This window comes from Nocardia sp. NPDC003726, assembly GCF_053586955.1.
In genome coordinates, this window is sequence record NZ_JBSFNF010000001.1 from 279,862 (window position 1) to 337,532 (window position 57,671).

Here is a 57,671-nt window from a genome sequence, read left to right on the forward strand (position 1 = left end):
GCCGGATGTGCCATGAGATGAGCGATTGCGCCGTGCAGATCGACTTCGCCGCAGATCCAGCGGAGCCACGGTCTACTGATGCGGCTGCTGGCCGAGCAACCCAGAGCCACACAGTCGACTGTAGGAACATTCGAACGCGACCGATTCACCCCTTTCGAGTGAACCGGGGCAACCCGGCAGCTCGCTCAGCCGGCGAACCACAGTCGCAGCCGCCGTTGACAACGAGGGCTTTTCGACGCGGACGGAAGAGACCACGCATGGCGCCTGACAACAAAGCAGCGATGTGAACGGCGGGGTTACCTCTTCCTCAGTCCGTCCAGGGCCTGCTGGGCTCGAGTCCTGGCGACGGTGCCGAGTTCGTCGAGGTTCACCGAGGGCTCGCCATGCTGACGCAGGATGGGGATGCGTACTCGTACCGAGACGTTGCTGTCCTGCACGCCGACGAGGTAGTCCATTCCAGTTGTGTAACTGCCAGTAACCCTGGGCGCCGATTCCGGTCATCTCGCCGGAACTCGATCCCGGCCCGGCAGTGGTGTCTTGGCGTTTCCAGTCGTCATAGGCGGGAGCGGCTCCGGCCGCTGTGAACTCGACGCTGAGCTCGACGGCCGCTTGATTCCAGTGGACGCCGTCGCGCGCGAGGCTCTTGTAGCTGAATTGGCATGACAGACGACCGGGGGTGTAGACGCTCGGTGGAGTTTCGTGGTGGGAGGGCGGCTGGTCCGGCGTGGACGACCACTGGAGCAACGGGGCGGGGTCGACCAGATCGCACGCGTTGGCTATCCCGCTCATCGAATAGTTCCCCGGCGCCGGCTCCGGACGTGGAGTAGTTGTGGCGGTAGACGATGTCGCCGCTGCGTTGGCGGACGCCTCGACAGGGACGGACCGACTGCCGCCGGCGCCGTCGGCGATGACGATGCCGATCACCACACCGGCGCCCAGCATCGCCACCAACGCGACCACACCGGCGGCGAGCAGGCCCGGCTTACCGAAACCGCCAGAGGAGGACGCACCCTGCGGCGCCCACGGCTGAGACCCCTCACCAGGTTGGCCGTACCCTGCGACCGGCCGTGTCCAGTCGCCGGTCGGCGAAGGTGGTTGTCCTAAAGCGGGATCGGAGTCGCCCGGGACCGGCTGGCTGGGTGTGTGCCGCGGGTCCGTCATCTGTCGCAGCCCTTCGATTCCTCGACGTGCTCACCGTCGACCCCTCCGTTTCGCGCCGATCGTACTGCGCCGGTGCCCGAGTAGCCACCGACCATCGGCATCGGCCCGTTCGAGTCGATGGCCGCTAGTTCTGTCGCAGTCCGGCCAGCACCTTGCGAGCTTGGGATCTGGCGACCGAATCGAGTTCGTCCCTGCCGACCACCGGTGCTTCCTTTTCGCGTGAGAGGTCGATCTCCACCCGCACCGCGACACCGCCGTCCCATACGCACATCACGTATCCGGCGTCCACGATGCCGCCGAAGCTGTCGTCTTCGAACTGCCAGTAGCCTTGGGTACCGATTCCGGTGAACTCCCCTGACGTCACCACGGATCCGTCATCGGCGAGGTCGGCGGCGCTGCGTTTGCAATGGTCGTAGGTCCGGGAAGCCGAGCCATCCACGACGTCGGCCCGGACCCTGACCGTCGCGGTGTTCATGGGGAAGGTGTCGCCGGTCGAATTGCCGTAGTGCACATCGCAACTCAGGGTGCCGAAGCTGCCGGATGACGGAGTTTCCTCATGTTTCGGATCGAGGTACGGCGCCGACGCCCACTTGGTCAATGGAGTGAGATCGACAAGGTCGCACGCATTGGTGACCGCCCTCATCGAATAGGTCGGCGGTCCCGGCGGCGCAATGGCCGAGGCGCTGACGCTGTCCAGGGACCGCACGGCGAAACCGATCACCACCCCGATCACCAGGAATATCACTCCCAGCCCGACGACACCGGCAACGATCAACACCGCCTTACTGCGACCGACCTGCTGCGTCGAATACACCGGTGGCAGAGGTTGTTGCGGCGCCCGGTGCCCGCTACCGGCGTGCTGGATTCCGACGGGATGACCGGGGGGTGAAGCCGACACGGGAGAGGAGAGGTCCGAATCAGGGATCGATCGGCCATCCGTCGGCAAATTCGGTTGCCACATAACAGAATCAGTGTCGAGCGCCGGTCCCTGGTCACCGGGTTCGTGCGCAGCGCCAGTCATGCCTGTAGCCCCTCCGGCCCTGGACGGACCCCGCCACGTCGTCGAGTCGGCCCTGATCATAGCTGTTCCATCGCAAGCCCGGCATCGTCGACCTCGCCCAAGCGCGTGTCGTCGGTGTCGATGACGGCTTGTGCGGCGGGTTCTCCGGCAGTCGTGGCTATTTCTCCGCTTCTCGCAGATCCACGTCCAGTTCAGGCCAACCGCCTATCGGAAAACCGCCTCGTTTGGCATAGAAGTCGATGGCGCTGCACCTCCGCAGCCAGTGGCGCCGCGCGAATGGCGTCGAGTTCTCGTGCGACCTCCGAGCTGCCCACTTCCGGGAGGCGGTGGATGATATTGACCGCATACGGGGACGCCATGGCGGGGATCTCGGCGACGATGCGCGTGAGGGTGGATTCGTCCGCCTGGTTGAGCAATGGGCCGAAAATGCTCTTCCATGCGCCTGCGATGTCGCGCGGCGCGCGATTGGTGACCCCTGGTCCCGCGAGCCGCCTGCCGACCGCGATGAGCACTTCGGCACTGGCCTGCACCGGCACAGGACCCGCGGGTCGGTTCTTGGGGACGAACAACCCGGCCAGACCGGCCACAGCACTGGTCTCGATATCCGCGAGGGAGGAATGCGAGATCCACCATCTCGGTGTGATTCGATTCCTCGCCATGCATCGCCAGCAGGCTTACTTGCAGACGGCGGAGAATCCGGATCTCGTGGTCGTCGCCGACGGTGCCTGCTTCCATCGCGGCCGACAGCCGGGCCCGTAGATACGCGATGAGCGGCTGGGCGGCGAACACACCGCTGTTGACGGCGTGGTAAGCCATTTCGGCCAGATCGGCGCGAACCACGGGATCCGGGCTGTCGGACAGGGTCGAGCGCACTGTGGCGGACAGCGTCGAGGTCGATGGAGGTGATCGCGGGGCACGGGGTTGTCCCGGCTAGGTCCGGCACCTGAAGTCAGAGGGGCATGTACTTGCGGCGCAGGTAGTCGACCACGCAACGGGGGTGGATCCGAGTAGTCCGGTACTCGTGCGGGTAGCGAGCCCTCGCGAGGAATATCGTCTGCTATGGCGACGTCGCACTGTCATCGAGCACGGTCATGAACTTCACTACGCCGAAGTTCGATGCCGCGGTAGCCGCTTTCAAGGCCGACTTCGGCAGCCACACTCAGATGTTCACCGACGGTCAGTTCTACGTCACGAACAAGACGGTCGCCGGCATGATCCGGCAGATCGAAGCCGAACTGCGCAGCAATCTCCGTCTGCAGTTCTTTCCGGCTACCGAATTGACCAAGGCGATCGAGTTCTTCCGTAAGAAGCTCAATGCCGACCCGATCGATGTCGGGGCAATTCTGGCGATGCTGAATTTGCTCGAGGTCGACGGGGACATGTTCCCGATCCGGCAGCTGTTCACCACGGGCAAGACCGACGCAGCTGCCGCGCGTGCGGACTTTCAGCAGCTTTGGTCGACGCCCGACATTCCGCCGGCTCCGTATTGGTCGGGCAGCGCCGACACTATCGGCAAGGTGTTCGCCGCGCACGAACTGGAGAAGGACCGCTGCTTCGAGGTGCTGCGCGCTATGGCGCGCAAGCTGCTGGCCAAGCGTGGGGCGGTGACCTTGCCGCCGACGGCGGTGATCAGTAGCGGTCGACTCGCTGACGCGGTGGTGGTGCCGGGCGTTGCGGCCACGGCGGACGAGGTCGCCACACAGCGGATCCAGCACAACTCACCGGGGGCGCTGGCCGCCGCATACGCTCGCATGCGCGCCACGCTCGACGCCGGGGGGTTCGTGCACTGCGGCGTGCTGAGCGGCGCTGCTCATGAGCGCAGCAAGTTTCCCCAGCCGGAGCACCACGTGCTCGTGTTCGCGCACGACACGCTCGCCGGTAAGGACGCGTTTCTGTTCTGGGATCCGGACGCAGCGCACACGGAGATTACTTCGACCACATGGGGCCGGGGGTTCGGCGTGCTGTTCGCGACCGCGACGCGATTGTCCACGGCGGTGGACGACGCCGACCTGGCCAAGATCGACCGGCACAAAGCCGCCAAGGAATTCGGTGACCATACCAACGACACCCGCCGGCACTGCTACCAGGTGTATTACCTCCAGTCGCTGCCGTTGGCCAAGGTCGTCAAGGTGCACACCAAGGTACTCGCACCGCCGAAACGTGCGTCGGTGGACCAGATGCTGTACAACGCCATGACGCTGTTCGCGGCCAACGGCGTGGAACTTGTCGGAGTGTCCCAGGAAGACCTGACGGACCCGGGAGATCTCGACCGGTTCCGCACGCTGTACGTCGGGACCGCCGCCGCGCCGACAGCCGAGGTGACCGACCTGCATGCGACGTTTCGCTCGCCGGAGTACGAGTTCGGCTCCGGGTTGGAGGCGAGCGAGGTCCTGATCGCGGTGGTGCGGGACATGGTGCCCGCGGCGTCCGGATGCGCGAGCCACCCCGAGGCACAGCCGGGGGTGCTGCTCTCGGCGTCGCTGGCGAGCGAGTGGACGCTCGCGCATGAGCTCGGACACGTGCTCGGGCTCGGCGACTCCGCCGACTCGGACAATCTCATGTACGCCTCGACCGCCGCGATCACAGCCGACCCGCCGCAGTTGTCCGAGGACGACGTGGCCACCATCTCCGCCAGCCCGCTCGCGGAAGGCTGAACGACATGCCCATATCACAGGAACGCATTCGCGAACTGCTCGACGCCGACGAACCGGACTATCGCGCCGCGGCGGCCGAGGTCGGCGGCGACGGTTTCGATGCGCTGACCATACTGGTGGCCGATCCCGAGCCCGCGGTTGCCGCGCGCGCGGCCTCGCTGCTCGCGACGATCGCTGTCGACCGGACCCACAGCGCCGCGGCCGTGCCGGTACTGACCATCGCCGCGCAGCACGCCGATCCAGGCACCCGAGCCGCGGCGGCGCTCGGCGCGACATCGGCCGGTGACGCGGCGAAAGATCTCATTGCCGAGTGCCTCGGGGATGCCGACGCCGGTGTGCGGCTGATCGCGTTCCGCGGACTGACTCCTCCGTTGGACCCGACGGTCGCCGCGGCGGTACAAACAGTCGCGGCGGCCGATCCCGCGCCCACCGTGCAAGACCTCGCGATCGGCTTGTCCGCGCGCAACCCCGACCCAGCGCTGGCCACCGAACTGCTCGCGAGCGCTCTGGAGTTCGCCTTCGCGCGTCTGGCCGAGCTACGCGGCCTGCTCGCCGACGTCCCCAGTTTCGCCGCCGGCGTTGCTGTCCCCGGGTTCGCGGATGCGGGCGGAGCGGTCGCGAGCCTGCTCGTGGCCGCGAATGCGGCACTGGACCTGGTGCCATCTCGGATCGCGGCGCTCGACCTTGCCGGAGCCGCGCTGCAGATGGGGATCGCGCTGAAGGCGATCGGCGACGCCACGGCAGCGGTCGGTGGCCTGTCACTGACCGGTCTGCTGGCCACGAGGATCGGTTGGGATGCTGTGGTTCCACGCGGCCTCGCCGCCCAGCTCGGGCTTCCGAAGGCCGTGCCACAACTGCGGGTCGCGGACGGCGCCCTCGAGTACACGCTCATCGCCCCTGGACGCAGTCTGTTCGCCGCACCGGTCGGCGTGAGGTTCGACCAAGCGAAGGTGACCGTGCGGCTCGGAACGACCGGGCAGAAACCGGACTTCGGGATCAAGTTGGCGTTGACCGGGCTCTCGGCCGGTGTCGGAGGCGGCGCCCTCGCCGCGCTGTTCGCCGGTGCGGCAGGCTCATTCCAGGCTGACGCGGTCGTCGGCGTCGAGCTGGGCCGGGGCGTGACGATCGGCGGCGGTACCCGCGTCGTATTGCCCGCCAGGGCGAAGGAGGGCCCGATCGACGTCCGCGAGATCGCCGTCGAGCTGCCTGCGGGTGTTCCGAACACTGTCGACGTCGGGGCAAGACTGACCACCGAGCTCGGCGTTGTAGTCGCGACCGTCGACGGGGCGGGCGTGCACCTGCGCATAGATCCGGCGGCCGTGCGCGACGGCGTGAACCCCGTGTCGGTCGCCGTCCGCGAGCCCACCGGGATCGGCCTGCTGCTGGACACCGGAATCGTGCGCGGCGGCGGGTATCTCGGCATCCGCCCCGGTGGATTCGGGGGCGCGCTGCAGCTGCGCATGGGACCGGTCGAGATCAAGGCGGTCGGGTTGCTCACGCTGGATCCGGAATTCGCGCTCGTGATAGTGATGTCGGTGGAGTTCCGCCCACCGATGGACCTGACGTTCGGGTTCACCCTCAACGCGGTCGGCGGCATTCTGGGCATCCAGCACAGCCTCGACAGCGATGCGCTGCGTGCGGCCATGGCCGACGGCGCGCTCGACCACATCCTGTTTCCCGCCGACCCCGTCGCAGCGGCACCCGCCATCCTCAGCACCCTGGAGCGGGTATTCCCGACGTCGCCGGGATCGATCGTCGTCGGGCCGATGCTGGAGCTGGGCTGGGGCCGGCCGGTCAGCTTCCTGACCGCTCAGGTCGGTGTGATCGTGTCGCTGCCCGATCCGCGCATCGTGCTGATCGGGCGCGTGCGCGTCGCGCTGCCGACCCCCGACGTGCCGATCGTCGACCTGCGGGCGCTCGTCTACGGCGAGATCACTGCCGACCACCTGCTGGTGTTGGTATCACTCAACGGTTCCAGGATCGCCGGGTTCGCCGTCGGCGGCGACATCGGCCTGTTGTTGCGATGGGGCGGATCACCCGAGATCGCGATCAGCGCGGGCGGATTCCACCCGCGCTACCAGCCGCCGCGAGAACTCGCCGGAATGACACGGCTGAACATGGATCTCTCGCCCCCGGCGATCCTGTCACTGCGGGCGGAGGCCTACTTCGCGGTGACAACGAACAGTGTGCAGCTGGGTTCACGGGTGGAGATGTCGGCCGACGTCGGAGTGGCCGATATCAGTGGGCATTTCGCGTTCGACGCGCTGGTGCTGTTCTCGCCCTCCTTCTCGTTCCTGATCGACGCCAACGCCGGTCTCACCGTGCACGTGTTCGGAACCACCCTCGCGGGCGTCTCGCTGACGCTGCATCTGTCGGGCCCGGCGCCCTGGCGGGCGGCGGGCAGCGCCGAGGTGGAGGTCCTGTGGACGAGCGCCGATATCGACGTGGGCCCGTTCACCTGGGGTGACAACGACAACCCGCCGCCGACCCCGGCGGAGCCCCGCAAGCTCGTGCACGCCGCGTTGCATCGCAATCCCGGAGCGTGGCAGGCATTGTCGCCACCGGACTCCGACCGCGTGGTGCGGCTGAAGACCGCGCCGCCGAGCGAGGTCGAGGTGACGGTGCACCCGATGGGGCTGTTCGACGTGCGCCAGCACGCGGTGCCGCTCGAGACGATCGTCACGCGGGTGGGTGCCAACCCCGTCCCCGAGGGGCAGCGCCGGGTACACCTGGGGGTGCCGCTGGTGAACAACACACCGGTCGGCGCGGTGAGCCAGGTGACCGACTCGTTCGCGCCGGGTTCGTATCTCGACCTCGCAGAAGATCAGAAACTGTCGCGGCCGAGCTTCGAGCAGATGCCCGCCGGTGCGCGCATCCGGCCACCCGGTGAAGGCGCGAACTTCGACGCTGCCCGCGAGACCCAATCGCGCTACGAGACGTTCGTCTGCGACGACGACGAGTTGCTCGGACTCCACCTCATCGGCACAGACACGTTGTTCGCCTCGACCGCGTCCGTGGCGTTGCACGCAGGGGCCGCGGCGCGCAGCGAACTGCGCGCGCGCAGCCGGTATTCCGCCGCCCGCGATCCGATCGTGCTCGCCGATCCGGCCGAGGTCACGGTGGTGTCCAAGGCGACTGTCGCCACGGACGGGCAGTGGCAGACCTATACCCACGCGGCGGAGCAGCACCTGGCCGCTGACACCCAACTCGCACGGCTCGGAGTTTCCTGATGGCCGACACCCTGGAATCGCTTGCGGGCGCGAGGTTTCGCGCCGACGACGTCATCGCGGCGCTGCAGCAGCCGCTCCCTCCGGAACAGATCGTGCTGGACCGTTACGTGTTCATGCCGCACGCGCGCACCGGCATCGCCGCCGCGCTGACGACGCCGTTCGACTGGAACCTGCCCAGCCGCGCAGCGGTGGAGCTGAAAGTGCCGGTCGTCGACGAGCGCGGCTCGGTGGACGCCGAGATGCGTGTGCGCGTCTACGGTCCCGCCGACGTCCTCGAGGTCGATCCGCGTCAGGTGATCCGGGCCTTCCCGAAGGACGACGCCGTCGACGCCGAGGTGGACGACCTGGTGCACGTCGAATTCGACCGGCCCGACCTGCCGTGGCTGTTCACGCCCGCGGGGCCGGACGAGCAGGGCCGGCTGGTGCCCTGGCTGACACTCGTGGTCGCACAGAAACGACTCGTCGAATTCGGCGAGCAGCGCGGATCGGTGCGGGTGGCGCGGATCCGACGCGACCAGTTGCAGCCGCTGCACGACGCGTGGGCCTGGGCGCACGCCCAGGTAACGGGCGCCAAGGCCGCTGACGCCGAGACCGAACCCACACTCGAACGCCGCCTCGGCGAGGCGAACGCCGCGCACAACCTGAGCCGGCTGGTCTGCCCGCGCCGGCTCGATGACAACACCGCTTACACCGCGTGCGTCGTGCCGACGTTCCTGGCCGGCGCACAAGCAGCGCTCGGGCTTACTCCGGTGACGACGCTCGCGCCGGCGTGGGGCACAGCGGCCGACTCCACCGCCGGCGACCCGCTCGACATGGTGACGCTGCCGGTCTACTACTCGTGGAGTTTCGCCACCGCGCAGGACGGCAATTTCGAGAGCCTGGCACGGAAGTTGCGGCCTCGGGTGGCACCGCCCGGGGTCGGGCGCCGCCGGGTCGACACCACACATCCCTGGCCCGAACTCCAACTGACGGCCGAGTCCCAGGGCGCGGAGATGGTGGTGGCCGGTCCGGTCGTGTCGCCGCAGAAACCGGAGTCCGTGCCGGAGGAAGAATGGCCGACCGAGGCGGACCAGCAGTGGCCCGGCGATGTCACCGACACGCTGGTGTCGACGCTGAACCGGCCGGAGCGACTCGCGCACGCCGAGGACCCCGGGCCGCCGCTGGTCGGACCGCCGCTCTACGGCGCGATGCACGCGCGCCAGCCTCGGATCGAGATGGCCGAACCACAGTTGTCGAGCCAGCCGCAATGGTTCCGAGAGCTGAACACCGATCCACGTAACCGGATCGTCGGCGGGCTGGGCACGCGGGTCGTCCAGGCCGAGCAGGAGGATCTGATCGCCGCAGCCTGGAACCAGATCACCGGCATCGAGGCGGCCAACCGGGCGCTGCGGCTGGCGCAGCTGGCAAAACACGTCACCGCTTCGCTGCACCGCCGTCACTTGTCCCGGTTCACCGACGCCGCTGTCCTCGCGACGACCGAACGGGTGCATGGCAAGGTGCTGGACTCGCCTGGTCGCAGCGTGTGGGCAGTCCTCGGCGCGTCCAGCCTGCCGCACGCGGTGACGGCAGGCGCCTTCCGTCGGCTGTCGCGGGTGCGCGGGCCGATCGTGAAGACGGCGGTGCGCGAGGCGGCGCTGCGCCGAGCCCGTGTCGACGCGCTGACCGTGCTGCCGGACCGATTCACCCGCAACTGGGTCGCGAAATACGTTGCGCCGGACGGTATCCGCGCGTTGAGCGCCGCGGCCAGAGCGCGGCTCACCGCCGGCCTCGCCCAGGCGGTCGACCCACAGGTCGACCGCGACACCCTGCTGGCCCGTTGGCAGGAGTCGTTCACCCAGCCGACGCCGTCGGAGCTGTTGACGCCCGAATCGCTCGATCAGATCCCACAGGACCCGGTCCCGCTGGGCCGACACATCATCGAGTCGCTCGGCGCCCGCTTGGTCCGCACCGCGCCCGATGATACGGAGATGGAACACAGCGCGGACGCCGCCGCCAACGGGCTGGCATTCGCGACGATGCTCGGCGAGATCGTCGCAGGCGCCGACATCGTCGGACTGCTCCAGTTCCCCGTCGCTCGCGCGGACGCCGAGCGGCTGCAGCTCGAGCCGCTCGGACCGGCACGCGAATCGGACCAGGTATTCGTCTCACCGGTCGCACTGCGAGACTACGCAGCTCGCGCCAGGGAGTGGGCAGTGCGGTGGGAGGCTACCGCGCTGGACGAAGAGTTCGCGCAGACCGCAACCCGGTTGACCGGCATGATCGGCGACAGCATCGACGTCGGCGGCGGCCGGATCTCGGCGGCGCTGCGCGCGATCGCGACCAGCGTGGTCATCGATGATCGGTTCACCGCACCGGCACGGGGGCGGGTCAACGCTCCGGCGCTCGAGCTCGTCCGCAAGCTGGATCCCGCCCGCACGATCCCGGCCCGGGTCTCGGCGCGACTGCACCTCGGCAGCGGCCGATTCCCGAACTGGCTGCGGCCGGACTGGTTCGATGACCTGCAGGTCGAGCCGGTGATGGCGCACCCGCGCTTCACCTACCCGATGTACGAGCCGCTGCACCGCTACGACCGCGAATGGATGGTCCCAGGGCTCGGGCTGATCGAGTCGCCGGATATGGCGACGTTGCTGCTCACCAACAACCGGTTCATCGAAGCCTATCTGATCGGCCTGAACCACGAGATGGCGCGCGAGCTGCTGTGGCGCGAGTTCCCGACAGATCAGCGCGGCACCTACTTCGACTCGTTCTGGACCGGCGCCAAGGAGCTGGTGGCAGATCTGCACGAGACGGCTTGGCATAGTGGCGGTTTGCGGTCCCATGTCGATCCGCACCTCGACGGGCAGCTGGTCTTCTTGGTACGTGGCGACCTCATCCGCCGCTACCCCGGCGTCGTCGCGCACGCCGCGCGCGAAGCCGCCAGCGACCGCGGCATCCCCGTCTTCGAGGCCGACTCTCCGATCAAGACCCTCTTCCACGTTCATCTGCCGCCCAACCTGCTGCTGGTCGGGTTCGCGATGCCACGCGAACGCATCGATACGCCAGGCGAGAAATGGTGGTTCACCTTGTCCGAGAATCCGACAGAGCCGCGCTTCGGCCTCGACCCGTCCCGTGACGGGCCGATCACCCGAGACAATCTGGTGTGGACCGACCTCGGCGTCAACCGGCCCGGCGGGTTCCTCGACGCGACCACGCACACCGACATCGCCTTCGACAACTGCCGCTGGGGTGCGTCGAGCGCGCAGACGGCGTATCTGCTCTTCCAACTGCCGGCGCGAGCCGCGTTCCTTGCCAAGAAGATGGTCGCGGGGGCGGTGCTGTGATGGCCGAACTGGGGCGAGCGCGGATTCGGCTGGCTGCCGCCACGGCCGAACGGTCGAAGCTGATCGCTTCGCTGAACGAACAGGTGGCGCAAATCTCCTCGGCACGAGGATATCTCGGCGAGATTCAGGTATCCGGCGCACCGGGCGACCGCGACGCCGCTGCCGCTCGGGTCGATGAACTGGTCGAGCAGCGCGCCGCGGCGGCTCGGGCGATCAGTGAGCTCGACGAGCGGGTGCGGCTCGAACTGGGTGGATTGCTGGGCAACACGTTGCGGCTCGACGCCGACCTGCCGTTGGCGCTGCTGCCGGTGCGGGTGGAGACCCGCTCGACCGAGGACGGCGCGCGGCTGCGCGTGCGGATCTACCACGACACGCTGCACTCGGAGTCGCTGGACGAGGGCTTGTCGGACGTTGAGCGCGAGGCGGGCATCACGTACTGGACCGCCGTGTGGCCGGATCCCGCCGCGACCTCCGCCGCATGGCAGACGCTGCTGGCCGCGACGGGGAGACGCCGTGCCACGTGGGTGGCCGAAGCGCTGCGCCCGCGCAACCTGGCGCGGCGGCCCGCCGACCCACCGGACTTCCCGGCGACGCCGCCGCGCACCGCCCGCCCACCTGCGGCGCGCACCCTGCCGGACCGGTTCTACGTCCGGATCGAGCAGGACGGGGCAGCGCCGGTCACGGTGGCGGGCAACGCGATACCGGATGAAGTGCCCACCGGCCTGACCGACCGCGACGAGCTGAGTGCGCTGCGAATCGAGGGCCGGGACCTGCCGCCGATCGATGAGTCGCTGCGCTGGCTGGTCGACTACGACGAGGCGGTCCGTATCGGGATGGCCGTGACCGTCACCCTGCCGCGGCCGGGGGTGACCGTACGCAGGCTGCTGGTATTCGGCGTCCGCGCCGCTCTGGACGGCGCGGCAAGTGCGCAACGGCTCGAACAACTCCTGCGCTCGCACCAGTTCACCGACGGCGCCGAATTCGTTGCGCAGGGTACGCCGACGAACAACACCGAGTCGGCGCGTTCGGGGTGGAGCAAATCGACCCCGCCCGCTCCGCCGGACACCGACATCTCCGCTGCCGCGCCGGGCTCGAACGCTGCGGTGACGGCAGCCGCGCTCGGCGTCTCCCCGTCATCGACCATGTCCTTGGCCGGCGCCGATGGCCGCGAGCAGGCGCACGCGGCGGCGTTCAACACGGCTCTGTGGGCGACGACCTGGGGTGAGGCGATCGAGCACCTCACCCCGGCCGGTCGCGCCAACGGTGATCGGCGGCTCGACAGCGCCGCGCTCGATGCCGTGCGTAACCATTGGATTCACCATGTCCGCGGGCGCGGGCCGCTGCCGGTGCTGCGGCTGGGCAAACAGCCCTACGGGCTGCTCCCCGTCGTCCGAACCGACGAGGCATGGCAACCGCTACGCGGTGGCTTCGTGGAGAACCGGCTGGTCCCGTTCATCGACCAGCAGGTTCGGCGGATATGGGAGGACGGGCTTGGCGACGTCGCGACGGTGATGAACCAGCCCCTCGACGACGCGTTACCACGGATCCTGGGCACGGACGCCGTGCTGCGCGGCCTGCGGGTGCGCACGGCGCTCTCACCCGACCCGATCGTCCGCGGCGCGATGGCGTTGACGCTGCCGGATCTCGGCGATACCCGCAGCGGCCGCGAGATCACGAAGACGCTGCTGCTGCTCGCGGGCGTCGCCGACAACGCGCTCGACGACAACGATCTGCTCGGCGCCATGACCCGGTCGCTGGCCCTGCCGCTGGCGCACGACTCCGATCCGGCGTTCGTCGAGGCGCTGCTGCGCGGCGAGCCGCCCGGCGGGCCCAAGAGCGTGCTGCAGGTGCTGCTGGCGCATGCGGCAGCGGTCGAACAGCACGCCCGCGACTCGGTGCTGCCAGTCGGGCGGGCCGGTCTGCTGCACGAGATCATCGGCGAGAGCCGAACCGATTTCGACCGCGACCTCGTCGGGGCAGCCGTCGACTCGCTGTTGGAGGGCCGCGGCTGGGACGACCCGATGGTATCGGCGGCGGCAGTGCACATCGAGGAGCGCGTCGGACGGCTGGATCCGCGAACGATCGCCGATCGCAACCCGATCCCGGCGCTCGCGCCGCGCTCTACCGTGCAACGGGTCGCGGGCAGACAGGTGCGGCTGGAGCTGTTGACCGGCGCGGCGGGCCTGCAGGTGATCGGCGAGCTGCTCCTGCGGACCGGCTGGGGCGCGCGGTTCCGGTCGGCGCTCGAGACGATCGCGGGAATCGACTCGCTCGATGAGCGCCGGCTGTTGCTCGCCGAGACGCTGGACTGCTGCTCGCACCGCCTCGACGCCTGGATCTCCGCCGCGGCCGCGCGTCGGCTCGCCGACGTGCGGTCGAGCCGGCCGCGGGGTGCGTACATCGGCGCGTACGGATGGCTGGAGAACATCGAGATCCGCGTGCCGGCCGACGCGGGGACCGTCGACGGCCTGGATGTGCTGCAGGATGGGGCGGACGGCGGATACGTGCACGCGCCCAGCCTCACCCACGCCGCGACCGCCGCGGTACTGCGCAGCGGCAGGCTCACGCATCGCCGCGGCGACCCGAACACCGATGCGCTCGACATCGACCTGTCGAGCAACCGCACACGCGACGCGCTGTCGTTGCTGGAAGGGATACGCAACGGCCAGTCGCTGGGCGCGCTACTGGGCTACCGGCTGGAGCGTCGGCTGCACGAACGCTCGGGCGGTGAACTCGAACTCGACCGTTTCATCTATGTGCTACGCACACTCGCTCCGCTGCGGTCGGGCAAGCTCACCGAACCCGGCGCACCGGTACAGGAGGGCTTGGCAGCGTCGGATGTGGTGGACGGCCTGCGGCTGATGGCAATCGACCCGCAGCTCATCGCGCAGAAGCTGGAGGAAGGCCCCACCGACAACCGGTACATCGACCAGTGGGTGCCGCCGCTTCCCGACGAGTCGAAGGCGGTGCTCGCCGCAATCGCCGAACTCGAGCACACCCACGACGCGGTCGCCGACTTGCTGCTGGCCGAGTCGGTGCACCAGCTGGTCTCCGGGAACCCCACCCGGGCCGCGGCCGTGCTCGATGTGCTCGGCGCCGGAGAGGCCGTGCCGCCCGACCCCGACGTCGTCCGCACGCCCCGCACCGGGGTACCGATTCAGCACCGGATCGCGATCGTCGTGCCGGACCCGTTGCCGTCCCGGGTGCCCGGGTGGAGTCCGATGAGTCCACGAGCAGCGGCCGAACCGCGACTCGAGGCGTGGGCGCAGCGGGCACTACCGGACCCGTCGACTATCCCGATCGTGCCCGATCGTGCGTTGAACGTCGCCTATTCCGGCCTGTCCGCCCTCGACATGCTCTACGACAGCGACGGCGACAACGTCGGCGCCTCGACACTGGTCCGCCGGCTACGGGTGCGGTTCCCCGATCTCGGCGACGACTTCTCGGCACTCGCCCCCTACTGGGAGCTGGCCTCGATGCTGCGGGCTTTGTTGACCGGCGGGCGCGCGCTCGACGTGGCCGACCTCGGCCGCCCGCTCGCCGCGGCGGACGTGGGCCGAGCGCCTGACACTGCCGAACTGCTGGCCCGGGCGCGACAGGCCACCGATCAACTGAAAGCGGCTGCGACAGGGGTCGATCCGGAACCGATGCTGCTCCGATTCGGTGTGCGTGCGCCGGTCGGGGCGGGTGCGGCCGACGTCGGCGAGCAGGCCGCGACCCGGCACGCTCTGGTCGAGGAAGCCGAGCAGCGAGCGGCGGCGGCGGCCGCTCTGCTGGCGAGGGTTACCGTGGACATGCCGGCGAAGTCGGTGGTGGAACTGGCGACCGAGGCGCTGCGCGTGGTGTTCGGCGGCGAGTTCCGGGCAATTCCTCTGCTGTTCGCACCGAGGGCCGGCGAAACCGACCTGTGGTCGGGTGCGGTCGGTACCACCGCGGTGAACCCGCGGCCCGGGGCGGACCTGCGGCCGTGGCTGGAGCGCGCCGGGCGGATGCGCGCGCACACCGGCACATTCGGCGAAACGCTGCTCGTCCGTGAAGCATTCGGCATGCATCCCCGGTTACGCGCAGTCCAGTCGCCCGCCGGGGCCTATGGGTCGTGGGTCGGCCTACCGTTCCCCGAAGGCCATCCGCCGATGGTGCCGCTGACGAACACGGTGGTCGAGGTGGCCGGGCCGCCTGGCGCCGACCTCTCCGGCGCAGTGGCGGGCGTCGTGCTGGACGAGTGGACCGAAGTGCTGCCGCGGCGGCTCGAGCGGCGAGATCCCACCGACCCGGACGCCGCACCCGAACTGGTCGACGTGACGACGACCGCGATCGCGCTCAATGCCAACGCACCCGGCTCCCGTCCGCCGCAGGCGATCCTCCTGGCGTTGTCCGCGGACGGCTCGGACTGGGACGCCGACAAGCTCGTGGCGGTGCTCGACGAGACGATGGCCTTGGCCAGGATGCGGCTGCTCACCCTGCAGCAGCTGCCCTACGCCGGGCGATACCTGCCCGCGCTGTACTTCCGTGACTGGTCGCTGCAAGGTGAGCCGGTGATCGAATGGGCGAAGGTCGCGACCGAGTTCGACGCAAGAAGCGTGCTCGACTATCTCGAGGCGGAGCAGTAATCATGGCAGCCGACTTCATTTCCGCTCGGGAACTGACCGAGATGCCGGTCTTCGCGCTGGCGGACCCCCCGACATGGACCCGGCTGGAGCCGCAGAGCAGTTCGGGTGACCCGAGTCCAGGAACCCAAGCGCGCGTGCACGATCCGCTGTGGCTGATCGGCCGGCAATGGCAACTCGGTGAATTCGAGGGAGAAGACGCCGGTACGCCGCTCACCGTGCGGGTGGTTACCGCCACCACGGCGGTGGATCGGTGGGCGGCGCGTGACGACACCGCGGGCATCGCGTTCGGCCGCGAGCGTCAGGAGTTGTTGGAGCCGTTGGTCGAGCGCGAACCGGTGGGCGAGGTTTCGCCAGGCCTGCGGGCACGTGCGGAGGCGGCGGCGGCGTTGCTGGCCGCGCTCGCCGACGCAGGGCTCGGTGGCCTGCGCGCCGACGTCGTCGTCAACTGCCCGCTGGATCTGGACCCGCTGCATCACCCGGACGGCACGCACGCCGCGCTCGATCCGCACTGGCTGCGGCTGGCGCGGCTGCTCGATGGCCGTGGCATGGCCGATGGGGAACTGATCGCCGACGCGTTGGGGGCGGCGGCGCCGGCGCTGCCGGCTTGGCTGACGGGAGCCGATGAGGCGGGGGTACGGGCAGTGACCGATCCCTGGCTGTCCTGGTATCGCGCCGAGGTGTCGCCTCCGGCCGGTGGGACGGATGCCTGGGTCGGGCCACGGCTCGAACATTCCTTCCGGATCGGCGCGGGCGACGTCGTCCTGGATGCGCCTTCGCATTCGGGAGGCGATGTCGACTGGTACAGTTTCGAACCCGCCGCAGCGGGCGCGACGCTGTCCGAGCCCGTCGGGGCGCGCGCCGCTGCGCCGCCGCAGCGCCGGGTGCATGCGTTGCTGGCAACTCCCTTACGCTACCCGGGCATGCCCGCCGATCGGCTGTGGGAGATGGAGGACGCGGCGGTCAGCCTCGGTGTGGTGGAGAGCGAGCCGTGGGATCTGGCCCGGTTGTTGGTGGCCGAGTTCGCGCTGACTTACGGCAACGACTGGCTGGTGGTACCGGTCGACGTGCCGTTCGGTTCGTTGACCACCGTCGAATCCGTGGTCTACACAACGACCTTCGGCGAGCACTTCGTGGTGCGTCCGACCGACGTGACCAGCCCCGACAGTCGATGGCGCATGTTCACGATCACCTCCGATGACGGAGTGACCGCGGACGGATTGCTGGTGCCTCCTGGCGCGGTCGCGGTGCAAGACGGACCGGCGGTCGAGGAGGTTCTGTTCCTGCGTGACGAGATGGCGAACCTGGTATGGGCGGTGGAACGTTCCGTCGAAGGGCCCAGCGGGCTGGCCCGCGATCGCTCCCGCGAACACGACGACCCGCCCGCACCCACGCGCGGACCGGTGACGCGGGCCGCACTGGACTATTCGCTGCAGACGGGGGTACCAGCGCGCTGGATCCCGTACGTGCCGCGCTCCACCGGATACCGGTCGGTCGAGCTGGTGCAAGGTCGCATGCCGCGTCCCGACGGCACACAGGCCGAGCCGCAGGGCCGCTTCCTCGCTCGGACCGACACCCGCGAGATCGCCGATGCCGAGATCCCGCGCGAGGGCTTACTCATTCGCCGCCAGCCGAGCATTACGCGCCTACCCGACGGCAGCTACCTGCGCTGGACAACTCGGCGTGTCGGTGTCGGACGCGGCGAAGGCGCAAGCCAGCTCGCGTTCGACTCGGCTATCGCGCGGCGCCCGGCTCAGTAGGGCGACTAGCGATGACGGCTGGAATGTTCGCAGGTATGTCCGGACTGCCGCAACGGTATTCAGCGGCTGCAAATGGTGGGCGGCGACAAACGGGAGCCCGAGGCTCCCCGCGATTCGGGCGGTGTGGTCACCGCTGCCGAGCATCCAGATTTCCGGTCTGTTGCCTACGGCGGGCACCGCCGCCGCTCGGCCGCCGTCGTTGTCCGCCTCGAACAGCGCGAGCAGTTCCCGTACCTGATCGTCGAATGGTGTGGCCGTGCGTTCCTGTTCGCTGCGCACGCGGTCGGCGATGTCGCGAGGTCCGCCGAGGGCACGCCCGAGACCGAGATCGATACGTCCGGGGTGGAAAGCCTCCAGCGTGCCGAACTGTTCAGCGATCACGATGGGAGCGTGGTTGGGCAACATCACTCCGCCGGCTCCGACCCGTATCCGCTGTGTCACCGACGCAATGCGTTCGGCGACAACTGCCGGTGCCGCGCTGGCCACGCCTGGCATTCCGTGGTGTTCGGGCACCCAATATCGGTGGTAGCCGAGATCGTCGGCCAGCTGCGCCAGTTCGATGCTGTTACGCAGCGCCATGCGCGCGTTCGATAGCTGCGTGATGGGAGCCGTGTCCAGAACCGAGATGTGAACCTTATGCTGATGTTTCATCGTCGAGGGTCCCTTCCGCGGCAGGATCCCGCGCTTGTCCAGTTCCGACCGACATGCACCATCCATCGTGCGCGAGGTCTCCATCCTCCGAGTTCGGGGCTCGATCGGTGGATAGCGGGAGCGGGATCCACTGGGACGGGCACACCGACACACCTCTGCGGTACTCGGGACGGATCCACGACCCGAAAGCTGAGAAGCCGTTTCGAACTCCGACAAGAGGTGATGGCGGCGGGCAGGACGAGCGGGGCGGTGGAGTGAAGGTCCACTAGCCCTGCGCGGGAGTGGTGTCGAGAGCGCGCAGCTGGCCAGGGTCGATCGCGCGCAGAACCGCCAGTGAGGCGGTGACGGCCAGGTCGCAGGCCGCGCCGATGTCCGCGCCGTCGACGATGACCGCCCGGTAGGCGATGTCGAGGCTGATGCCGAGCAGCATGGTGGCGAGGGTGTCGGCGCCGCGGCCGATGGGCGTTCCACGCTCGGCGTAATTGGCGCGCAGTTCCTCGGCGACGCGGGGTTCGAGAGCGGCCGAGAGCCGCCGCCCGGGATCGGTGTCGTCGTATCGGTTGTCCAGCAGCACGCGGAAGCCGCGGGGGTGGCGGCGCGCGTATTCGAACAGCGACTCGATCGAGTACCTGGCCCGCCTACCGTAGTTCATCGTCTCGCCGTGATCGTAGATCTCGAACATCCAGGTGGTGAGTTTGTCGAGTTCGCGTTCGATCACGGCGTGGACCAGGGCGTCGCGCGAGCCGAAATGGGCGTAGAGCGTCACCCGCGAGGTGTCGGCACGGCTGGCGATGGCGTCCATCGTGGCGCGATCGACGCCGACCTCTGCCATCACCGCACACGCCGCGTCCAGCAGCTGTGTGTCGGTCGGACGGTTGCGAGTGCTGCGGCGCGCGGGCGGGCCTTTGCGCCGATCCCGGTGCCCGCTCTCGGTCACGTTCCTCCCCTCTTCGCCTGACGAAGCTCTCGATGCGGCGCCACCTCCGCAGGAGTCGGGGGCGTGGCATCGCGAGCGTCAGTTCCGCGCCGGATTCTCCGACGCGTCCTCGAGGTTACCGAAGTAGGCCGCTTCGACCTTGTCCCGGCGCTCCCGCAGCTCGGTCGCGGAACCGGTCAGCGCTGCCCGGCCGTGGTGGAGCACCACCGCCGAGTCGGCGATCGACAGCGCGAGTCCGATGTGCTGCTCGACCAGCACCACGGCCATGTGCTGGTCGTCGGCGATCTCACGCAAGCGAGGCAGCAGCTCTTCCACCGCGATGGGGGACAACCCGAGGCTGAGTTCGTCGATGAGCAGTACTTTCGGCCCGCACAGAAGGGCTTTGGCCAGGGCGAGCATCTGCTGTTCACCGCCGGAGAGCGTGCCGCAGCGGCGGGCGCGCAGCGTGCGCAGCTTCGGGAAGTAGTCGAGCACGTCGTCGAGAGCGGGACTGTTCTTGCGACGGGAAAGGCGTAAGTTGTCCTCGACCGAGAGGCGGTGGAACACCCCGCGGCTGTCGGGCACCAGGATCACGCCGCGGCGCGCGTTGCGTTCCACGCGCCGGTCCAGAGGTTCGCCGAGCGCGGTGACGGCGCCGGAGATGATCGGCAGCGCACCGACCGTCGCCAGCAGGGTCGTGGTCTTACCCGCGCCGTTGGGGCCCAGCAGGGCGAGGATCTCACCCGCCCTGACCCGCGCGCTCAGTTCGCGCACCGCGGGGACGCCGCCGTAGCCGACGGTGAGCCCTTCGATACTCAGGACGGGCTCGGTCCGGGACTGGACGGGGCGGGTCGCGGCGGGGCTGGTCATTCGTTCTCTCCTGCCGGCCGGTCGGCCGTCGCCGGTGGTCGCGCGTCCTCGCCGTGTGCGGCGGTGCCCAGATAGGCGGTGATCACGCGGGGGTCCTCCCGAATCCGAGCTGGTTCGCCGCTGGCGATGACGACGCCGAAATCCAGGACGTACAGGCGGGCACAGATGTCGAGCACGAGCTGCATGTCGTGGTCGATGAGCAGCACGCCGATGCCCGAAGCCGCGATCCGGCGCAGATGCTGCCCGAATTCCGTGCTTTCGTGGGTGTCGAGCCCGGCAGCGGGTTCGTCGAGCAACACCACCCTGGAGCCGCCGACGAGGGCGCGGGCGACGCCGACGAGTTTCTGCTGCCCAAGGGTGAGTTCGGTGGGGCGAAAGCCGCCGACACCGGGCACACCCACCAGATCCAGTGCGGCCTCGATGGTCTCGCCCGGTGGCGCGGACCGCCCTACGATGTCGGTCAGCAGGGAACGCAGACCGGTGCGCTGCAGCGCGACGGCGAGGTTCTGCTTCACGGTCAGGTCGCCGAACAGTTCTCCGGCCTGCCAGGTCCTTGCCAGTCCGGCGCGGCGGCGGCGATGCGGTCCGAACCGGTCGAGCGCGACGCCTTCGAGGGTGACGTGCCCGGTCGCATCGGTGAAGCCGGTGACCGCGTCGACGAAGGTGGTCTTGCCTGCGCCGTTGGGCCCGATCAGGCCGACGATTTCGCCGGCGCCGACGGTGATGTCGATATCGGAGTTGGCGGCGACGCCGCCGTAGCGCACCGACAGTCGCTCGGTTCGCAGTAGGGTCGTGGTCTCAGACATGTGCCGCCGCCTTCTCCTGTGCGCCCGGCGCCGGTGCGGCCGCGGGTTCGCCGCCTGATCGGCGGGCGATCACCGCCTTCAGACGGTGTGTCGTCCCGGTGATCGCCCCGGCCACGCCGACCGGGTTGAGCACCGCCATCAGCAGCAGCACGCCCGCGGCGATGAGCTCGTAGTACTCGCCGAGTTCCAGTGTCTGGTTGAGGAATACGTAACCGACGCCGAGCGGGCCCGTGATCCCGGCGATGAACGCGCCGGTGACGGAGGTGATGCCGCCGACGTAGGTCATCGCGAGCACCGTCAGGCCGATCATCACCGTGAACGACCCTGCCGAGAGCTGCCCGCGGCTGTAACCGATGAGGCAGCCTCCGACGCCGGCGAGGAAGGCCGAGACGGCGAAGCCGAGCAGCTTCGTCTTCGCGACGTCGATGCCCACCGAGGCCGCCGCCCGCTCGTTGGAACGCACCGCCAGCAGCGCCCGTCCGGTGGCGCCGCCCATGATCCGCATCACCCCGAGCGTGCAGATCGCGACCACCGCCAGCACCATCAGGGCGAACCGCAAGGTGACCAGGTCGGTACCATCCCGGACTCCGAGATCTACGCCGAACAGGGTGGGGTCGGCGATGAGATTGCCCTGCGCCGGTGTCAGCGACGGATTGTTGAACACGAAGCCCTGGATGGCCAGTGCGGCCGCCAGGGTCACCACCGCCAGCTGGGCGCCGCGGATGCGCAGCGCGGGCACGCCGACCAGGATGCCGAGCGCGGTGGCGACCAGCGCCGCCGCGATCATGCCGAGCGGGAACGGCACGTGCCAGTTGTTCGCCAGCTTCGACAGCGCGAATCCGGAGGTGCCCGCGAAAGCCATACTGGCGAGGGAGATCTGACCGAGGTAGCCGGTCAGCAGCACCAGCGAGAGCGCGATGAGCGACAGGATGATGGAGGTGACGACGCCGAACCGCCATGTGCCCGTGGTCGAGACGATGGCCGCGAGGGCGATCGCGACGACGGTCAGCGTCGGCGCCAACCGGATCCGGGGGATCGTGACGGCGGGCATCTGCACCGACCCGAGCGAACCGCGCGCCGGGATCCTGCCGCCGAGCAGGAACAGCGCGATGATGATGATCACGAAGGGCACCGCGTCGCCGAGCCCGGCCTGGGCCCAGTTCGGCCAGAAGTCTTTGGTGTCGGCCCACAGGATGACTGCCTGGAACGATCCGAGCACCAAGCCGGCAGCGCAGGCCACGCCGAACGACGCGAGCCGCCCGACCAGTGCCGCGGCCAGCGCGGGTATCACGTAGAAGGTGTAGCTCGTCTCGTTGAGGCCGATGGTGTAGGCGGCGAGGACGCCGATGAGCCCGCAGGCCGCGCCGGTCATCACCCACACGATCGCGGCCAGCCGGTCGGGCGAGTAACCGGTCAGCCGTGCCGCGAGTTCGTCCTCGGAACCGGCGCGAGTCGCGATCCCGACGGTGGTGAGCGTGAAGTATGCGCGCAGCCCGACCGCGACGGCGATCGCGACGCCGGCCAGGATCAGATCCGACACATTGACCGTCGCACCGGCCACCGTGACGGTGTTCTCCGGCAGAAGCGGTGTCGCGAAGAGGTTTTCGGTGTCGAACCGCAACCCGACGAGGGCCTGGAGGAACAGCATGAGCCCGACCGATGCCACCACTTGGGCCAGCACCGGCGCCTTGCGCAGCGGCCGGAACACCAGCAGGTGCGCCAGCAGCGACCAGGCCGCCGCAGAGCCGACGCCGAGCGCCGCGGCGACCACCATCGGTGTCGGATGGTCGGCGGTGCCGAGGGAGAGACTGCCGACGGGCAGGACGAAGGTGCCGTCGGTGCGCAGCGCGGCCACGACATATACCGCCCACAGTGCGAAAGCGCCCTGCGCGAAATTGATGATTCCCGTGGCGGCGTGCACGCCGACCAGCGAGGAGGCGAGCACCGCGTATACCGCGCCGGTCGACAGACCTAAGAAGACGAATTGCAAGAACTGGGCCATGTGATCCCGATTTCTCTTGAATGGCCGAGGTGGAAAGGGGCGGGCCGCTCGAGTTCGAACGGCCCGCCCCCGGTCACTTCGGTCGGCTACGCCGCACCCGGAATCAGCTTCAGAACTTCGGGGCTCGGCGTGAGGAAGCCACCGGTCACCGGCGCCTGCTTCTTGTCCGCGGTGACCTCGAACAGCAGCATGTCCGTGGTGCAGTTCGGGCTGGTCGGCTTACCGCAGTTCAGCTTGGGACCGAGAAAACTCTGGTAGTCGGTGAGTCCCTTGAGCGCGGCCGTGATCGCGGGTCCGGTGAGTTCGGCCGGCTGCTTCGCGGTAAGTGCCTGGGCGAAATCGACCAAGGTGGCGAAGGTGCCGTAGGCGTAGAAGCCCGTCGTCCCGCCGGCGTTCTCGATGAACCGTTCGGCGATCTTCAGATTGGATTTCGCGGGCTCGGGAGCGGCGTCGACGGCGGGCGGCAGCCAGACCGGCGAATAGGCCTGCGAGCCGACAGCCTGCGGACCCAGCACGTCGACGAAATCGGTGCAGGCGGCGAGGAAGATCGTGCCCGTGTACTTCACCGACTTCAGCGCCTGGGCGAGCTTGTTGCAGGTGTTGTCGTTGGGTGAGGTCATCAGGCCCCCTGCGGCGGGATTGCCGTCGGCGATAGTGGAGGCCAGCGCGGTGAAGTTGGGGGAGGCGGGCGGGTAGTAGGCGCTCTTGACGTCGATGCCGAGCTGCTTTCCCAGCGGGGCGAGGAGCTGGTCGAACACCTGATGCGCTTGGGGCAGATCGGAATTGACCAGAGTCAGCGAATTCTTGCCGGCCTGCTTGAGCGACTGCAGGAAGCCGACCAGGAAGGCCGCCGGGGGCGGGCCGAAGAACACCCGGTTCTCGGTGACCGCTCCGGTGGCAGTGTTGAAGGGAATCTGGCCGATCAGCGGGATTCCCGCCGAGCTCAGGATCGGCATAGCGGCCGCGGATTCGGCGTTGTAGCCGTCGATGGTCGCGACCACCCCGGCCTGCACGAACTGGTTGGCGCAGGAGATGGTCGATTCCGGTGAGGTGTTGTCGATTCCGCAGTCGACGACTTCGATCGGGCGGCCGTCGATGCCGCCGATCTGCTTGTTGATGTATTCGATCGCGGCGTTCTTGCCCGTGGTCACGCCCGGCTGGGTCGCCGGTCCCTTCGACGGGTTGAACAGGCCCACCTTGATCGGTTCGCCGTTCGCTACGACCCCCGGCGGAATGGACGATTCTCCGGTGGCGGACTCGCTGTCGTCACCACACGAAACGACGGAGAACGCGCATGCCGCAGCCAATGCCGCAGCGGCGATTCGACCGGTTTTGATACTCATAGTGAATGCCTTTCCAGGCCGGTCGCGGTTCCGGCGCGCATGCCGAACCGTCCCGTCGAGCTGCCAATTCGACGCCGCACCGCACCTCGCGCGATTCCGACGACCCGATCTGCTCCTGTGATCTGGGCCACCTGAAGCTAGCTCAGCCTTACAGGGGTGTCAAGCTTCGATTCCGGCAGGGTTTCGGCAGGAGAGCGGCACATTCCGACCGGACCGACCGAAGCCGGTCCCGGCAGGACGCCGGCCCGTTCGGCGACGATATCGATGTCGCGGTGCGCGCGGAGGCCGGTCTCGTCGCAGGCATGACGCCGGCTCCCGGCAGACTGCCGATCAGCGTGAGGCGGGCGGGATGCTCTGCTCGTACTGGAAGACGTTGTCGGGGTCGTACTTCGCCTTGATTTTTCGCAGATGTTCGAAGTGCCGGCTCCCCCAATAGGCGGTTTCCCATTCCTGCATTCCGACGTTCGGCACGTTCACGTAGGCGCCTTCCACGTAGGGCCGCAGCGCCTGGCTGAACTCGGCGATCCAGGCCTGGGCCTGCGGGGTCAGCGGGTCGCTGACGCCTGGTTGGGTCGAACGAGTCCCCCAAGCTGCGCCGATCTCACCGTAGAAAAGCGCGTCGCGATGGACGAACGCGCTTCCGCCGCGCGGCTCGCTCTTGATCGCGCCGCCGAAAGCGTCGACGAAGTAGTTGCTGTCCTCTGTGGGAGCGTTGCGCATGAAGGAGCCGATGATGTCGATCGCCATCTTCGGCAACGGCTCTTTGACGAACTGCGAGAAGAATTTCCAGTTCGCGGGCTCTTGCGCGAGCGGAATCTGCGCTCGCGCGAAAATATCGCCCCAATTACCGACCTGCACCGTGACGTCGGGCGTGCCGACCGACAGGATCGGAGCGAGCATCTCTCCGGCCTGAGCCGCCTCCCCCTCCACAAGCCACGCGGACAGCAGGATCTGGGACTTGTGGATCTCGAGCTCGGATCCCAGACGGCTGTCGGCGGACGGCACCGTCCGCTGCCATGCCTCGAAGACCCCGTCCAGGTCACCGAGTCCATTCCAGGTCGCCTGCACATTGGCCAGCCGCGTGAGTGAATACACCTGGTAGGTGAGTTGTGTGACGATCCCGAAGTTGCCGTTCCCCGCGCCGCGCAGCGCCCAGAGCAGGTCCGAGTGCTGCTGCGAATCCACGTTGATCACCTCGGCGCAGTCTCGACCCGACGCGACGACGACCTCAGCCGCCATCAGGCTGTCGCAGGCCATGCCGAGCCAGCGGTTGAGGGGCCCGAGGCCACCGCCGAGCGTCGCCCCGCACACGCTCACGCTGCCCTCACTCCCGGTCGTGATCGCAAGGTTCTGCTCGGCGAGCGTCGTCACCGCCTCTAACTGGTTCAGCCCGGCGCCGACCGTCGCGATACGAGCGCCGGGATCGATCCGGACCGACTTGAGCCGGCTGACGTCGATCACGATGCCGTTGTCGACGTTCGACCAGCCCTCGAGGGCGTGGCGGCCGCTGCGCACCCGCAACGCGACGTCGTGCTGCCGCGCCCACGTCAGGGCGTTCACCACGTCCTGAGTCTCCTGCGCGAAGACGATGACCAGCGGGTAGTGCGAAAAGAGCTGGTCCCAGCCGAGGCGTGCGTCCGTGTAGGACGCGTCACCGGGACGAACGATGTGACCGGTCAGCGTCGCGGGCGGGCATTCCGGACTCGCGTACGCGATATGCGGAGTGTCTGCGGCGGTGAGGCCCGAAACGGCGACCGCTCCCACGCCGGCGGCCGCCGACCCCCTGAGCAGGTCACGACGAGAAAGATCGCTCAAGTCCAGGTCCTCTCGATCGGGCTACGCCACCCGGCTGCTAAGGGAACTCTTACCCGCCGATCGCCGGGCAATCCGCCGTAGTCGATTCCCGAACGGTAACGGTGTGACGTGGCGGTGTCCGGGCCGCGTTGTTGGCGGATCGTTCCCCTGATGGCCGTTGCGCTCCGGCGCGGCCGAGGCGGATGCGCTGATGGAGAACCGCAAAACTGGATCATCGGGGAAAACATCGCGCGCCCAGCGTCGCCGCGGCGACCATGACGTTCGATCAGCCCGCCGCGCAGGGCTCATCGATCGAAGCCGTTGGGAGACAGACGTGATTCGGCACGTTGATTCGGTGCCGAATCATTGGTTCCAGGGCAACAGCAGTCGGGTGAGGACTTGGCGGAGCTCGGCCGGCGGTAAGGGGGCCGCGCCGATCATGACTTGGCGTTGGATCAGTCCGTCGACGACGACGGTAACCGTCTCGGCGGTCAGAGCGGGTTCGGGGACCTCGAGCGTTTCGAGTAGCCGTTGGGTGAACTGCACGAAGGCGCGACGTTGCTGATCGAACAGGTCCCGCAGCTGGGGGTGGAACTGGGCCTCGCCCAGTAGCAGGTGTCTTGCCAGAGCCCGCCGACGTGCCGGTCCGGTGGTCATAGCCTCGATGAAGGAAGCCATGAGCTCGGCCAGTTGGGGAATCGAGGACAGGTCGTGGGCCGACACATCGGTGAAATGAGCGACCACGAGCTCGTAGTCGCGGGAGAACAGCTCCTCCACAGCCATGGCGACGAGCTTGCCGCGGGTGGGCGCGTGATAGTTGACCGCGCCGGGGCTCATCCCGGCCGCAGCGTCGACTGCCCGGTGGGTGAGACCGCGCACGCCGTGGTTCACGAGCACATCGATCGCCGCCGAGGCGATGCTGCGGCGGCGCCGGGCCACGTCCGGACGGGGGGGCTCGCTCATGACGGCATCGTAAAGCGCGGGTCCGGCGCCGCCATCGCCGCTGGTTGTCGAAAAAGCTGGAAGCCAGGGGCGCAACCAGCGACCGGCGCTGGCGGCCGAAGTCATGTGGGGTGCCGACCAGTGCGCGAACTCAGGGCCCTGTGTTGTGTCACAGAGCCGGGTCGACGGCCAGCCATGCCGACGCACCTCTTCTAATCTCAACACATGTTGAGAAGCTGGTGGATGTCGCGGCGCGCGATGCTGTCGATGATCACGAATGTGGGGGCGATATTGATGATCGAAGAGTCGACGGGCGCCGGGCACGCCACCCCTACGGGAGAGGCGCGTTATCGGGGGTATTCCGCCGAGGATCGGCTCCTGCCCTTTGCGCGGTTCTTCACCGCGCGCACGCTGCCCGCGCCCGCGGAGGTCGCCATGGCCTATGCGGGGCCTCCGACCGACCCGCAGCTGATCCCGGAGTTCGACTGTCTGCCCAGCGATTTGAGCCCGAGCGGATACTCCCCGGTCGAGACCGGATACGGGCATACGCGATCGGGTGTGATGTGGGTGGCGGTGCGGACGGCTATGCCGAGAGTCAGTGCGGCGATGTGGGACTGGTGGTTCGGTTGGCATATCGCCGAGTCGGCTCGGTATAAGCTTTGGCATCCCGAAGCGCACCTGTATGTCGGTGCCGCCCAATCGCGAACCGAGGCGGGGCTCGGTGACCGCGACAAATACATTGGCAACACGGTCTATGTCGATGAGTACATCGGCGTCAAGCTGCAGCAATTAGCCATCAGCTTTCACGACCCGGCGTTGCTCGGCCTGGAAGTACCCGACGGTCACACGATCATTTCCGGCCGGGTGGGCAGCAGCGTGGCTCCGCTGGATGTGGGGTGGCTGACGCATCAGGTCCGACCCGTGGCCGGCGGATGCGAGATGCGCAGTCGGTTCTATCTGAATCTGTACGGCCCGCGAGTTCCCGATGCGGGTCAGGCCGCGCGGGCAGTAGCGCGCGGAGCCGCTGTCGATCCCGCCGATCTGATGCTCGGGCTGGATATGGCCCGCGAGCTTCTCCTGCACTGCGGACAGGAAATGAACCATCTCGCCACGTTCCTTCCCGAACTCCACCGCGAATTCGCAAACTAGGCCCGGCGGGGTACGGCCTGCGGTCGAACTGGCCGCAGAACATCCAGGCGGCCGGTGGCGGTCGGCTCCGCCGATACGGCCGCACGGTGGAGATCATGAACCCGCTACTGATCACCAAGGCGGAGGCGCTGCCGGTGATCAAGGCATCCTCACGCCTGTTCTACCGGCTGTTCCCGTTCGACGAGGCTGCGCTCATCCTCACCCGCGTCCAGCCACCGTCCCGGGCTGGGAAGGGGTCCTCCAAATCGGCGACCCGATCTCTCTGCAACATTGCAACCATCTTTGTTGCGATGTAGTCTAGATTTCGATTCCCGCTGATGGCACGACCAGTACCCCCCGGACTGTGAGACCTCATGGCACTGACAGCGACGCGACCTATCGCCCTTATGGGCCCAGTTTCTTATCCGCCCACTACTGGTCGGCAGACCCCATCCGGCATACAGGCCGAGCCGTCGGGGCGGCACCCACACTCCGCGTGCGGGAAGGCCACCTCGGTGCCGTCGGCGGATGCCGGGCGCGCGGCGCCGTCGCAAAGGAGCCGCAAGTCCCACGAGAGCGGCCCGTTGGCCCCTGGTGGTGATGTGTATCTGCGGCTGTGGGTGAGCGGCATCGCTTTCGACTACGTGGTCTCGGCCGCGGCAGTGGGCAATCTCCTGCAGGATTGGGCGAAATCGCGCTGGTGCACGATCGAAGTGGTCCGCAACCCGAGCATCGAGCACCGGCCGCCGCGTCTGCCGTGTGAACGGTTGTTCCTGGGCCCGTGACAGGCAGCGCGGGGTCCCGCCGCCTGGACGGTTCAGCTCGGCGTGCTGCACCCGGTGCACCGCGGCACAGCGATCGGCCATATCCAGCCAGTCCCGCGACTGCAACCCGGGCTCGATCGGTTCATCGGACTGGTTCGGTGTGCATCGCCTGTGTGCCCACGACGGTCAGCAGCGAGAGCTTCTCGGCGGTGTCGGTCCCGGCGCGTGGGGTGAACCACAGCAACCGCTGGCGGCCGTCCTCGCTGAAGAGGCTGAGGCAGTTGAGGTCGAGCATGCCGACGGTGGGGTGGAGGATCCGCTTGCGCTCGTCTCTGCGCACCTCCACGTCCTGGTCGGCCCAGAGCGCCTGGAACTCCGGCGACTGCTGCAGCAGCTCGTCCACCAGTTCGGTCGCCTCGGCGTCGCCTGGACTGCGTCGCCCGACTGCCGCGCGCGGGTCGGCAACGAACGAGCGTGACTGCGGGGCGAGGTCCTCCTGCGGGTAGATCTGCCGCGAAGCCGGGTCGGTGAACTATCGGTAGATGAAGCTCGCCGCGCGGCCGTGGCGCGCGGACAGGTCGCCGAGCATCGCGATGGCGAGCGGGTTCTGGACCAGAACGGTGTGCAGGTCGGTGCTCACCATCGCCGGGGTCCCGTCGATTCGTGTCAGCAGGTCGAGCATCGCGGGGTGCACGTGTGACGCCGTCCCGCCCTGGTGCGGGATCGGTCGGTTCGCCAACCGGTACAGATGGTCGCGTTCATCGCGACTGAGGCGCGGCGGTCACCAGCACGGTGGAGCGCTTCGGGTCGCTCGACGCGGCAATCGCGAACGCAGGCGGCGCGTCCGCGGATCACTTCCGGACCGGCGGTGCCGGCGTCATCGACGGCGGTGATCCGCAGCTGTGAACCCAGGCATGATCGACACCGCGTTCTGGCACGGCCAGGCTCCCCCCATCGCGATGAGCCCGGATTCGGTGGCCGAAGCGATCGGCTTCGCGCTCGACCAGACGGCAGGCGTCGACCTCAACACGGTGACGATCCGTCCGATCGGCCAGCCCGTCCGACTCCGGGCGGACAGCAATGGTGCACCGCAGCACACACGGCTCGACCTGATCTCCTACATCGAGACGTACCGACGACGAGTGCGCACCTTGTACCTCGCCGTCGATGAATACGGTTCGCGCGAAATCGTCGCGCTTCATCGCAGTTACAACATCGACCTGAAGGAGCTACGAGTGCTCGAGGCGGACCGGGTCGGCCCCTGCTTCAGCCGCCCCGATCGCTGGCGGCACGAAGAAGTCTTTGGGTAAGACGTTCGCTCCGAACGTCTTCGGTGGCCGGTGGACTTGCCACGGCTGGTGAATACCGGCATTGCGGCGGGGCGCGAAGTGCGAAATCTTCGCCTGAGAACACTTCGGATCCTGACGACGAACCGATTTCAGGCGATTTGTGGGAACTGTTCATGCACTGCTCGCGGTCGAGGTCGTGCGCTGGCCCATCCAGGGCTTCGGCGCGTTCGTCGTTCCCGGAGCACGGAGAGCGCCGTGACGTGGGCCGAGGATGAGGATCTCGCCGGGTCGGTCGAGCAGAGTGGCCGAGGCAGTTCCCCGCGAGTATCTCCGGACGACGACGAATTCCCCGATCCCCGGTCGGACCGGTTGTGTCCTCCCAGGGACTGGATCATCGCTGCTCACACGAGTAGGCGACTGTCGCGGGCGCTGTTCTGGTGATCAGATCCGAATTGATTGCGCGGGCATATGCACGCTTCGCCCAACACTTGAGCAACGAGATCAGAAGGATAGCGAGGGCTGATGCCGAACACGGCGTCAGGCCCATCGCTCGCGAAGCCAGGGACGCGGCGCAGATACTTTCCGACGCCGACAGAGGTTTTCGCCACGCTTTCGATCCCGGCGACCCATCGTTCCCGCGTCCGCTGGTGGGATCCGGGTCCACGATGCCGGATCGTTTCTATAACGGTGCACGCCTGTGGCAGGTCGACCAAGTGTTTCCCAGGGCATTTCGCGGAAGGGAATCCGCACCCGAGGAAGGCTATATCCGCACCGCGTCACACAGCACCGCCGGAGACGTGGTGTACCTGACCGACGGCAGCGACATCGCCGGCGTGTACGGCACGATCACGAGCTGGACCGATGTCCGCGACGGAACGATGCGGTTCCACCCCGCAGGCATGGTATTGGGTGTCGACGCCAACCGCATCAGGGTCGATCCGATGCTGGAGGAAGGCCATTCGGCGGCCAACTACCTCGAAGGTGTCAGCGACCGCGTCTTCACCACCCCGGGCCGCGTGGACACATCCAAGATCGTCAGCGTGGAATTCCAGACCTACGACGACATCATCGACAATCCCGATGTAACCCTGGTGGCCGACGGCTTTCCCGGATTCGACGGCCTCCGGCAAGAGTCTCTACGCGACCCCGCGGTAGTCGCCGAGCGCCTCTCCGCCATCGCCGACGCGGTGCGCAGAAACTACCCGACGATCGACGTCACCGTCAGCGCCAACCACCTCTCCAGCGAGGAAGCCATCAGAACTTTCCTGGCAACATGAGCAAAGCGCCGGCAGCCTCGGTCCGGTCGCTCCGGTCTCTCGTCAGTCGCTTCCTGGCGCGGGGTGGACGACCATGACGGGGCAGGAGGCGTGTTGCACGAGGTCGTTGGCTGTGGAGCCGAGGAGCATGCCAGCGAAACCGCCGCGTCCGCGGCTGCCCACCACGAGCAACTGCGCATCTTCCGACCGCGACAGCAGATGCGCACCGGGGGCGGCCATCTCCACCTCGCGGGTCACGCGCACGCTGGGGTACTTCTCCTGCCAGCCCGCCAGTCGCTCGGCGAGGACCGCACGCTCGACGTCCTCGCGTACGGCGTCGAGCCGGCCCGGCTGGCCGGCGAAGCGGCTGGCATCCCAGTCGCTCCAGACGTGTACAGCGACCAACTCCGCATCACGCGCGGCAGCCTCCGCGAAAGCAGCCGCGATAGCGGATTCGCCGACCGGGCTGCCGTCCACGCCGAGGACCACCGGGCCGGTGCGGTGGCCCTCACCCCGGGTGCCGGAATCGGGGCGCACGACGATCACCGCACCCTCGGCGTGCGCGGTGACCGCCAGCAGCGTCGATCCCAGATGCGCCATGGTCCCGGTGTTGCCGGTTGCCCCGAGCACCACCGCGAAGGCCTCGCGGCTGTGGTCGATCAGCAGCTGCTTGCCGGTGTCGGTGGAGGTACGGATTGACACCCGCAAGCCCGGCGCCACCGACAGCGCCACTTTCTCTGCGCGGGCGAGCATTTCCTTTCCCTGCTCGCGGACCGCGTCGACCACCGACGGCATCAGGACTTCGTAGCCGCCGAGCACCCAGCTGGTGCCGACCAGGTCCAGCCCGTGCACGATCTCGAGTTCGCGCCCGCGCTCAGCGGCGAATCCCGCCGCCCACCGCAAGGCTGTCCACGAACCATCCGATCCGTCCACGCCGACGACGACCTTGGCGGCGGCGACATGATGCGGATCGTCGAATTGCTGCCGGCCCATGAAACTCTCCCTCTACCCTTGATCGTGACGTACCCGATGGGCACCGTACGAAGCGTACGACCGGTGCGGCGGCCCTCGGCGTGGCTGATGGTCACCTCCAGTGGGGCCGAAAGACCATGAACAGCAATGCGGCGGCGTTCAGATCGATGTCCTTGGTGTCGGAGCGAATCTGCTGTGCCGCAGAAGATCCAGTCCAAAGCCATGCGGACGTGCTCGAGTGGCATCCGGCTGGGGTCGGTCGCTGTCATGATGTGATCCTGCGGGTATGGCAGCGCGCAAGCGCCGAGCGATGGTGATCGATGAAGCCTCACCCCGGCTCCGACTTCGGCGAGCGCGGTAGCTCGGCGCCTTAAGGCGATACCCAGCGAGCGGGGAACCGCAAATGTGCGGTAACACGATCCGCGACCCTCGCCGCTAGCTGGTCAGCGCGCGAAATTGCGATGAACGTGTAGCTCATCGTCCCGAGCCGCGTCAGCAGGTGACGGGTACCGTGTCGCCCGCCAACCGGAACTCGAACCGGATCGCGCCCGGACTCTGCGCGGGCAGCACTATGGCCGCGCCGTGCCCGGCCCTCCAGCTGCGGGGGACCAAGACGTAGTGGTCACCGATGCGGCTCAGTGGCGCCACCGCCGGACACCGCGGCGAGGGCGATCACCGTGGTACCGTCTCGCTCGACCGGCTGGGCGTAGACGCGCTCGACCGTCATGGTGCGCAGGTTTTCCGGCAGCACCGCCAGCGCCGCGATCGGCGACGCCACTTGTGCGGGTTGGGTCGCGTACGAATCGGCGAACTCGGCCACGCCGGCATGGATCCACCGCATCTCCGGACAGATCGCCGCGACGCCCGCATACGCCGCGTCATACATTTCGTCGAGCAGGTCGGCAAACGGCTCGCCCAATTCCGGTGGCGACGAGAGCAGTTGCGCACGCACCGCACCGGGCGGCACCGTCGACAACACCGGCAGCGACTCCACCCGCTCCCAGTAGTCGGCCACCCCGATCCACCACCGCGCGGTCGTGTTCCCGAAACTCCGCCGCGGTCATATGCCGAGGCGGCGCATCGTCCACGGGCTGCGCGCCTGGGGCGCTGGCCGACGACATAGCGCGTGCCTTGTACCGACGGCCGACGGCGTGGATCGATCGTGACCGGTATTCGGGCTACTGGAGCGTTCCGCTCTGCCCAAGCCCTGTCCGCCTTCTCACGAAGGGACGAAGCGCCACAGCTGGGTACCGTCCCGTGTGTTGTCGACGACCGTGAGTCCGTAGTTCAGCCTGGCCGGCAACATCCTCCAGTACGGTCGCGACAAGGTCCCGGTCTACTACCCGCCCATCAAGGACCTGGCCCAACGGCTGATGGACAATCCGAACGATCAGCAGGCGAAGAACGACCTGAAGTCGATTCTCAAGACGGTGAGAAGCGAGGCCGACAAGCAGGTGCAACGTGGTGGATCCACCGGTCTCGCCTTCGAAACAAATGCCGGACCCGCCGAGTACGGCACGTCGCTGATAGTCAGCCGCCCATGTGCTGCCGTTGGTAGTGCATCTGCACTTGCATCCACACGCATTGGGGCGAAAAACCTGCTCCGGGAAGCATGCGGACATCCGCACAGGGTGTGTATCGGCGATCTTGGCGGCGAAAGTAACGAACTATTCGCAAACTTCCGCAGAGTAGACCGCGAGTTGGGTATCGAGGCAAGTCCGAACCGCGGAACGGTAGCTGATTTGTTTCGATTTGCTTATTCCGGAGGCGGCCGAACGATTTCTTCGAGACGGCTCGGGCACCCTTGAATTCTCTGGTTGCGGATAAGCCCAGTATGGGGCATGACTGCCTATATTCCGCATGAACAGTACTACAAGCGCCTTCAGTGCACGGCACGGGCCGAATCGGCAGATATCGCGTACCGGGCCCAGCGGTGCGGAGATCCCGACCGACAAACTCGGCGCTTCACCTGTCCGACCGCTCCATTTCTAAGTAGAGGACGCGGCCTACGCGAACCTGATGCATGCCGTCGAATCCGCTAAGGACAGCTCTACGACGATCGGGCAGGACCTCACCGCGGTGCTCCCGGTGATCCAGAAGATCGAGGGCGTCTGGGGGGCCATCTCGAGCGACCTCGAGACGATCCGGACGATGATCGACAAGAACATCGAGCAGGTCCCGCCGATCATCATGGACTTGGGCGTCGACGCGGCTATCCGGAAGTGGGCGGCGGTGGCCAGTGAGGCCGACAGCTTCCGGGTGAATGCCTACGTCACCGAACAGCAGCGCACCAGTTTGGATCAGTGGACGGTGGAGGCATGGCGGCTGGATACCCTCCTCACGCCGAACTGCGTCCTCGCGGGTGTGTAGGAGCGCGCCATGAATGTCGTTGCGGCGCAGTCCTACGATTGGCGCACGCTCTACGGTGACATCGAGGCGCAGGGCAACGTGCCCTGCGCCTCGGCCACCGTGATCGATGCGACCTCCGCGGTACTCCGGGCCATGTATCTCGATCTGGGCGAGGTACAAGCCACGTTGCACAACTCGGGTTTCGATCCGGTGCTGGTGACGCTGGTAGCCGACGTCGTGAACGTGCCCGCCGGGATCTCGTGGCAGCTCCAGCAAACTGTTCTGTGGATCCAGGCGCGACGGATACAGAGCGACGAGCCGTTCACCGTGACCCTCGACTACCAAAACGACCACGGTGCCCGATTCGTGCTCTTCTGCGACGAGCTGGCAGGCAGCGTGCAGGGGCAGGCCGTGGTCGCCTCCCAGCAGACCGTCGCTCTACCGGTCATCGATGCACCACCGCCGTCCGGGGGCGTGCTGATCAAGTATGTCGAGGGCAGTGGTCCGGTTCAAAGCCCGCTGGACCGGGCCCACGGAGTCGCGGCCCTGTCTGCCCCGGACTACTTCCAACAGGCGCTGCGCACCGAGTTCCTGTTCGCCTCGCTGCTCTACGACACCCACCCCGACCTGGCGCTACGCCAGCTGACCTGGCTGAAGAACTGGTCGGGCTACAACGTCGAACTGCTGGGCGTGCTCCTGCGCAGCTCGTCACTGGCGACGTTGCTGGCCGCGCAGATGAACGCCGAATCCGATGGCACGATCTTCGTCCCGTATCTGAGTCGGCAGGTCTACACCGAGCTCGCGCAGGCGTTCGTGGCCGAAGCCAAACAGTACGAGGCCGACTACCAGGCCCTCAGCACCCAGACCGTCGTCACCGACAACTTCATCCAGCTCGCCAAGACACTGCTGGCGAACAAGACCTACGAGACCCAGTACACCACTCAGCTACTCGCCCAGGCGAAAAGCAACTTCGACAACGCCAGCGCCGCGGTCGCCGCGGCACAGCAACGGCTCACGGCGGCCCAAGACATCGCCCAGGAGACCCAGATCGATTTCGAGGAAATCGGCGTACCCGAATGGAAGCGCGCACAGATCCTCAAAGCGATCATCGACCTCAGTACCGCGGTCATCACTTTCGGCGTCGGGATCGGCGCCATGTTCGTGGGCGACCCCGCCGCGGGCGCCGCCGCGGCGGGCAGCGCGATCGAGGGAGCGGAGGCGGTCGAAGCCGCCGCCGAAGCCGGCAGCCAACTCGCGAACTTGGCCAAAGGGCTCAAAGACTGCATGGACCAGCTCAAAAAGATCGCGGAGGCGCTGAAGAAGGTCTATGACCTGTCGAAGGAGATCGTCGACGCCGTCGAAAACTTCCGCGACGCCGAGGAATACGCCGCCAAGCTACGGGACATGAACCTCGACACCGGCGGGGCGGATCTCACCGCGACCTACCAGTGGCGGATCTACCAGCAAAACACCGACGCCATGCTCGCCGACCCGGTCGAGAAAGGCATCCGCTACGCCCGCGAGCTCGAACTCGCCGTCGATGCCGTCGCCATCCACGGGCAGGAATTGGCCGCCGCCCAAACGGCCGCCGTCGCGGCCGGCCAGCAGTACGCCGCGGTCAGCCTGCAAAAACAGTTGGCCGAACAGGAACAGCAGCAACTGCAGCAGTACGTGGACTCCCTGGTCCGGGGCGAGGCGCCCCTCGCAGCTCTGATGCAACAGCTGTACCTGCGCTACCTCGACACCAAGAGCTCGCTGTTCACCGCCCTGCAGGGCTACCGTGCGTCGTACTTCTACTGGGCTCTCGCGCCCTCGGTAGTGCGCCCACGCATTCTCGACAACGTCGGCGAACTCGACGCCGGGCTGACGAACCTCACCAGCATCACCATGGACTCCGCGACGGCCCTGGAACACTTCTCCCCGCCACCGCAGATCCTCACCGACAAGCGATACACCATCGACAACACAAACGCCCCCGACGTTCTCGCGCAATTCAAGAAATCAGGAACCGCCCGATTCGAGGTATCACTGGACACCGACCAGTTCGCTGGTTTCGGCAGGGTCCGGCTCACCCGGGTCCGTGTGTGGGTGGAAAACGCCATACTTCGCAACGGCACCTCGGTCAACCTACAGATCAGCACCCAGGGCAACTATCTCGACCGCTACCGGGGAAGGAACTACCAGTTCACCTCCAAACCGCTGGACCTCGACTTCGAATACCGGGTATCCCCAAAGCAGAACGGACCACCGGACTGGACCTTCGACGACGGCACCTACGGCTACGTCGAAGTCGACGGAGCCCTCGACCACGAAGTGAGCTACGCCTACTTCGAACCGACCCCGTTCGCCGGATGGAACATCATGATCAACCCCTCGACAATCGACCTGACGAACGCCACCTCGATCACCATGCAGTTCTCCGGTTCGATAATCCATGACGCCTGACGAACGAACTGACGGACCCGATCCGGCTGAACTGGGCCAGCGCCCGGCCGTGGCCGCGCACCCACTGATGCCGCGTTCCGGCAGGCGGACGAGCTGAAGGCGACGCTGTGAATCCCTTCATCGGTCACGGATTCATCGCCAACGACGAGGACTTCTATCTGCTCGCCACCGATTCCGCGTTGCCGCTGGACTCCGATTCAGGCTTCCAACTTTGGCGCGTAAGTAAAGCCCGGCCTATGCGGCATCCTGTCGCCGATCGTTACCGATGGCGGCACGGACCTCGGCTATCAGCCGCGTGATCAGGGGCTCGGGTGCCTGATCGTTCCATACGACAGCCAGGTCGAAGGGTTCGGCGTCGGTGAGCTGGACCCAGCGCAGGTCGCCGATGGGCATCGCGGCGCCGAGCGGCTGGGGCGCGATCCAGATACCGCGGTTACGGCCGACCTCGAGCAGGCAGTCTTCGACGGTGGGCACAACCGGGCCGAGGGGAGCTGAGCGGCCGTCGGGTCTCGGGTCGGCGGTCCAGAACCGTTGTGCCTGTTCGGAGGTGAGGATGTCCGGACGCAGGACAGGATCCTCGGCGATGTCGGCGAGCGTCACGCTCGTGCGGTGTGCCAGAGCATGCCGCGGCGACAGCGCCACAGTTCGGGGATCTCGGCGCACCGTCGCGTGGTGCAGACCGACGTCGGCGATCGGCAACCACATGAAAGCCGCGTCGGCGCGACCGGTCTGCAGTAGTTCGAGTTCGTGCTTGGGGTGTTGGGCACTGCTCAACGTCACCCGCAAGCCGGGAACCATGGACTCGAGCGCATCGGCCACGGCGACAGCGAACAGCGCGGTAGCTGCTGGGCAGCAGGCCAGACGGAGAGTGCCGGTTTGGGCGTCGGCGACTGCGCGCACTCGTTGAACCAGGCGGCTGAGGTCGTCGACGACCGCCGCCGCGCCGAGCGCGAGTTCCTCACCGGCTGGAGTGAGGAGAACCCCCCGTGAGGTGCGCACCAACAACGACACCCCCAGCGAACGTTCCAGCTGTTGCACATGCGTCGACACCGCTTGCTGTGTCAGGTGCAGCGCCACTCCGGCGCGTGTGATGGACCGCTCCTGCGCCACGGCCAGAAACGAACGCAGATGCCGAAGATCGAGCTCGCTCACGGCATCACCCTAGCTGTCACAACGATTCGTTGTGCGCCGTCACAGGAGATCGCTGTTTCCTTCTCGGCGCCGGTGTCGCCAAGATCTTCGTGGGGCAGCGCCACACCTTCGAGCCGGCAGCATGGGCGTCCGCCCAAGGCCCGACCTGCCCGAGACGAGTCGGAAAGAACAGGATGAGAAGTATTCGGAATGACCATAGACCGGTGAAGGCTGCTGCTCCGCCAACCGCAGGTGTGCGGCCGACAGGAGTCGCACGATGAGCATGATCGACGAATCCGTCGGGGCAGAGATGCGGCGGCTGGCCGATCGCCAGGCCGTGATGGACCTGTGCACGCGGATGGCCTGGCACACCGACCACCGTGAGTGGGATCTGCTCGAGACTGTGTTCGCCGATGAGGTGCATCTGGACTACACGAGCCTCAACGGCGGGGAACCCTCGACGCTCTCACCGGAACAGATCGTCGAAGGCTGGTCTCGGGTACTCGGCGGCTTCGACTCCACTCAGCACCTACTCGGCAACTCGCTGGTCAGCATCATCGATGACACCGCGGTGTGCACTGCGCAGTTCCAGGCCACGCACCGTTTGGCCACCGAATACGGCGACTCGTTGTGGACGCTCGGCGGCACGTACCGATTCGACCTGCGACGTGTCGGCGACAACTGGCGGATCACCGGCGTGGTGATGCACGCACGCTGGGGTGACGGCAACGAAAAGCTGATGGAACGTGCCTCCAGCCGATCCACACACTGACCGGCAGAGGTGCAACCTCGATAGCAACCGACGTCCGCGCGCGACCGTGCGCTGCGTCCTTGTTCGCCTGAAAGGCATTTCTTGACGACTCGACACAAGGTCAGCTTCCCCAGCGGGGATGCCACCCTCATCGGCACATTGTTCCTCCCCGACAGCGACGACCCAGTCCCCGGAATCGTCGTGGCTGGGACCTGGACCAGCGTCAAAGAGCTCATGGCCGACCGCTACGCCGAACACCTCGCCGACCGCGGGTACGCCGCGCTGTCGTTCGACTTCACCGGCTTCGGCGAATCCAGTGGCACGCCGCGCGAGGTGGAGAACCCGGCCCGCAAGATCGACGACATCCACCACGCCACGACATTCCTGGCCGCACAGCCGTCGATCGACTCCCACCGTCTGGGAGCGCTGGGAATCTGCGCGGCCGCGATGTACATGGCAGGCAACGCCGCCCGCGACCCGCGTATCGGATCGCTCGCCCTGATCGCACCGTGGCTGCACGACGCGGCCATCTGCGAGGCCGTCTACGGTGGCGCGGACGCCGTCGCCGAGAAGATCCAGATCGCCGAACAGGCCCGGGCGCGCTTCGAGGAGACCGGCGAGATCGACTACGTCCCCGTGGTCAGCACGACCGACCCACGCGCAGCCATGCCCTACGACATCGACTTCTACCTCAACCCGGCTCGCGGCGGAATCGCCGCCTGGCCCAACCGCTTCGCTGTCCTCGCCTGGCGGGACTGGCTCACCTTCGACTCCATCGCGTTGGCACCCCAGATCACCCAACCCACCCTGCTCGTGCACAGCGAGGACGCCGCGATCCCCGACGGCGCCCGCCGCTTCCACGCCGGACTCGCCGGCCGCAAGGACATCCTGTGGACCCAGGGCAGCCAGTTCGACTTCTACGACCAAGACCCCCAAGTCACGCTGGCCACAGACACCGCCGCCGCACACTTCGGAAGGACCCTTCGTTGATTCTCGTCACAGGCGCCACCGGAAACGTCGGCGGCGAAGTCGTCCAAGCACTCCTCCGTGAACAGCAACCGGTCCGCGCGCTGGTACGCGAGCAGACCGACCTGCCGGTCGAGCAGGCCGTCGGCGATTTGAACGAGCCGACCTCGCTCGCCGCCGCCGTCGACGGTGTCGATGCGGTGTTCCTCCTGCCCGGCTACCGCGACATGCCGGGCCTGCTCGCCACAATGCGGTCGGCAGGAGTGAAACGGGTCGTGTTGCTGTCGAGTCTGGCCACGGTCGCCACCGACACCCGAAACGCTGTCTCCGAGTTCATGATCCGCTCCGAAACCGCCGTGCGGGAGTCCGGTCTGGCCTGGACTTTCCTGCGTCCCAACGCCTTCATGTCCAACGCACTGCGCTGGCTGCCCCAACTGCGGTCCGGTGACGACGTGCGAGATGGCTTCGCTGAGGTGCCCATCGCCTCCGTCGACCCCTACGACATCGCGGCCGTCGCGGTGCGGGCACTGCTCGATTCCGGACACGAGGAACGCATTCACAAGCTGAGCGGCCCGCAACGGCTTTTGCCGGCCGAGCGGCTGGCGGTTCTCGCGCAGGTGCTCGGGCGCGATCTGCGCTTCCATCCGCTCACCGACGAGCAGGCCCGTGCCGACATGAGCGCACACATGCCGGAGGAATACGTCCACGCCTTCTTCAGCTTCTACAGTGACCGGACGCTCGACGAGTCCCAGATCTATCCCACGGTCGAAGAAGTGACAGGCCATCCCCCTCGCACCTTTCATCAATGGGCAGTGGCTCACGCAAACGACTTCCGCTGAATCCTGCGCGCCATGAGACTTCTGAGCAGATCACGCTCACAGCGCGACCCGGTAGGCTCACCTGATCCCCAAACTTCCACGGTCTGTGGGAGTTTCAGGGTCTGCGTGGTTCGCTTCTGTTGTGCCCACTCTGCCTCGGGAGGTCGTCATGCGTGTCGGTCGGTTGGTATCGGTTGTTGCCGCGGTGATGCTCGCCGCGTTCGTCGCCGGCGGCGGGCCGGCCGCCGGGCAGAGCAATTACGCGCAGACCGGGCTCACCCTGCACAACCAGTACCGGGCCAAGCACGGTTCCCCGGCCATGACCTTGACCCAGAACCTGAACAACCTGGCCGACCAATGCGCGAAGTACTACGCCCAAAAACGCACGATCGACCACAGCTGCCCCTACAAGAACGGAGCCGGGGAGAACCTCGTCGGAGGGCAGAGCACCTACGACGCCGTCTCCCTTGTCCAGATGGGCACGAAGATGTGGTACGACGAGATCAAAGAATACGACTTCAACAACCCCGGATTCAGCATGCGGACCGGGCATTTCACGCAGGTCGTGTGGAAGGCCAGCACCCGACTCGGTATCGGGTACGCCTCAGAGGGCGGCTGGACTGCCGTCGTCGCCCTCTACAACCCGCCCGGCAACGTGCAGGGGCAGTTCCCCCAGAACGTGGTGCGCCCGCGCTGAGCCGAGCCTGTCCACGGCGCTCCCTCGGCCATAGCGTGACTGCTCTGGTGGATGCTCCCCGACCCCCTGCGCGCCGCTGTCTCGACGGTGGTCGAGGTCGCACTTGGTCTCGGTGAGGGTGGCTCCGTGGCGTTGCCGGCAGGTGGAGAGCAGTGGCGGGCGTCGGCCCCGAACAAACGAGACGGCGTTCCTGGTCGACTTCCTGCCGGTGATCCGCCGGAGCTTGTCGCGCAGCGGGTTCACCGTCGACCACGTGCAGTACTACGCGGATGTGCGTGCGTTGATCCCCGCCGCCAGCCGCTGGCCCGGTTCGTGCCGCGCCGCGATCCCCGTGCAATCTCCCGGATCTGGGCGCTGCACCCCGAGACCGGCGACTACCTGGAAATGCCGTATCGCACGGGTCGCGACCGGCGATCAGCGGGCGCACGGTAGGGGGAACGGCCGCGGCAGACAGGAGATCGGAGTAGGCCGAACGGATCGGCCCGTATCAGATCGCGATTGCGAACCTTGGTGGTTCGACCGAAGGGGGATCGTCTTCGTCTGGTCTCAGAAGGCGCCGTCGGACAGGTCCATCAGCGTTGCCGTCACAGATGCCACGAATCGCCTCGCGGAGGTCAGATCCGGCAGGACAGTTCTGGCGAAGAAGTCGGCAACCGCCACTTTGCCCTCGTAGAAGTCGCGATCCTTGGAGGATGGTGCGCCAGAGAGAGCGGCGAGCGCGACTTCGGCTTGCTCCAGCAGTCGCCATCCGATCATGAGGTCGCCGAATGCCATCAAGAAGCGCACCGACGCCAGTCCGATCTTGTACAGCTCGCTCGGCTGTTCCTGGGCGGCCATCAGGTAGCCGAACAGGGTTTGGTTCATAGCCTGTACGTCACCGAGTGCTGTTGCCAGGACAATGCGCAGATCGCTCAGGCGTGCGTCACCGTTGTCCCGTTCGAGGAAGTCGGAGATCCCGCCCAGCAGATGGGTCATGGCGACGCCCTGGTCGCGGGCGATCTTGCGGAAGAAGAAATCCAGGGACTGTATAGCGGTGGTGCCCTCGTACAACGAGTCGATCTTGGAGTCGCGGATGTACTGTTCGATCGGGTAGTCCTGCAGGAAACCGGAACCGCCGAAAGTCTGCAGCGAGTCGGTCAGAAGCTGGTACGCACGTTCGGAGCCGACGCCTTTGACGACTGGCAGCAGCAGATCGTTGACCCGGCGAGCAAGGTCGGCGCCGACGCCGGACACCTGCGCGGCGCTGGCGGGGTCTTGGTGTGCGGCGGCATACATGTAAACAGCGCGTAGCCCCTCGGCGTACGCCTTCTGCATCATCAAGCTGCGACGTACGTCGGGATGGCGGAGGATCGCCACGCGCGGGGCGGTCTTGTCGGTCATCTGGGTCAAGTCAGGGCCTTGCACTCGGCTTTTCGCGTACTCGAGCGCGTTGAGATAGCCGGTGGACAATGTAGCGATCGCCTTCGTTCCCACCGACATTCGCGCGTTCTCGATCACTTTGAACATCTGGGCGATCCCGTCGTGTACGTCACCGACCAGCCAGCCCTTCGCCGGAACGCCGTGGCCGCCGAAGGTGAGTTCGCATGTGGCGGACGCCTTCAAACCCATCTTGTGCTCGACATCGGTGACGAACACTCCGTTGCGGGCGCCCAGCTCGCCTGTGTGCGAGTCGAAATGAAATTTCGGCACGAAGAACAAGCTCAAACCCTTCGTGCCCGGCCCCGCTCCCTCCGGCCGAGCGAGAACGAGGTGGAAGATGTTCTCCGCCAGATCGTCCGATTCGGCTCCGGTGATGAACCGCTTCACGCCTTCGATGTGCCAGCTGCCGTCGTCTTGCTTCACCGCCTTCGTGCGGCCGGCCCCGACGTCGGAGCCTGCGTCCGGCTCGGTGAGCACCATAGTCCCGCCCCACAGTCGATCGATCGCGATCTTCGCCCAACGTCGCTGCTCGTCATTACCGACCCGGAACAGCACGTCGGCCATCACGGGCCCCAGCATGTAGAAGAAGACAGCGGGATTGGCGCCGAGCAGCAGCTCGTTGATCGCCCAAGTCACCATCCACGGCGCCGGAGTTCCCCCGAGTTCTTCGGGCAGTCCAAGGAGGAACCACTCCGCGTCCTGCCAGGTCCGCACCGACTTCTTGAAGGCGTCCGGTAGCGCGACCGAATGCGTGTCCGGATCGAAGATCGGCGGATTGCGGTCGGCATCGGCGAAAGAAGCGGCGACCGGACCCTCGGCTTGTCGCGTGGCCTCGACGAGCATGGAGCGGACCGTGTCCGAATCCAATCCCGCGAAGCTGCCGGATCGAAGGATTGCATCGAGACCCAGGACCTCGAACATGTTGAACTCGAGGTCGCGGACGTTGCTCTTGTAGTGACCCATAGGGGACCTTTCGTGGCGCATGGGCGACTCCGGACGGCCGAAGAAGCATTCATGAGTATTCAAAAAACTGACTATGAAACTAGTGACCTATATGGCCGTCTGCAAGCAGCAGGGCGGAGCCTCGTCGACATGCCGGCTCGGCGCGGCCGACCCTCGGTCCTACTGCCGGCAGGCCGAGACCGTGGGGTGATCGGAGCTGTGGGACGTGGATGGTGCGGTCATCGCGCATCCACCCTGTCGCTCCCTCGCATCGCGCCGACGACGGTGTGTCCGCTACCCTCTCAACCGTACAGTCATAACGGCAACGATGTTGCCGATAATCTCGGCCCGAGGAGAGGGTGATCGGCATGCGTACTGTCGAAGTGAACGCCAGATACGGGGCGCGACCGGAGGAGGTCTGGGCGATCCTCTGCAATTTGCCCCGCTGGAGTGAATGGCTGGCGATTCACAAGGCGTGGAAGAGTGACGTCCCGAATCGGGTCACCAGAGGTGATGCGGTGACGGCGGCTGCGACGGTCATGAATATGCCGATCTCCATCGATTGGACGGTCGAGGATGTCGTGGAGCCGCACTCCCTCGTGCTGGTCGGAACCACCAGGGCCGGCGTCAAGCTGGCCTTGGCCGTCGATCTTCGGGCCGAGTCGGGGGGCACGACTGTCGCCATGACGGCGAATATCGAGGGGGGAATGATCGACGGACCGATGGGGGGCATGTTCAAGCGATCGCTGGTCGGCGCGCTCGACAAGTCCCTGAGGAAGGCCGAGGCGCTTCTGTAGCAGTGCAAGGTGCCCTCGATGTGGCCGCCGGGCGAAGTTGCCACCCGGTTCGGGCGAGGACTGCGTGGGCGGGCGACCTCGACGATCGTGAGCGGCGGTTGTGGTCGACTTCCTCGTTCGCGCCGAACTGTTCTCATCGCCGGTACTTGTATCGGTAACGCTGTTGCCGATATAGTTGGCCTGCGCTCGCGAGGACGACCGGAGGCCGAGGTGTCGTGTCGGCGAGTCGCCGCATCAGCTGTCCGGTCGGGGTAGCCCGCCGGCGCTGGTCGGCGTGGATGACCTCCGTTGCCGCCGCGAACTGCCTCGCCCTTTCTTCGGCCGACGCACGACTCGGCTGAGGGGCCGTGGAGCCTCACGCGAGTGCTCTGCCGTAACGCGAACTGAAGGAGAACTTTTGGACGGCCGCACGCTATCGCTACACCGCTTGCCGTACGGCACGCCTGGTCGTCGGCGTTGGGCTTCGGGCGCTACCAATAGCGGCTGGGATCTGGCGAGGGGGGTGGACAAGCGATGACAACCGGGAATCGACTGCTGTTGCGTGGCGGGATCGTTCTCACCATGGATGCCGATCTCGGCGATTACGAACGCGCCGATGTGCTCATCGAAGACGGCAGGATTGCAAGTGTCGGAATGGATCTGGTCGCCGACGGCGTCACAGTGGTCGAGTGCGAAGGGAAGATTGTCCTTCCCGGGTTCGTGAACTCACACCATCACATGTTCCAGACCGCCTTGAGGTCGTACTGGTCGGATGCGCTCGACTCCGACTATTTCCTGCAGTCACGCTTCGGCGCCGACGGGCTGTTCCATCAGTACACGCCCGAGGACGTGTACTGGGGTGAGTTCGGCGGGGCTTTGGAGAATCTGGCAGCGGGCACCACGACCGTCGTCGATACCTCGCAATGCTCCTACACTCCCGAACACACCGACGCGGCGCTGGACGGCATCCGCCGCTCCGGCATCCGTTGCGTTTTCAGTTTCTCGCCGTGTTTCGGTGACCATGAACCCTCGCCGTCGTACGCCCATCCGGAAGACATTCATCGCCTGCAACAGACCGTCGCTACAGGGGATGGAGACCTTGTTCGCATGGCGTTGGGCTATCACGTCGATGAAGACCTGTTCCAACTCGCCAAGGAACTACAGCTGCCCGTCTTCGCGCATGTCAACGATGTCAACTGGGGGCGTGCACTCGAAGAGTTCGAGACGCAAGGGCTCCTCGGGCCATGGATCACCTACATCCATTGCCTCGGCCTGGAGGATTCGGCGTGGCGGGTGATCGAGCGTACCGGTGGCAAGGTATCGGTCTCGGCCGTCGCCGAACAGTCCCTCGCGATGGGACGGCCTGCGCTGCAAGCCGCACTCGACCACGGAATTGCGGTGAGTTTCGGCACGGACGCCGTCAGCATTGCGCCCGTGGACTTCTTCTCGCAGATGCGCGCGGCGTACGTGCTGCAGCGAAGCGGTATCCCGCCAATGGTGGATGAAGCGTCGGAAGCGATGTCGCCGGTATCGACCCGCGACATCCTTCGGATGGCGACGCTCGGCGGAGCCCAGGCGGCTCATCTCGACCATCTCGTCGGCTCGCTCACCCCGGGCAAACGAGCCGACGTCATCGTCTTGAACGCACGTACGCTCAACGCGGGCCCGATCAACCACGCACCCGGCGCCATCGTCCAGTTGATGGACACAAGCAACGTCGACACGGTCATCGTCGACGGGTGGATGGTCAAACGGGGCGGCCGACTGGTCGGCGTAGATGTGGAGGACGTGCTCGAGCACCTACATCGTTCGGCGGCCGGTATCGTGCGCCGCTCCGGCACGGCAGACGTCCTCCTAACCGGTTGCCGCCAGCGTTAGGCTGCACTCGCACGACCAGCGGCGAACGGCCGGGCGCCCGGCATGCTGCGTATACGCGCAGGGCTGATGCGCCCTGCGCGACAGCCTGTACCCGCGAATCGGCCTCGCTGATCCGACGCAGGGGCGCCGCCGTCGCGCGATCTCGAGGCGGAGAGCATGGACGCACCTCGTCGACTCTGGCATCGCAGCGGTTCTCGGCGTCTTCGGGGGTCGTTGCGGGCTTGCTGCCGAGCCTATCTGTCGGCGAGCACTGCTGACTCGGGCCTGACGTTCGAACGCGGAAACGAGCACTCGCGTCAGTGTGAGCCAGTCGAGTCCCTTCCTGTGGCGTGCAGGTCCACAAGGCCTGCGACGAGCAATCGCAGACCGAAGCGAAACTCGTCTTCCAAAGTCTGCGTGGGTAGGCAGTCGGCGACGGCGACCGTTGCGGGGAACTGCGCAGGATCGAGCCGGCGATACAGAGCGGTGAGGCCGGCCGGCTCGATATTGGCTTCGGTGTTGTGGCCCTGTAGCTGGGCGGCGAACCCGATGACATAGCGGGCCACGGTGGTGTACACCAAAGCCGCGCGTTCGGGGGAGAAGTCGTTGGCGAGCAACATCGCCAAGATCCGCTCACGCAACATCAGCGCGTTGGGGCCGGTCGGTACCTGCTCGATGAGCAGGGGTGCGACACCGCGATGCCGGTGCAGGGTCGAGAACATGGCTTCGGCGGCGGCCGCGCACGCGCGCTGCCAGTCGCCCTCGGGTGCGTTGTCCTCGATCTCCACCTCGCCGAGCACCCGGTCGACCACGTGGCCGATGAGCTCGGCGCGATTGGCGACGGCCCGGTACAGCACCGCCGTGCCGGTGTCGAGACGTTGGGCCAGGGTGCGCATCGACAAGGCGTCGGGCCCTTCCTCGTCGACGATGCGCGTCGCGGTGGCCACGATGCGGTCGAACGGCACCCGTGGGCGGCCGGGGGAGCGGCGTGCCGGAGTCTCGGCGGTATCTGAATCGGAGGCGGTCACAACCTCATTCTCTCGTACCGGCGGACCGGCGCATCCGACCACCATAATATCGGCCACGTCGTTGCCGATAGGGGTTGACCCAGGAAAGATTATAGGCAACACTGTTGCCATTATGAGTAGACGAGTAGCCGTCGATGACTACATCGACCCTGATTCGCGCTTCGCGCTCGTCGAGGGCCACAAGCTCCACTACAAGCGGGCTGGTGCGGGGCCCTCCGTGCTGCTGCTCCATGGCAGCGGCTCATCACTGCACTGCTTCGACGAGGTGGCCTCGGCGTTGTCCTCGTCCTTCGACGTGATCCGGCTGGACCTGCCCGGGTTCGGCCTTACAGGGCCGCGCACAGACCGCGACTACAAGGTGCAAACGTTCGCCAGAACTGTCGCCACATTCTTGGACTCGCTGGGGGTACCGAAGGCTTCGCTGGTGGGCAATTCGCTGGGTGGCAACATCGCCTGGAACTTTGCTCTGGATTACCCGGGACGGGTGGATCGTCTGGTTTTGATCAATGCCACGGGCTATCCGGGTAAATCGCTTCTGCTGGCGCTGCGTCTGGCGAGGAACCCTATCGGTCGGGTGCTGCTGCGGCGCTTGTCGTCTCGCGCGGCCACCGCACGCAATCTGCGCTCGGCGGTGGGGTCGCGGTCGTCGGTGGTGGACGACGCGATGGTCGACCGGGTGCACGCCATGCTGACCCGGCCGGGTAACCAGCAGGCATTCATCGACTTCGCCAATACCGACCAGATCGACCGCACCGCCGAGATCCCGGCCATCACCGCGCCCACGTTGGTACTGCGCAGCGCGTCGATCGACGGTCAGCATTTCACCCGCGACATCCCGGGCTCCCGCGAACGGGTGCACCCTGGCGGCGGGCACCTGCTTCCCGACGAAGACCCGGGATGGGTGGCAGGCGCGGTCCTCGACTTCTTGACCACGGAGCCGACCTCGCGGACGGAAGGCCTGCGATGAAGTACTTCGTGGCCCGCGGCGAAACCCGCCGCTTGAACCAGAACAGCCGCGCCGGACTGCGCGGTGACTTCCTCCGATGCCGCGACGGAGTCACCCACTACGAGCTGACCGGACCCATCGGAGCTGAGACTGTCGTCTTCGTGGGTGGGCTGACCATCCCCCTGTTCTACTGGGACGACCTTGCCGCCGAACTCTTGCGGCGCGGATTTCGCACCCTCACCTACAGCGCCTACGGACGCGGTTACTCCGAGCGTGTGCGAGCTGCCTACGACGAATCACTGTTCGTGCGGCAACTGACCGATCTGACCGAACGACTGGGACTTCACGAGCCCTACCACCTCGTCGGAACCTCGATGGGGGCGCTGGTCGCCATGGCCTTCGCCGCACAGCAGACCGACCGACTGGCGACATTGACCTTGGCGGGCCCGGCTGGCTTACAGCCCGAACCTGCCGCCGCACGGCTGCTGCGCCACGAGTGGTCGGGGACCGTCCTGGCCCGAATTCTGGGCAGCAGAATGCTCGACCGGCACCTCTCGCACAATGTTCGCGACCCGCAACGATCCGCGGCGCTGACGGCGATGGTGCGGGAGTGCTACCAGTTCGAAGGCTCGATCTATGCGTTGGCGGCCACGCTTGCCGATTTCCCGCTGTCCGCCCGCCACGACCTCTACCGGAGTACCGGACACCTACCGGTGCCGCGCATGTTGCTGTGGGGCGACGAAGACCAGGTCACACCCATCACCAGTTACGAGGACGTGTGCGCGTTGCTGGCTCCCACCGAGTCGCACATTCTCTCGCCGTGCGGGCACATGGTCCCCTACGAGGAGCCCGTCGAAATGAGCAAAAGGTTCACCGCTTTCGTCCACGGAGTCAAGGATGGGGTACGGCGATGACGACACCGCCTGATACGGAACTCGTCGACGTTCTCGTCGTCGGCGCCGGGCCCGCCGGCACCGCTTTGGCGATCGATCTGACTCGTCGCGGGCTGGCGATACGGATCATCGACAAGGCCGCGCACGCTTTCGACGGTTCGCGGGCCAAAGGCATCCAGCCGCGCAGCCTGGAAGTCCTCGAGGACCTGGGCGTCCTCGACGACATCCTCGCCGGAGGAGCCACCTATCCACCGTTGGGCATCCATGCCGGCCCCGTGACCATCCCTTGGCACATGCAGTCGCGTAACGAGGTGACATCCGATGTGCCACATCCGAACACGTGGTTGATCCCCCAGTTCCGCACCGACGCCGCGCTGCGCGCCGGGCTGCGGCGACTCGGCGGAACTGTCGAAACAGACTGCGAGCTGCTCGGATTCGAGCAGCGTCCGGATGCGGTGGTGGCGACCGTGGCCGGACCCGGCGGCGTGCACGAGATCGCCGCCCGCTATCTCGTCGGCGCCGACGGCGGCGCCAGCGCGGTCCGCAAGAGCTCGGGTATCGCGTTCGAGGGCTCGACCGACGAGTCCGATCGGATGATCATCGTCGACGCCGTGGTGGAAGGCCTTTCCCGGGACCGCTGGCACGTGTGGCCCAGGCCTGGTGGTCGATTCGTCGGTGCGTGCCCGCTGCCGCATTCCGAGCAGTTCCAGTGGATGATACGGCTGGCGCCCGACGAGCAGCCATCCCTCGACGACGACGACCTGAACACGCGAATCCGCGCCCACACCGGGAGCACGCGTATCCGCCTGTCGCAGATCAGTTGGAAGACGGTGTTCCGCCCCAATATCCGTCTGGCCCAGCAGTATCGGTCGGGACGGATACTCCTCGTCGGTGATGCCGCTCATGTACACACCCCGGCGGGTGCGCAGGGACTCAATACCGGCCTGCAGGACGCCTACAACCTCGGCTGGAAACTCGCTCAAGTGCTCGCGGGGGCGCCCGACAGCCTCCTCGACAGCTACGAGGCCGAACGGCAGCCTATCGCGGCCGGTGTACTGGGCTTGTCGACCAAAAAATACGAGGGGCTGTCCAAACTCGACCCGTCGTCCATCAAACGCGGCAACGACGAACGCCAACTCGGCCTGCATTACCGTGGTGGACCGTTGGCAACGGCCGAGGCCGAACGGACCGCGACCCTACAGGTCGGTGACCGTGCCCCGGACGCGAGATTGCTGAATGCGACGGGGGGAGCGCAGCGGCTGTTCGACCTTTTCTCCGGTCCGCACTTCACCGCGCTGGCCTACGGTCCCGCGGCGGCCGCGGACCTGGCAGCACTACCCTGGCCCGCGGCCGGTGCGGAACTGAGACGAGTCGCCATCGACAGCGGGAAGCAGGCGGCGGTCGATGTGGCCCTTGTCGACATCACCGATTCCTTCGCTCGGATCTACGGCGTGAGCGACTCCACGCTGCTGTTGATCCGCCCCGACGGCTACATCGGCGCTATCGCCACCACCGACCGGACGTCACGGACGCTGAAGGCCCTCAGCGCGATGACCCCGGAGTTGGCGGCTACCTCTGCGCTGCATACCCCGGAGACGCAGGCATGACTCGCAACGTCATTCGCTGGAATCGCCCTCTTGCCAGCCGGGAGTGCGAGGACGGCGATACGGCGATCATTTCGGCCAGGGCTGATGTTCGAACGTTGGAGCCTCGATGCTGTGGCATCTAGCGGTGGACTTCGGACTGGGTGCACCCCTGCATTTCGTCGCCTCGCGCGAGGCGGCCATCGCATTCGCCCGCGAGTCCACCGAAGGTGGTTGGGCGCGCGCGGCCGCGGTCGACCAGCAGGTGGACGAAAGCTACCCAGTGATGCCGTGCCAGAGACTGTACCCGGTACCGAGCGCAGCGGATCGCACGCGCAGCACCCATCGTCTCTGATACCTGCGCGAGATGGCATACGGGATCGTGGGCTGTGCGCGCCCGGGTCCCGCGCGAAATTCAGTGGCCGGGAGGCGGCCGCTGGAGTCGGCCTGAGCTGACCGCTGCTCGTTGGCAGACCTGGCGGCCGCGGCTGCATCGGGCTGGTTGTCGACGTGCATCGGCATCCAGGTGACTCGACGCATTCCCGGCGCCGAGCGGCCGGCGGGCTACGACGTCGGGCGGAGCCGGCCTCGGTCGCCACCGTCCGCTGACTGTCCTGTTTTGAAGGAGTTTCGATGCGTAATCGCAGTGCGACCCCGGCTTATGAGCCCGATCTCTACTCCCGGGCGGCGATACACGACCCTTATCCGCACTATGCGCGGCTGCGCGAGCTGGGGCCGGTGGTGTGGCTCGCGAAGCAGCGTGCTTACGCGTTGCCTCGTTACGCGGAATGCAAAGCCGTGCTGCTGGATGACGAGACCTTCGTCTCCGGCGCGGGCGTCGCGTTGAATCCGGTGGCCAACCGCCTCGCCCGCGGCACCACCCTCAACAGCGACGGCGAGGACCACAGCCGTCGGCGCGCCCTGCTGGCGCACCGACTCACACCCAGGGCGCTGCGCGCGATGCGGGCAACGGTCGACCAGCAGGCAATGGCGGCGGTCGAGGCCGCGGTCTCGCGCGGTGCGATCGACGGTGTCGAACTCGCGACGGCCCTCCCGATGTCGGTCGTACCGGATCTGATCGGCTGGCCACAACACGGTCGCGAGCACCTACTGCGATGGGCCGGTGCGACCTTCGACTCGTTGGGTCCGATCAACGGCCGATCGATCCGGACCGCCCCGGCGAGTGCGGAGATGATGCGCTTCACCCGGCGGATCGCCCGCGATCGAGACCTCCTCCCCGGTAGTGCGGGGGAGGAGGTCCTGCGGGCTGCCGATGAAGGCAAGGTCCAACACTCGGAATGCCCGGCGTTGCTGATCGATTACCTCGCACCGTCGCTGGACACCACGATCGGCGCCATCTCCAGCGCGTTGTATCTCTTCGCCACCCACCCCGACCAGTGGCAGATGCTGCGGGCGGACCCGGCCAAGATCCCGAACGCGGTGAACGAGGTGGTGCGGTACGAGTCACCACTGCGAGCCTTCTCGCGCAAGGCGATTCGCGATACGACGGTGTCCGGCACCACGATCCCGAGAGACGCGCGGGTGGTCGTCATCTATGCCTCCGCCAACCGAGACCCATGCGAGTGGAAAGACGCGGACACGTTCGACATCCGCCGCGACGCCGCCCGGCAACTCGGCTTCGGGCACGGCACCCACGGGTGCGCCGGACAGGGCCTGGCCCGGCTTGAAACCCAAGCCGTTCTGCGTGCGCTGGTCGACCGCGTCGCACGCATCGAGATCGCCGGCCCAGGCGAATGGGCGACCAACAACATCATCCATCGCTTCGAAAGCCTTCCCCTCCGATTGATTCCCGCCTGAAAGGCACTCGCGATGAAGATCTCCGTCGACTACTCCCGCTGCGAAGGTCATGGCCTATGCGCCGCACAGGCCCCCGCTGTATTCACCCTCGATGACGACGCCCAACTGATCTACCGATTCGAGGGCGCCGATGTTCCCGACGAGTACGTCAAGGTTGCCAGAGCGGCCGTCGACTCCTGCCCGGTAGCCGCCCTCCGAGAACAGTCATGAAACCGCTCGGCTGGAATCTCGGCAATGCCGGATCGACTGTCATGGCTGATGGAAGGCGAGGATCGCGACGCTACTTCGTCAGTCCGAGCAGCGCGGCGGTCAGACCGTAGTCGGGGCCGAAGTCCTGCATGTTCCCGGTACGGCAGCCGTCGGCCTTCATCTGTATGCGCTCGCAGAACAAGCTGATGATTTCACCGTTGAGGGCGGTGGGAACGATGAAATGAACTCGCGCTCGACGGTTCTCGCGGTCGACGAGATTGTCGATGTTCTGCAGCACCATGGGTGCGAGGTCGGCGACTTCGGTAAGACCGGAGGCGTTGTCGCGAAGCTGGCGGGTTACGTTCGTAAGTCCGGTCAAGGTGCCCGCGAGTTGGTCTTGGTACTGCCCGAGCGCGCCGGAGGTATTGGCCAGGAAGGCGGTCAGCTGGTCGAGGGTCGCCTGCAAACCGGAGGATTGCTCGGCGAGCAGACCGGACATCTGGGTCATCCGGTCGCTGAAATCGCGGATCGTTTGGTCGTTCTCGGCGAGTATCGTGGTGAGCTCGTTGAGCCTGAGGACGATGTTCGAGACCGCGTCCTTGTTGTCGACACCGACCTTCAGTGCGGCCGATAGCGCTTCGAGGGTGTCCCGGATCTTTGCGCCGTTGCCATCGAGCATGGGGTAGAGGACCCGACCCGACATCGGGCCGAGCCCCTCGGCTCCTTCCTGCGGCTTCAGTGCCGCCGCGAACTGATCGATGGTCTTGATCATGGTGTCCAACTCGACGGGGGTCTTGGTCCGCGACTTCGGCAGGTGAGCACCGTCGGAGAGAGTTTCGCCCTGGGTGTAGACCGGAGTGAGCTCGATGTGGCGATCGGTGACAATGGACGGCGAGATAATCGCCGCCACTGCCTCTTCCGGAATCTTCACCTGAGGTTCGATCGACAAGCGCGCCTCGATGAACGTGCCTTTCGGGGTGACCTTCTCGACCTTGCCGACCTCTAGTCCGAGGACGGTGACCGGGTTTCCTTCGTAGATGCCGGCGATGTTGTCGAAATCAGCGGTGATGTGCGTGGTGTCCCGCCACGCGTCGTCGGCCGCGTTCGGCAGTAGCGAGCAGCTGCCCATCGAAATCGCCGTTGCGCTGATCGCGAGAATTTTGACCGGTCCGAACTTGATCGCCGAATGGAACTTCAGCACACACGCCTCACTGTCTTGCCTGATACTGCACCCCCTTTGGGGATGAAGATCGCTCGGTTGTAGGGGAGCGATCTCGCGGAATCCCGCCGGGTGCCTTCTCCTGTGCTCGGACACGCGGGGCGGAAGCGTTCTCTCGCTCGACGGTCCAACTAATTCGGCTACACTGTATCCGAATTGGTCGGTGTTGCCAAGCCGCCGACGGCTCCGTCGACGCATGTCGAAGCAGCGGGTCGCGCCGTCCCCCTTGTGGCCGCGGCCTCGCCGGTGGGGCGGCGATCGAATCTCGTGCGCTCGCCGAGTCGGGCGGCAGCGTTGCGGGGTCGTCCATTGACGGCCGCGATTATAACGGCGACACTGTAACCATTATGAGTGGACGCGTTGCTGTCGGTGAGCAGATCGGCCCGGAGTCAGTCCGGGGCCGGCCCCTCGACGGGGGTACCAGCGCGCCGTCGCCGCAGCCGATCACCGGTCGTTTGGACGCGCGGGCACGCAGCGCTCTTCGCACACGTGCGGCACTGATCCGCTCCGGGCGGTGGGCATTGGCCAGCGATCTGGCCGGGAGGATCGGCATCGCCGGTCTGGCGCGGGAGGCCGGTGTCGCGACCGGATCCTTTTACAACCACTTCAGTAGCAAAGACGAACTTTTCGATACAGTCATCGCCGAGGTGATCGAGGAGGTGGCGCGGATCCTCGACAGCGCTGCCGCGGGTATCGATGACCCTGCCGACATAGTCCTCGCGCACTTACATGCGCTCGGCGAGGTCGGCATCGGCCACCCTGATATCGCCGCGATCGTCCTTTCGATGAGATACCGGATCCTCGAAGATCCGGACGTCAGATCACGTCTGGCCGCGGGCATTCGGTCCGGCGTGTCGGCGGAGCGCTTCCACGTGCACGATCTGAGCGCCGCTCTCGATCTGCTCGGCGGAGTCGTCCTGGCGATGCTGCGAACGTCGCAGCGCGATGCGGCCGCCTTGACAGCGACATGGATGGATGTCCTCGCGCAGCAGGCGCTCAATTCGCTGGGCCACCGTTGAGGGCACAGCGAACTGGCGTCACGCTTAACGGATCAGGCGGAGCCCATCGACCGGTCTCCGCCGCCGTTCCTGCCCCGCATTCCCCGCTGCTCTTCTCAATGCGCGGAGCGCCGGCGATGTTCGGCCAGACTGTCCAGCCCGAAATCCGAGCGCAAATCTCGCCAGACCGAGTGGGCATGGTTGGCCTGGCGCTGGGTGTTGTCGTATTCGATGAGCAGCTCGGGGCCCTGGATTCGGTAGTAGTGCGGTTCCCCGGCCTCGAGGCTGCCTGCCCATCCGAAGTGAACCTCGTCGAGTACGTCGTCGGCTGCATAGTACGCGGCGTGGACTTCGGCGAGTGCGCTCGGCGCACGACCGGTGTACAGGCTGATCAGCTGCCGTAATACATGCCGATGCTCTGGGTCGAGGTCGCGCGCGGACAAACCTCGGGGGGGAATGGAGATCGCCATGGCCGCATGGTCGGCTGCGGTGTATCCGCTCCCGCTTTCGGCGCGCATGTCGATGTCGTCGACCAACTTTCGCAGCGCCGGATCGGTGAATCTGCCGCGCCAGAGATCCTGCATGTGCATCATCGCGTCGCCGTGAGCGATCGTCGGTCGGTTGCCGGAGACGATGTCGGATATGGCACTGGTGTGCAGTAATGCCGTGTGGTATCGGTCGGAGTCCAGTGACCGGGCCAGGCGCCGCGCCGTTTCTTCCGGCCCGCCCAGCGGCCGTAGCGTGCCGCCGAGCAGGGCGGTGCCGGCTGGATCGGCTCCGATGAAGCACGGTGTCGTCGAGACGATGCGTCCGCCGATGACGAGGTTGTTCAGCGAGATGTGGTGGCCGCCGAAGCGCCATGCCCAGACCCGGTCACCCGGTCGGCCGAACAATCTCAGCCAGTACAGGCCGGGATCCCGGCCCCGTTGCCGTCCCCAGCGGACTTGCCATCCTTCGACCCGATCGAGGACGTTCTCCAGGCCCATCACGGTGGCGACGGTCGCGTACCCGGCCTCGGACAGTCCCGAGGCGACCAGTCGCATCGCCAAGCCCTGCTGACGTGCGGTCTGGTCGCGCAGCGCGAGTCCACCGTGGTCGGTCGGGGTGTAGAACCAACGAAGCCGCTCGGCCTCCGCGTCCGGAGCCAGAGGCGAGTCGAACTGCGCTCGAGTCAATTGATCCGGGGCGAGCGATTCCAGCCATGCTGCCGCGCAGGCAGCCATGTCGGTGGCGACCAACTCGCGGACCGGAGCAAACGTGGCCTCATCCGGCGACATCGAGCATGACCTTGATCGCGTTGTCTCGCCGTTCCGCGTAGGTGTCGAAAGCTTCGGCGATGTCTTCCAGGGGGAAATGATGGGTCACCAGGGCGCTGGTGTGCAGTCGTCCCCGCGATGCCAGCGACAGGGCCCTGGCTACCGAGCGTGCACCTTCGCCGCGGACGGTATGGATCGAGATTCCGTTCATGACAGCGTGATTGAGGTCGGCGGTCACCGGCTGTTCGAAGAATCCCGCCAACACGATTCTGCCGCCGCGCTTGACCATGTGGATCGCGTCGTCGACGGCGCCCGCAGCCCCGGAGCACTCCACAACGATGTCGGGGCCGAGTCCGCCGGTGATCTCCCGAACCGCGGCGACGGCGTCCTCCTCGCGGGAGTTGATCAGATAGTCGGCATCGAATTGCTTCCCGATCTCCAGTCGGCTGTTGCGGGTGCCCACGAGCATCACCGGGTCGGCTCCCAGTTCGCGGGCGACCTGGACGGCCATCAATCCGATGGGGCCGGGACCGATCACCGCGACGCCGGCGCCGACCAGCAGCGAGTCGAGTGCGTCGAAAGCATGCATCACGGTGCCGACGGTGGTCAGCACGACGGCCGAGTCGAAGTCGATGTCATCGGGAAGCCGGTACAGCGTGGAGACGTGGTTGACGACATATTCGGCGAAGCCGCCGTTGACCGTCATCCCCTGTACCCGATGGCCTTTGGCGTGGTTACCGTAGTTCAAGCAGTCCGTGTAGGAGCCGGACAGGCAGTTCACGCATCGCATGCAGCCCCGATGCGCCTCGGTGACGACGCGATCGCCGACGGCGAACTCGTCTACGGCGCTGCCGACCGCGGCCACGACGCCCGCGTACTCGTGCCCGGGGATGAAGGTGTCCGGCGCCGGGCCGGCTCCGTGGAAGAAGCGACGGCTGCGGACCTTGAGGTCGGTGCCGCACAGTGATGCCCGATGCACCCGCACAAGAACGTCGTCCGGGCCGGGGCGGGGCACCGGCATGGTTTTGGTCTTGATAATTCCCGGCTCGCCGATCACTGCCGCGAGCATTGTTTCCGGAAAGGACATCACATTGCTTTCGTTGT

General features: G+C 66.9%; 45 protein-coding genes and 1 pseudogene. 25 read left to right on the plus strand and 21 right to left on the minus strand.

The window, feature by feature from the left end:
* Window positions 1-296: 296 nt before the first annotated feature.
* The 3 genes from ACWDMM_RS01360 to ACWDMM_RS01370 form a co-directional block, all read right to left on the minus strand.
* Window positions 297-455 (minus strand): hypothetical protein, encoded by a 159-nt coding sequence (locus ACWDMM_RS01360; protein ID WP_449935404.1) that lies wholly within the window; start codon window positions 453-455, stop codon window positions 297-299.
* An 830-nt stretch (window positions 456-1,285) separates the two neighbouring features.
* Window positions 1,286-2,242, minus strand: coding sequence for a hypothetical protein (locus tag ACWDMM_RS01365; RefSeq protein WP_449935406.1), 957 nt, complete (start codon window positions 2,240-2,242; stop codon window positions 1,286-1,288).
* A gap of 131 nt (window positions 2,243-2,373) precedes the next feature.
* A complete protein-coding gene (locus ACWDMM_RS01370) occupies window positions 2,374-2,769 on the minus strand; it encodes a hypothetical protein (RefSeq protein ID WP_195081334.1) in 396 nt (131 codons plus the stop codon).
* Between the two features lie 504 nt (window positions 2,770-3,273).
* On the opposite strand from ACWDMM_RS01370, the gene ACWDMM_RS01375 reads away from it, so the two are divergent.
* From ACWDMM_RS01375 to ACWDMM_RS01395, 5 genes are read left to right on the plus strand one after another with little or no spacing between them, the layout of a single operon-like run.
* The gene (locus ACWDMM_RS01375; protein WP_357105221.1) at window positions 3,274-4,836 is read left to right on the plus strand and encodes a matrixin family metalloprotease; all 1,563 of its coding nucleotides are present in this window, start codon (window positions 3,274-3,276) and stop codon (window positions 4,834-4,836) included.
* A 5-nt stretch (window positions 4,837-4,841) separates the two neighbouring features.
* Window positions 4,842-8,066, plus strand: a complete 3,225-nt coding sequence (locus tag ACWDMM_RS01380) for a DUF6603 domain-containing protein (RefSeq protein ID WP_449935408.1) — start codon at window positions 4,842-4,844, stop codon at window positions 8,064-8,066.
* Window positions 8,066-11,386 (plus strand): hypothetical protein, encoded by a 3,321-nt coding sequence (locus tag ACWDMM_RS01385; protein ID WP_449935410.1) that lies wholly within the window; start codon window positions 8,066-8,068, stop codon window positions 11,384-11,386. Before ACWDMM_RS01380 ends, ACWDMM_RS01385 begins: the two co-directional genes overlap by 1 nt.
* Window positions 11,386-15,996, plus strand: coding sequence for a hypothetical protein (locus ACWDMM_RS01390; protein WP_449935412.1), 4,611 nt, complete (start codon window positions 11,386-11,388; stop codon window positions 15,994-15,996). The genes ACWDMM_RS01385 and ACWDMM_RS01390 overlap by 1 nt, the downstream gene beginning before the upstream one ends.
* 2 nt (window positions 15,997-15,998) lie before the next feature.
* Window positions 15,999-17,753 carry a hypothetical protein gene (locus ACWDMM_RS01395; protein ID WP_357462255.1) on the plus strand — a complete coding sequence of 585 codons (1,755 nt, stop codon included), beginning with the start codon at window positions 15,999-16,001 and terminating at the stop codon, window positions 17,751-17,753.
* On the opposite strand, the gene ACWDMM_RS01400 is transcribed toward ACWDMM_RS01395, so the two are convergent.
* From ACWDMM_RS01400 to ACWDMM_RS01435, 8 genes are all read right to left on the minus strand, one after another.
* Window positions 17,640-18,404, minus strand: a complete 765-nt coding sequence (locus ACWDMM_RS01400; RefSeq protein WP_449935414.1) for an MsnO8 family LLM class oxidoreductase — start codon at window positions 18,402-18,404, stop codon at window positions 17,640-17,642. The genes ACWDMM_RS01395 and ACWDMM_RS01400 overlap by 114 nt on opposite strands.
* 265 nt (window positions 18,405-18,669) lie before the next feature.
* Window positions 18,670-19,341, minus strand: a complete 672-nt coding sequence (locus tag ACWDMM_RS01405; protein WP_357206008.1) for a TetR/AcrR family transcriptional regulator — start codon at window positions 19,339-19,341, stop codon at window positions 18,670-18,672.
* Window positions 19,342-19,419: 78 nt separating this feature from the next.
* The gene (locus ACWDMM_RS01410) at window positions 19,420-20,190 is read right to left on the minus strand and encodes an ABC transporter ATP-binding protein (RefSeq protein ID WP_195081342.1); all 771 of its coding nucleotides are present in this window, start codon (window positions 20,188-20,190) and stop codon (window positions 19,420-19,422) included.
* Complete coding sequence (locus ACWDMM_RS01415) at window positions 20,187-20,996, minus strand: ABC transporter ATP-binding protein (protein ID WP_195081343.1); 810 nt, start codon at window positions 20,994-20,996, stop codon at window positions 20,187-20,189. The genes ACWDMM_RS01410 and ACWDMM_RS01415 overlap by 4 nt, the downstream gene beginning before the upstream one ends.
* The gene (locus tag ACWDMM_RS01420; RefSeq protein WP_195081344.1) at window positions 20,989-22,998 is read right to left on the minus strand and encodes an ABC transporter permease; all 2,010 of its coding nucleotides are present in this window, start codon (window positions 22,996-22,998) and stop codon (window positions 20,989-20,991) included. Before ACWDMM_RS01420 ends, ACWDMM_RS01415 begins: the two co-directional genes overlap by 8 nt.
* 86 nt (window positions 22,999-23,084) lie before the next feature.
* A complete protein-coding gene (locus ACWDMM_RS01425) occupies window positions 23,085-24,341 on the minus strand; it encodes an ABC transporter substrate-binding protein (protein ID WP_449935420.1) in 1,257 nt (418 codons plus the stop codon).
* A 330-nt stretch (window positions 24,342-24,671) separates the two neighbouring features.
* Window positions 24,672-26,156, minus strand: coding sequence for an FAD-binding oxidoreductase (locus ACWDMM_RS01430; protein WP_449935423.1), 1,485 nt, complete (start codon window positions 26,154-26,156; stop codon window positions 24,672-24,674).
* 342 nt (window positions 26,157-26,498) lie between these two features.
* Window positions 26,499-27,098, minus strand: coding sequence for a TetR/AcrR family transcriptional regulator (locus ACWDMM_RS01435; protein ID WP_357205996.1), 600 nt, complete (start codon window positions 27,096-27,098; stop codon window positions 26,499-26,501).
* Window positions 27,099-27,302: 204 nt separating this feature from the next.
* Between ACWDMM_RS01435 and ACWDMM_RS01440 the strand changes: the two genes are divergently transcribed.
* The 3 genes from ACWDMM_RS01440 (at window position 27,303) to ACWDMM_RS01450 (ending at window position 28,990) form a co-directional block, all read left to right on the plus strand.
* A complete protein-coding gene (locus ACWDMM_RS01440; protein WP_357105243.1) occupies window positions 27,303-28,226 on the plus strand; it encodes a DAPG hydrolase family protein in 924 nt (307 codons plus the stop codon).
* A gap of 86 nt (window positions 28,227-28,312) precedes the next feature.
* Window positions 28,313-28,522 carry a hypothetical protein gene (locus ACWDMM_RS01445; protein WP_195081348.1) on the plus strand — a complete coding sequence of 70 codons (210 nt, stop codon included), beginning with the start codon at window positions 28,313-28,315 and terminating at the stop codon, window positions 28,520-28,522.
* Window positions 28,523-28,807: 285 nt separating this feature from the next.
* Window positions 28,808-28,990: a hypothetical protein gene (locus ACWDMM_RS01450; protein ID WP_195081349.1), complete on the plus strand. Its 183-nt coding sequence runs from the start codon at window positions 28,808-28,810 to the stop codon at window positions 28,988-28,990.
* Between the two features lie 121 nt (window positions 28,991-29,111).
* Here ACWDMM_RS01450 and ACWDMM_RS01455 read toward each other — a convergent pair.
* Window positions 29,112-29,651: pseudogene (locus tag ACWDMM_RS01455) on the minus strand (MmyB family transcriptional regulator).
* Window positions 29,652-29,883: 232 nt separating this feature from the next.
* Here ACWDMM_RS01455 and ACWDMM_RS01460 point away from each other — a divergent pair.
* Window positions 29,884-30,279, plus strand: a complete 396-nt coding sequence (locus ACWDMM_RS01460; protein ID WP_195081350.1) for a hypothetical protein — start codon at window positions 29,884-29,886, stop codon at window positions 30,277-30,279.
* Between the two features lie 467 nt (window positions 30,280-30,746).
* A complete protein-coding gene (locus ACWDMM_RS01465; RefSeq protein WP_195081351.1) occupies window positions 30,747-31,535 on the plus strand; it encodes a hypothetical protein in 789 nt (262 codons plus the stop codon).
* A gap of 42 nt (window positions 31,536-31,577) precedes the next feature.
* Here ACWDMM_RS01465 and ACWDMM_RS01470 read toward each other — a convergent pair whose 3' ends face one another.
* The 3 genes from ACWDMM_RS01470 to ACWDMM_RS01480 all read right to left on the minus strand — a co-directional run bounded on the left by ACWDMM_RS01470 (window position 31,578) and on the right by ACWDMM_RS01480 (window position 33,501).
* Window positions 31,578-32,507 carry a universal stress protein gene (locus ACWDMM_RS01470; protein WP_449935428.1) on the minus strand — a complete coding sequence of 310 codons (930 nt, stop codon included), beginning with the start codon at window positions 32,505-32,507 and terminating at the stop codon, window positions 31,578-31,580.
* A gap of 471 nt (window positions 32,508-32,978) precedes the next feature.
* The gene (locus ACWDMM_RS01475; RefSeq protein ID WP_449935431.1) at window positions 32,979-33,134 is read right to left on the minus strand and encodes a hypothetical protein; all 156 of its coding nucleotides are present in this window, start codon (window positions 33,132-33,134) and stop codon (window positions 32,979-32,981) included.
* Window positions 33,109-33,501 (minus strand): hypothetical protein, encoded by a 393-nt coding sequence (locus tag ACWDMM_RS01480; protein ID WP_449935433.1) that lies wholly within the window; start codon window positions 33,499-33,501, stop codon window positions 33,109-33,111. Before ACWDMM_RS01480 ends, ACWDMM_RS01475 begins: the two co-directional genes overlap by 26 nt.
* A gap of 358 nt (window positions 33,502-33,859) precedes the next feature.
* Here ACWDMM_RS01480 and ACWDMM_RS01485 point away from each other — a divergent pair, with 358 nt between their 5' ends.
* From ACWDMM_RS01485 to ACWDMM_RS01495, 3 genes are all read left to right on the plus strand, one after another.
* Window positions 33,860-34,294 (plus strand): hypothetical protein, encoded by a 435-nt coding sequence (locus ACWDMM_RS01485; RefSeq protein ID WP_449935435.1) that lies wholly within the window; start codon window positions 33,860-33,862, stop codon window positions 34,292-34,294.
* 211 nt (window positions 34,295-34,505) lie between these two features.
* Window positions 34,506-34,856 carry a hypothetical protein gene (locus ACWDMM_RS01490; RefSeq protein ID WP_449935437.1) on the plus strand — a complete coding sequence of 117 codons (351 nt, stop codon included), beginning with the start codon at window positions 34,506-34,508 and terminating at the stop codon, window positions 34,854-34,856.
* A gap of 9 nt (window positions 34,857-34,865) precedes the next feature.
* Window positions 34,866-37,280 (plus strand): hypothetical protein, encoded by a 2,415-nt coding sequence (locus ACWDMM_RS01495; RefSeq protein ID WP_449935439.1) that lies wholly within the window; start codon window positions 34,866-34,868, stop codon window positions 37,278-37,280.
* Window positions 37,281-37,514: 234 nt separating this feature from the next.
* On the opposite strand, the gene ACWDMM_RS01500 is transcribed toward ACWDMM_RS01495, so the two are convergent.
* Entirely contained in the window at window positions 37,515-38,432 is a 918-nt protein-coding gene (locus ACWDMM_RS01500) for a LysR family transcriptional regulator (protein WP_195081362.1), read from the minus strand.
* Between the two features lie 256 nt (window positions 38,433-38,688).
* Here ACWDMM_RS01500 and ACWDMM_RS01505 point away from each other — a divergent pair, with 256 nt between their 5' ends.
* The 4 genes from ACWDMM_RS01505 to ACWDMM_RS01520 all read left to right on the plus strand — a co-directional run bounded on the left by ACWDMM_RS01505 (window position 38,689) and on the right by ACWDMM_RS01520 (window position 41,643).
* Window positions 38,689-39,183 carry a nuclear transport factor 2 family protein gene (locus ACWDMM_RS01505; protein WP_323124249.1) on the plus strand — a complete coding sequence of 165 codons (495 nt, stop codon included), beginning with the start codon at window positions 38,689-38,691 and terminating at the stop codon, window positions 39,181-39,183.
* Window positions 39,184-39,264: 81 nt separating this feature from the next.
* Window positions 39,265-40,152, plus strand: a complete 888-nt coding sequence (locus ACWDMM_RS01510) for an alpha/beta hydrolase (protein WP_449935444.1) — start codon at window positions 39,265-39,267, stop codon at window positions 40,150-40,152.
* Window positions 40,053-40,967, plus strand: coding sequence for an NAD(P)H-binding protein (locus ACWDMM_RS01515; protein WP_449935446.1), 915 nt, complete (start codon window positions 40,053-40,055; stop codon window positions 40,965-40,967). The genes ACWDMM_RS01510 and ACWDMM_RS01515 overlap by 100 nt, the downstream gene beginning before the upstream one ends.
* Window positions 40,968-41,115: 148 nt before the next feature.
* Window positions 41,116-41,643: a CAP family protein gene (locus ACWDMM_RS01520; protein WP_195081365.1), complete on the plus strand. Its 528-nt coding sequence runs from the start codon at window positions 41,116-41,118 to the stop codon at window positions 41,641-41,643.
* A 546-nt stretch (window positions 41,644-42,189) separates the two neighbouring features.
* Here ACWDMM_RS01520 and ACWDMM_RS01525 read toward each other — a convergent pair.
* Window positions 42,190-44,025, minus strand: coding sequence for an acyl-CoA dehydrogenase (locus ACWDMM_RS01525; RefSeq protein ID WP_357105289.1), 1,836 nt, complete (start codon window positions 44,023-44,025; stop codon window positions 42,190-42,192).
* Window positions 44,026-44,372: 347 nt separating this feature from the next.
* On the opposite strand from ACWDMM_RS01525, the gene ACWDMM_RS01530 reads away from it, so the two are divergent.
* Together ACWDMM_RS01530 and ACWDMM_RS01535 are read left to right on the plus strand one after the other, a co-directional pair.
* Complete coding sequence (locus ACWDMM_RS01530; protein WP_357105292.1) at window positions 44,373-44,801, plus strand: type II toxin-antitoxin system Rv0910 family toxin; 429 nt, start codon at window positions 44,373-44,375, stop codon at window positions 44,799-44,801.
* 561 nt (window positions 44,802-45,362) lie between these two features.
* Entirely contained in the window at window positions 45,363-46,658 is a 1,296-nt protein-coding gene (locus tag ACWDMM_RS01535) for an amidohydrolase family protein (protein ID WP_195081368.1), read from the plus strand.
* A 296-nt stretch (window positions 46,659-46,954) separates the two neighbouring features.
* On the opposite strand, the gene ACWDMM_RS01540 is transcribed toward ACWDMM_RS01535, so the two are convergent.
* A complete protein-coding gene (locus tag ACWDMM_RS01540) occupies window positions 46,955-47,776 on the minus strand; it encodes a TetR/AcrR family transcriptional regulator (protein ID WP_449935450.1) in 822 nt (273 codons plus the stop codon).
* A gap of 1 nt (window position 47,777) precedes the next feature.
* Between ACWDMM_RS01540 and ACWDMM_RS01545 the strand changes: the two genes are divergently transcribed.
* From ACWDMM_RS01545 to ACWDMM_RS01565, 5 genes are all read left to right on the plus strand, one after another.
* A complete protein-coding gene (locus tag ACWDMM_RS01545) occupies window positions 47,778-48,632 on the plus strand; it encodes an alpha/beta fold hydrolase (RefSeq protein WP_449935452.1) in 855 nt (284 codons plus the stop codon).
* The gene (locus ACWDMM_RS01550) at window positions 48,629-49,525 is read left to right on the plus strand and encodes an alpha/beta fold hydrolase (protein ID WP_449935454.1); all 897 of its coding nucleotides are present in this window, start codon (window positions 48,629-48,631) and stop codon (window positions 49,523-49,525) included. The genes ACWDMM_RS01545 and ACWDMM_RS01550 overlap by 4 nt, the downstream gene beginning before the upstream one ends.
* The gene (locus ACWDMM_RS01555; protein WP_449935457.1) at window positions 49,522-51,111 is read left to right on the plus strand and encodes an FAD-dependent oxidoreductase; all 1,590 of its coding nucleotides are present in this window, start codon (window positions 49,522-49,524) and stop codon (window positions 51,109-51,111) included. The genes ACWDMM_RS01550 and ACWDMM_RS01555 overlap by 4 nt, the downstream gene beginning before the upstream one ends.
* A gap of 609 nt (window positions 51,112-51,720) precedes the next feature.
* Complete coding sequence (locus ACWDMM_RS01560; RefSeq protein WP_449935460.1) at window positions 51,721-52,905, plus strand: cytochrome P450; 1,185 nt, start codon at window positions 51,721-51,723, stop codon at window positions 52,903-52,905.
* A 12-nt stretch (window positions 52,906-52,917) separates the two neighbouring features.
* Window positions 52,918-53,115 carry a ferredoxin gene (locus ACWDMM_RS01565; RefSeq protein WP_195081372.1) on the plus strand — a complete coding sequence of 66 codons (198 nt, stop codon included), beginning with the start codon at window positions 52,918-52,920 and terminating at the stop codon, window positions 53,113-53,115.
* A 70-nt stretch (window positions 53,116-53,185) separates the two neighbouring features.
* Here ACWDMM_RS01565 and ACWDMM_RS01570 read toward each other — a convergent pair whose 3' ends face one another.
* Window positions 53,186-54,223, minus strand: a complete 1,038-nt coding sequence (locus ACWDMM_RS01570) for an MCE family protein (RefSeq protein WP_195081441.1) — start codon at window positions 54,221-54,223, stop codon at window positions 53,186-53,188.
* Window positions 54,224-54,834: 611 nt separating this feature from the next.
* Here ACWDMM_RS01570 and ACWDMM_RS01575 point away from each other — a divergent pair.
* On the plus strand, window positions 54,835-55,332 hold the full coding sequence (locus ACWDMM_RS01575) for a TetR/AcrR family transcriptional regulator (protein ID WP_357105306.1): 498 nt from the start codon (window positions 54,835-54,837) through the stop codon (window positions 55,330-55,332).
* Window positions 55,333-55,427: 95 nt separating this feature from the next.
* Here ACWDMM_RS01575 and ACWDMM_RS01580 read toward each other — a convergent pair whose 3' ends face one another.
* Window positions 55,428-56,588, minus strand: coding sequence for a DUF3500 domain-containing protein (locus ACWDMM_RS01580; protein WP_357105309.1), 1,161 nt, complete (start codon window positions 56,586-56,588; stop codon window positions 55,428-55,430).
* A complete protein-coding gene (locus ACWDMM_RS01585; protein ID WP_195081374.1) occupies window positions 56,575-57,654 on the minus strand; it encodes a zinc-dependent alcohol dehydrogenase in 1,080 nt (359 codons plus the stop codon). Before ACWDMM_RS01585 ends, ACWDMM_RS01580 begins: the two co-directional genes overlap by 14 nt.
* Between the last annotated feature and the right edge of the window lie 17 nt (window positions 57,655-57,671).

What these genes read in the sequence shown, in the direction of transcription:
- ACWDMM_RS01535 (WP_195081368.1), top strand. Translation starts at nt 45,363, where the DNA reads ATGGATGCCGATCTCGGCGATTACGAACGCGCCGATGTGCTCATCGAA.
- ACWDMM_RS01565 (WP_195081372.1), top strand. Translation starts at nt 52,918, where the DNA reads ATGAAGATCTCCGTCGACTACTCCCGCTGCGAAGGTCATGGCCTATGC.
- ACWDMM_RS01530 (WP_357105292.1), top strand. Translation starts at nt 44,373, where the DNA reads ATGCGTACTGTCGAAGTGAACGCCAGATACGGGGCGCGACCGGAGGAG.
- ACWDMM_RS01570 (WP_195081441.1), bottom strand. Translation starts at nt 54,223, where the DNA reads ATGGGCAGCTGCTCGCTACTGCCGAACGCGGCCGACGACGCGTGGCGG.
- ACWDMM_RS01395 (WP_357462255.1), top strand. Translation starts at nt 15,999, where the DNA reads ATGGCAGCCGACTTCATTTCCGCTCGGGAACTGACCGAGATGCCGGTC.
- ACWDMM_RS01440 (WP_357105243.1), top strand. Translation starts at nt 27,303, where the DNA reads ATGTTGAGAAGCTGGTGGATGTCGCGGCGCGCGATGCTGTCGATGATC.
- ACWDMM_RS01435 (WP_357205996.1), bottom strand. Translation starts at nt 27,098, where the DNA reads ATGAGCGAGCCCCCCCGTCCGGACGTGGCCCGGCGCCGCCGCAGCATC.
- ACWDMM_RS01525 (WP_357105289.1), bottom strand. Translation starts at nt 44,025, where the DNA reads ATGGGTCACTACAAGAGCAACGTCCGCGACCTCGAGTTCAACATGTTC.
- ACWDMM_RS01585 (WP_195081374.1), bottom strand. Translation starts at nt 57,654, where the DNA reads ATGTCCTTTCCGGAAACAATGCTCGCGGCAGTGATCGGCGAGCCGGGA.
- ACWDMM_RS01485 (WP_449935435.1), top strand. Translation starts at nt 33,860, where the DNA reads ATGGACAATCCGAACGATCAGCAGGCGAAGAACGACCTGAAGTCGATT.
- ACWDMM_RS01540 (WP_449935450.1), bottom strand. Translation starts at nt 47,776, where the DNA reads ATGGCAACAGTGTTGCCTATAATCTTTCCTGGGTCAACCCCTATCGGC.
- ACWDMM_RS01555 (WP_449935457.1), top strand. Translation starts at nt 49,522, where the DNA reads ATGACGACACCGCCTGATACGGAACTCGTCGACGTTCTCGTCGTCGGC.
- ACWDMM_RS01520 (WP_195081365.1), top strand. Translation starts at nt 41,116, where the DNA reads ATGCGTGTCGGTCGGTTGGTATCGGTTGTTGCCGCGGTGATGCTCGCC.
- ACWDMM_RS01545 (WP_449935452.1), top strand. Translation starts at nt 47,778, where the DNA reads ATGAGTAGACGAGTAGCCGTCGATGACTACATCGACCCTGATTCGCGC.
- ACWDMM_RS01560 (WP_449935460.1), top strand. Translation starts at nt 51,721, where the DNA reads ATGCGTAATCGCAGTGCGACCCCGGCTTATGAGCCCGATCTCTACTCC.
- ACWDMM_RS01365 (WP_449935406.1), bottom strand. Translation starts at nt 2,242, where the DNA reads ATGATCAGGGCCGACTCGACGACGTGGCGGGGTCCGTCCAGGGCCGGA.
- ACWDMM_RS01380 (WP_449935408.1), top strand. Translation starts at nt 4,842, where the DNA reads ATGCCCATATCACAGGAACGCATTCGCGAACTGCTCGACGCCGACGAA.
- ACWDMM_RS01375 (WP_357105221.1), top strand. Translation starts at nt 3,274, where the DNA reads ATGAACTTCACTACGCCGAAGTTCGATGCCGCGGTAGCCGCTTTCAAG.
- ACWDMM_RS01420 (WP_195081344.1), bottom strand. Translation starts at nt 22,998, where the DNA reads ATGGCCCAGTTCTTGCAATTCGTCTTCTTAGGTCTGTCGACCGGCGCG.
- ACWDMM_RS01505 (WP_323124249.1), top strand. Translation starts at nt 38,689, where the DNA reads ATGAGCATGATCGACGAATCCGTCGGGGCAGAGATGCGGCGGCTGGCC.
- ACWDMM_RS01385 (WP_449935410.1), top strand. Translation starts at nt 8,066, where the DNA reads ATGGCCGACACCCTGGAATCGCTTGCGGGCGCGAGGTTTCGCGCCGAC.
- ACWDMM_RS01410 (WP_195081342.1), bottom strand. Translation starts at nt 20,190, where the DNA reads ATGACCAGCCCCGCCGCGACCCGCCCCGTCCAGTCCCGGACCGAGCCC.
- ACWDMM_RS01550 (WP_449935454.1), top strand. Translation starts at nt 48,629, where the DNA reads ATGAAGTACTTCGTGGCCCGCGGCGAAACCCGCCGCTTGAACCAGAAC.
- ACWDMM_RS01580 (WP_357105309.1), bottom strand. Translation starts at nt 56,588, where the DNA reads ATGTCGCCGGATGAGGCCACGTTTGCTCCGGTCCGCGAGTTGGTCGCC.
- ACWDMM_RS01390 (WP_449935412.1), top strand. Translation starts at nt 11,386, where the DNA reads ATGGCCGAACTGGGGCGAGCGCGGATTCGGCTGGCTGCCGCCACGGCC.
- ACWDMM_RS01495 (WP_449935439.1), top strand. Translation starts at nt 34,866, where the DNA reads ATGAATGTCGTTGCGGCGCAGTCCTACGATTGGCGCACGCTCTACGGT.
- ACWDMM_RS01400 (WP_449935414.1), bottom strand. Translation starts at nt 18,404, where the DNA reads ATGAAACATCAGCATAAGGTTCACATCTCGGTTCTGGACACGGCTCCC.
- ACWDMM_RS01425 (WP_449935420.1), bottom strand. Translation starts at nt 24,341, where the DNA reads ATGAGTATCAAAACCGGTCGAATCGCCGCTGCGGCATTGGCTGCGGCA.
- ACWDMM_RS01470 (WP_449935428.1), bottom strand. Translation starts at nt 32,507, where the DNA reads ATGGGCCGGCAGCAATTCGACGATCCGCATCATGTCGCCGCCGCCAAG.
- ACWDMM_RS01415 (WP_195081343.1), bottom strand. Translation starts at nt 20,996, where the DNA reads ATGTCTGAGACCACGACCCTACTGCGAACCGAGCGACTGTCGGTGCGC.
- ACWDMM_RS01460 (WP_195081350.1), top strand. Translation starts at nt 29,884, where the DNA reads ATGATCGACACCGCGTTCTGGCACGGCCAGGCTCCCCCCATCGCGATG.
- ACWDMM_RS01490 (WP_449935437.1), top strand. Translation starts at nt 34,506, where the DNA reads ATGCATGCCGTCGAATCCGCTAAGGACAGCTCTACGACGATCGGGCAG.
- ACWDMM_RS01360 (WP_449935404.1), bottom strand. Translation starts at nt 455, where the DNA reads ATGGACTACCTCGTCGGCGTGCAGGACAGCAACGTCTCGGTACGAGTA.